The 57,671-nt window shown below is 71.3% G+C and carries 38 protein-coding genes and 3 pseudogenes (2 of these 41 running past the window's edge); 17 read left to right on the forward strand and 24 right to left on the reverse strand.

Annotated elements, in window-relative coordinates:
• Together ABZ659_RS19440 and ABZ659_RS19445 are read left to right on the forward strand one after the other, a co-directional pair.
• Positions 1–101 carry the final stretch of an XRE family transcriptional regulator gene (locus ABZ659_RS19440; protein ID WP_360221162.1) on the forward strand. It extends 1,225 nt beyond the left edge of the window, so 101 of the gene's 1,326 nt are visible here — the last part of the coding sequence; the start codon falls outside the window, past its left edge; it ends in the stop codon at positions 99–101.
• Entirely contained in the window at positions 98–916 is an 819-nt protein-coding gene (locus tag ABZ659_RS19445; protein WP_360221165.1) for a class I SAM-dependent methyltransferase, read from the forward strand. The genes ABZ659_RS19440 and ABZ659_RS19445 overlap by 4 nt, the downstream gene beginning before the upstream one ends.
• Before the next feature lie 12 nt (positions 917–928).
• On the opposite strand, the gene ABZ659_RS19450 is transcribed toward ABZ659_RS19445, so the two are convergent.
• From ABZ659_RS19450 to ABZ659_RS19470, 5 genes are all read right to left on the reverse strand, one after another.
• Positions 929–2,620 (reverse strand): mobilization protein, encoded by a 1,692-nt coding sequence (locus ABZ659_RS19450; RefSeq protein WP_360221168.1) that lies wholly within the window; start codon positions 2,618–2,620, stop codon positions 929–931.
• Complete coding sequence (locus ABZ659_RS19455) at positions 2,610–3,164, reverse strand: hypothetical protein (protein WP_360221171.1); 555 nt, start codon at positions 3,162–3,164, stop codon at positions 2,610–2,612. Before ABZ659_RS19455 ends, ABZ659_RS19450 begins: the two co-directional genes overlap by 11 nt.
• A gap of 372 nt (positions 3,165–3,536) precedes the next feature.
• On the reverse strand, positions 3,537–4,709 hold the full coding sequence (locus tag ABZ659_RS19460) for a DUF3631 domain-containing protein (protein ID WP_360221174.1): 1,173 nt from the start codon (positions 4,707–4,709) through the stop codon (positions 3,537–3,539).
• Between the two features lie 677 nt (positions 4,710–5,386).
• The gene (locus ABZ659_RS19465; RefSeq protein ID WP_360221177.1) at positions 5,387–6,196 is read right to left on the reverse strand and encodes a hypothetical protein; all 810 of its coding nucleotides are present in this window, start codon (positions 6,194–6,196) and stop codon (positions 5,387–5,389) included.
• 158 nt (positions 6,197–6,354) lie between these two features.
• Positions 6,355–8,133, reverse strand: a complete 1,779-nt coding sequence (locus ABZ659_RS19470) for a recombinase family protein (RefSeq protein WP_360221180.1) — start codon at positions 8,131–8,133, stop codon at positions 6,355–6,357.
• A gap of 21 nt (positions 8,134–8,154) precedes the next feature.
• Between ABZ659_RS19470 and ABZ659_RS19475 the strand changes: the two genes are divergently transcribed.
• Both ABZ659_RS19475 and ABZ659_RS19480 read left to right on the forward strand, forming a co-directional pair.
• Positions 8,155–8,949, forward strand: coding sequence for a pirin-like C-terminal cupin domain-containing protein (locus tag ABZ659_RS19475; protein WP_360221183.1), 795 nt, complete (start codon positions 8,155–8,157; stop codon positions 8,947–8,949).
• 66 nt (positions 8,950–9,015) lie between these two features.
• Complete coding sequence (locus ABZ659_RS19480) at positions 9,016–10,110, forward strand: AI-2E family transporter (RefSeq protein WP_360221186.1); 1,095 nt, start codon at positions 9,016–9,018, stop codon at positions 10,108–10,110.
• Here the strand turns inward: ABZ659_RS19480 and ABZ659_RS19485 are convergent.
• A complete protein-coding gene (locus ABZ659_RS19485; protein WP_360221189.1) occupies positions 10,089–12,218 on the reverse strand; it encodes a SpoIIE family protein phosphatase in 2,130 nt (709 codons plus the stop codon). The two genes, ABZ659_RS19480 and ABZ659_RS19485, sit on opposite strands and share 22 nt — an antisense overlap.
• A 162-nt stretch (positions 12,219–12,380) precedes the next feature.
• Between ABZ659_RS19485 and aspS the strand changes: the two genes are divergently transcribed.
• Entirely contained in the window at positions 12,381–14,144 is a 1,764-nt protein-coding gene (gene aspS, locus ABZ659_RS19490) for an aspartate--tRNA ligase (RefSeq protein ID WP_360221192.1), read from the forward strand.
• A 59-nt stretch (positions 14,145–14,203) separates the two neighbouring features.
• On the opposite strand, the gene drmC is transcribed toward aspS, so the two are convergent.
• The 3 genes from drmC to drmA are packed head-to-tail and all read right to left on the reverse strand — an operon-like array spanning position 14,204 to position 20,489.
• Positions 14,204–15,040: a DISARM system phospholipase D-like protein DrmC gene (gene drmC / locus ABZ659_RS19495; RefSeq protein WP_360221195.1), complete on the reverse strand. Its 837-nt coding sequence runs from the start codon at positions 15,038–15,040 to the stop codon at positions 14,204–14,206.
• Entirely contained in the window at positions 15,022–16,878 is a 1,857-nt protein-coding gene (locus ABZ659_RS19500; RefSeq protein WP_360221198.1) for a DUF1998 domain-containing protein, read from the reverse strand. The genes drmC and ABZ659_RS19500 overlap by 19 nt, the downstream gene beginning before the upstream one ends.
• Positions 16,875–20,489 carry a DISARM system helicase DrmA gene (gene drmA, locus ABZ659_RS19505; RefSeq protein ID WP_360221201.1) on the reverse strand — a complete coding sequence of 1,205 codons (3,615 nt, stop codon included), beginning with the start codon at positions 20,487–20,489 and terminating at the stop codon, positions 16,875–16,877. Before drmA ends, ABZ659_RS19500 begins: the two co-directional genes overlap by 4 nt.
• Before the next feature lie 164 nt (positions 20,490–20,653).
• Between drmA and ABZ659_RS19510 the strand changes: the two genes are divergently transcribed.
• Positions 20,654–21,307 carry a DUF4365 domain-containing protein gene (locus ABZ659_RS19510; protein WP_360221204.1) on the forward strand — a complete coding sequence of 218 codons (654 nt, stop codon included), beginning with the start codon at positions 20,654–20,656 and terminating at the stop codon, positions 21,305–21,307.
• Positions 21,304–22,470: a hypothetical protein gene (locus ABZ659_RS19515; RefSeq protein ID WP_360221207.1), complete on the forward strand. Its 1,167-nt coding sequence runs from the start codon at positions 21,304–21,306 to the stop codon at positions 22,468–22,470. The genes ABZ659_RS19510 and ABZ659_RS19515 overlap by 4 nt, the downstream gene beginning before the upstream one ends.
• Positions 22,471–22,474: 4 nt before the next feature.
• Here ABZ659_RS19515 and ABZ659_RS19520 read toward each other — a convergent pair whose 3' ends face one another.
• Positions 22,475–23,086: a Uma2 family endonuclease gene (locus tag ABZ659_RS19520; protein WP_360221210.1), complete on the reverse strand. Its 612-nt coding sequence runs from the start codon at positions 23,084–23,086 to the stop codon at positions 22,475–22,477.
• A gap of 52 nt (positions 23,087–23,138) precedes the next feature.
• The gene (locus ABZ659_RS19525) at positions 23,139–24,011 is read right to left on the reverse strand and encodes a helix-turn-helix domain-containing protein (RefSeq protein WP_360221213.1); all 873 of its coding nucleotides are present in this window, start codon (positions 24,009–24,011) and stop codon (positions 23,139–23,141) included.
• A 480-nt stretch (positions 24,012–24,491) separates the two neighbouring features.
• Here ABZ659_RS19525 and ABZ659_RS19530 point away from each other — a divergent pair, with 480 nt between their 5' ends.
• Positions 24,492–25,367 carry a helix-turn-helix transcriptional regulator gene (locus ABZ659_RS19530; RefSeq protein WP_360221216.1) on the forward strand — a complete coding sequence of 292 codons (876 nt, stop codon included), beginning with the start codon at positions 24,492–24,494 and terminating at the stop codon, positions 25,365–25,367.
• Positions 25,364–25,576, forward strand: coding sequence for a DUF397 domain-containing protein (locus ABZ659_RS19535; RefSeq protein WP_360221219.1), 213 nt, complete (start codon positions 25,364–25,366; stop codon positions 25,574–25,576). The genes ABZ659_RS19530 and ABZ659_RS19535 overlap by 4 nt, the downstream gene beginning before the upstream one ends.
• A gap of 60 nt (positions 25,577–25,636) precedes the next feature.
• On the opposite strand, the gene ABZ659_RS19540 is transcribed toward ABZ659_RS19535, so the two are convergent.
• The 6 genes from ABZ659_RS19540 to ABZ659_RS19565 all read right to left on the reverse strand — a co-directional run bounded on the left by ABZ659_RS19540 (position 25,637) and on the right by ABZ659_RS19565 (position 36,965).
• Positions 25,637–29,812 carry a DNA methyltransferase gene (locus ABZ659_RS19540; RefSeq protein WP_360221222.1) on the reverse strand — a complete coding sequence of 1,392 codons (4,176 nt, stop codon included), beginning with the start codon at positions 29,810–29,812 and terminating at the stop codon, positions 25,637–25,639.
• Entirely contained in the window at positions 29,812–33,060 is a 3,249-nt protein-coding gene (drmD, locus tag ABZ659_RS19545; protein ID WP_360221438.1) for a DISARM system SNF2-like helicase DrmD, read from the reverse strand. Before drmD ends, ABZ659_RS19540 begins: the two co-directional genes overlap by 1 nt.
• 98 nt (positions 33,061–33,158) lie before the next feature.
• Positions 33,159–33,524: a PH domain-containing protein gene (locus ABZ659_RS19550; RefSeq protein WP_360221225.1), complete on the reverse strand. Its 366-nt coding sequence runs from the start codon at positions 33,522–33,524 to the stop codon at positions 33,159–33,161.
• Positions 33,525–33,628: 104 nt separating this feature from the next.
• On the reverse strand, positions 33,629–35,347 hold the full coding sequence (gene metG / locus ABZ659_RS19555; protein ID WP_360221228.1) for a methionine--tRNA ligase: 1,719 nt from the start codon (positions 35,345–35,347) through the stop codon (positions 33,629–33,631).
• A 113-nt stretch (positions 35,348–35,460) separates the two neighbouring features.
• Positions 35,461–35,622 (reverse strand): hypothetical protein, encoded by a 162-nt coding sequence (locus ABZ659_RS19560; protein WP_360221231.1) that lies wholly within the window; start codon positions 35,620–35,622, stop codon positions 35,461–35,463.
• A gap of 206 nt (positions 35,623–35,828) precedes the next feature.
• Complete coding sequence (locus tag ABZ659_RS19565; protein ID WP_360221234.1) at positions 35,829–36,965, reverse strand: amidohydrolase family protein; 1,137 nt, start codon at positions 36,963–36,965, stop codon at positions 35,829–35,831.
• A gap of 286 nt (positions 36,966–37,251) precedes the next feature.
• Between ABZ659_RS19565 and ABZ659_RS19570 the strand changes: the two are divergent.
• Positions 37,252–37,347: pseudogene (locus ABZ659_RS19570) on the forward strand (IS5/IS1182 family transposase); the annotation flags it as partial.
• Between the two features lie 81 nt (positions 37,348–37,428).
• Here ABZ659_RS19570 and ABZ659_RS19575 read toward each other — a convergent pair.
• From ABZ659_RS19575 to ABZ659_RS19590, 4 genes and pseudogenes are all read right to left on the reverse strand, one after another.
• Entirely contained in the window at positions 37,429–38,694 is a 1,266-nt protein-coding gene (locus ABZ659_RS19575; RefSeq protein WP_360221441.1) for a histidine kinase, read from the reverse strand.
• 233 nt (positions 38,695–38,927) lie between these two features.
• Positions 38,928–41,057 carry an MMPL family transporter gene (locus ABZ659_RS19580; RefSeq protein WP_360221237.1) on the reverse strand — a complete coding sequence of 710 codons (2,130 nt, stop codon included), beginning with the start codon at positions 41,055–41,057 and terminating at the stop codon, positions 38,928–38,930.
• Positions 41,058–41,305: 248 nt separating this feature from the next.
• Positions 41,306–41,576 (reverse strand): annotated as a pseudogene (locus ABZ659_RS19585) (AAA family ATPase); the annotation flags it as partial.
• A gap of 112 nt (positions 41,577–41,688) precedes the next feature.
• A complete protein-coding gene (locus ABZ659_RS19590; protein ID WP_360221240.1) occupies positions 41,689–43,437 on the reverse strand; it encodes a VWA domain-containing protein in 1,749 nt (582 codons plus the stop codon).
• 258 nt (positions 43,438–43,695) lie between these two features.
• Between ABZ659_RS19590 and ABZ659_RS19595 the strand changes: the two genes are divergently transcribed.
• Positions 43,696–45,771 carry a PhoX family protein gene (locus tag ABZ659_RS19595; protein ID WP_360221243.1) on the forward strand — a complete coding sequence of 692 codons (2,076 nt, stop codon included), beginning with the start codon at positions 43,696–43,698 and terminating at the stop codon, positions 45,769–45,771.
• 105 nt (positions 45,772–45,876) lie between these two features.
• Positions 45,877–46,083: pseudogene (locus ABZ659_RS19600) on the forward strand (PLP-dependent aminotransferase family protein); the annotation flags it as partial.
• Positions 46,084–46,170: 87 nt separating this feature from the next.
• On the opposite strand, the gene ABZ659_RS19605 reads toward ABZ659_RS19600, so the two are convergent.
• Positions 46,171–47,079 carry a hypothetical protein gene (locus tag ABZ659_RS19605; RefSeq protein WP_360221246.1) on the reverse strand — a complete coding sequence of 303 codons (909 nt, stop codon included), beginning with the start codon at positions 47,077–47,079 and terminating at the stop codon, positions 46,171–46,173.
• Positions 47,080–47,356: 277 nt separating this feature from the next.
• Positions 47,357–47,845 (reverse strand): hypothetical protein, encoded by a 489-nt coding sequence (locus ABZ659_RS19610; protein ID WP_360221249.1) that lies wholly within the window; start codon positions 47,843–47,845, stop codon positions 47,357–47,359.
• Between the two features lie 123 nt (positions 47,846–47,968).
• Between ABZ659_RS19610 and ABZ659_RS19615 the strand changes: the two genes are divergently transcribed.
• Both ABZ659_RS19615 and ABZ659_RS19620 read left to right on the forward strand, forming a co-directional pair.
• Positions 47,969–49,168 (forward strand): PP2C family protein-serine/threonine phosphatase, encoded by a 1,200-nt coding sequence (locus ABZ659_RS19615; RefSeq protein ID WP_360221252.1) that lies wholly within the window; start codon positions 47,969–47,971, stop codon positions 49,166–49,168.
• 63 nt (positions 49,169–49,231) lie between these two features.
• Complete coding sequence (locus ABZ659_RS19620; RefSeq protein WP_360221255.1) at positions 49,232–50,326, forward strand: hypothetical protein; 1,095 nt, start codon at positions 49,232–49,234, stop codon at positions 50,324–50,326.
• Here the strand turns inward: ABZ659_RS19620 and ABZ659_RS19625 are convergent.
• On the reverse strand, positions 50,308–54,576 hold the full coding sequence (locus tag ABZ659_RS19625) for a hypothetical protein (RefSeq protein ID WP_360221258.1): 4,269 nt from the start codon (positions 54,574–54,576) through the stop codon (positions 50,308–50,310). The genes ABZ659_RS19620 and ABZ659_RS19625 overlap by 19 nt on opposite strands.
• A gap of 302 nt (positions 54,577–54,878) precedes the next feature.
• Between ABZ659_RS19625 and ABZ659_RS19630 the strand changes: the two genes are divergently transcribed.
• The 3 genes from ABZ659_RS19630 to ABZ659_RS19640 form a co-directional block, all read left to right on the forward strand.
• Positions 54,879–56,225 carry a helix-turn-helix transcriptional regulator gene (locus ABZ659_RS19630; RefSeq protein ID WP_360221261.1) on the forward strand — a complete coding sequence of 449 codons (1,347 nt, stop codon included), beginning with the start codon at positions 54,879–54,881 and terminating at the stop codon, positions 56,223–56,225.
• 304 nt (positions 56,226–56,529) lie between these two features.
• Positions 56,530–57,030, forward strand: a complete 501-nt coding sequence (locus ABZ659_RS19635; protein WP_360221264.1) for a hypothetical protein — start codon at positions 56,530–56,532, stop codon at positions 57,028–57,030.
• 108 nt (positions 57,031–57,138) lie between these two features.
• Positions 57,139–57,671, forward strand: the 5' portion of a protein-coding gene (locus tag ABZ659_RS19640; RefSeq protein WP_360221267.1) for a Xaa-Pro peptidase family protein. The gene runs 544 nt beyond the window's last position; 533 of the gene's 1,077 nt are visible here — the first part of the coding sequence; it begins with the start codon at positions 57,139–57,141; the stop codon falls past the right edge of the window.

Here is a 57,671-nt window from a genome sequence, read left to right on the forward strand (position 1 = left end):
ACGGTGGAGCCGCGCACGCCGCCCACCTACGCGAACGACTTCAGCACACGGCCGTCCTCGCGGCCTCACCCGCCGCCCACTCACCGGAGCTGCCGACGTGACCGAACTGTCCGCCGCACGCGACGCCGCCGTCACCGACCGGAGCCGCCTCGCCGGAAGCGCCTACAACAGCGACCGGGACCTGGCCGCCCGGCAGTCGCTCTACCAGTGGCAGACACCCCGTTACGACCTGCCTGGCATCGTCGCCGAACAGCTGAGCGGCGTACGCGGGCGCGTGGTCGATGTCGGCTGCGGCAACGGCAAGTTCATTCAGCGGCTCCGCGACGACCGGCCCGAGCTGGCCCTGCTCGGCCTGGACATCGCCCCCGGCATCCTCGCCGGCGTGCCCGGCCCTGTCGCCGTCGCGGATGCCACCCGCCTGCCGTTGGCCACGGCGAGCGTCGATGCCGCCTTGGCGCTGCACATGCTGTACCACGTCCCGGACATCCCGCAGGCGGTCAGGGAGCTGTCCCGCGTCGTGGCCCGTGACGGGCTGGTGATCGCCTCCACCAACAGCGACCTGGACAAGTCCGAACTCGACGACCTGTGGCAGCGGGCCGCGGGCGATGTCCTCGGCACCGGACGCGGCCCGGCCCGCATCTCGCTCAGCGCCCGCTTTTCCCTGGAGAAGGCCCCGGCCTTCCTGCGGGAGGAGTTCGGCCGGGTGGAGACGATCGAACTGCCCGGCACCATCACGGTCCACGACCCGGAGCCGGTCATCGCGCACATGGCCTCGTACCGGGCGTGGGCGGACCAGCACGACGTGCCCTTCGAGGCCACGATCGAGCGGGCCCGCACGATCCTTGCCGATCACATCGCCCGAAAGGGCACCTTCGAGGTCAGGTGTCTCGGCGGCATCCTCGTCTGCCGTCGCTGAGAGGCGACTTGGCTATCGCCGGCGGCCGCGTTCCGCAGGCCGTTCGGTCACCGTCGTGGGCGTGGGTTGTGGCGTGGGCGTCACGGGTGTGGTGATGCGGCTGCTCCGGCTGCGAGCTGCCTGTGCTCGCCTGTTCGGCTGCACGGTGATGCGCCAGTTGAGAACCTCGGCAGGGCGTTCGGCACTGTCGAGTTCTCGCCGTGCGGCGACCTCGGCCAAGAGGTCTCGGGGGTTGTGGCCAGCGGTCTCGGCGCGGGCGAGGGTCGTGGTCAAGGCCGGCCAAGCGGGATCGGCGAGGACGCCGTCGGCGTGGTCGGGGAGGGCCGCGCGCAGATCCTGCTCGAAACGGCTGGCGATTGTGGCGCGTGGTGCGCGACGGGTGAGATTCGCCAAGACTGGCTGGGCGGTCTGCTGGTAACCAGCCTGCAGGTGGCGGAAGGCTTCCTCGGCCGCGGCGGCCTGCTGCTCGTGGCCGCGCTGCTCATGCCACTTGGCGGCGGCGCGCGCCAAGTGGAGCGCGGCGAAGATCAGGGCGACGGCGAGTCCGCCCGGACCATGTGGGGCGTAGGCGAGTTCCTTGGCGGCTTCCCGGAAGGCGGTGGCGGCTTGGTGGTCGGCCCGGATCGCCGAGCGGCGGGCGCGGTTGAACGCCCTTGCGGCGGCTTGCAGTTCGGCCCGGTGCTCGCCGTTGGTGGTGAGGGCCAGGTTGTGGAGGGCGTCGCCGAAGGCATCCAGGTGCCCCTGGGCCACCGCGTCGTCCCCCCAGTCGAGGACGGCGTGGGCGTCGCGGATGGCGGTTTCGGCGCGGTGCCACGGTTCGGCCGGGTCAGCCAGCTCTTGAGGGCGGTCGGCCAGCTCCTGGATGGGAAGGCGTTCGCAGAGCCGGTTGTAGGACAGGTCGGGGGCGAGCTTTGAGCCGCCGTACCAGATCGGCTCGCCTTGGGCAGTGTCGCCGGGCGCGGCCAGGCTGTAGCCGGTCACCTCGCCCGTCTCGGGGCCGATGCGCGGCCTGACCTGGATGCCGAGGGAGCGCAGCACCGTGAAGTACTCGTCGATGCTGCGTACGGCGGCGGCGACCGCGTACGCCTGCTCGCGCAGCCACTCCCGCGCGGTCTCCTCCCGACCCTGGCGTTCCGCCTTCGCCCGCTCAGCGCCGGTCGGGGTACGCGGGGCGGTGAGGTCACCGGACTTCAGGCGGCGCAGCCCGAACTCGGCCTCGATCTTGCGGCATTCCAGCTGTGCCCGCCATCCGTCCCGGTTCGTACGAGGGCGGCGGCCGTCTGCTCGGACGGTGGTGGCCATGATGTGGATGTGGTCGTCGGCGTGCCGGACCGCGATCCAGCGGCATGCCTTGTCGTCTCCTGCGGGGGCGATGCCCGTGGCGGCTACGACGCGGCGGGCAACCTCGGCCCACTCAGCGTCGGTGAGGTAGCGGTCGCCGGGCGCGGTGCGCACGGGGCAGTGCCACACATGCTGCGGTGGCTGCTTTCCGCCGAGCTCCCGGGTGCGGAGGTCGACGTGGTGGTCCAGGCGCCGGGCGAGCCGGGTGTAGGTGGCCTCGGGGTCGCGGCCGGGGTCAGGGGTGCCGGCCATGTCCCAGGCGGCCACGATGTGGGGGTCGGTGTGCTCGTCGCGCCGCCCCTTGCCGAAGAGGTAGTTGATCAGGCCGAGCGTGCTGGAGCCGGTGGAGACGTCAGGCACCATGAGCGGCCCCTTCCGCCAGGAGTTGGTCCATCAGTGCGTAGCTGGCCTGGGCGGCTTGCTCAATGCGGTCGAGGACAGCCTCGGCGCGCTCGGGTATCGCGCCGGAGTGGATGGTTGCCGTGATCTGGTTGAGGTTGGTGCCGATCCGGTTCAGCGCCTTGGTGTGCGCTTCGATGGCCTCCACCAGCGGGCGGATGGGGTCGTCCTCTGGACTGCCGACCATGCCCCCCTTGCCGAGCGCGACGGCGAGGGCGGCGTCGCCGACAAAGCCGGCGAACTTCTGGCGGCGCCGCCTGGCCGCGGCGTCGATGAGGTGGACCGCGGTCGGAGTGAAGCGGATCTTCTTCTCTTGGTCGCGCTTCTCGGTGGTGCGCTTGCGGTTCATCCTCGCAGGCAGCGCGGGGGCGTCGGGCTCAGGCCACGAGGGCTGCTCAACGGCGGCGGGCGGTTGGGGATTGGCAGACGGCTCGGCGTCTGAGGTGATGGAGTCGGCGACGGGCTGCTGGGGGCTGTCGGCGGCAGACGTGCTGCGGGGCTCGTCCACCCCCTCCCCAGGCTCGGCCGCCCGCTGGCGCCCGGCCCTCTCTCCCTCCGTCACCCCAGGGGCCGGGGCAAGCGCGGACGAAGCCCCATTAGGGGCTCGTTCGCTCCAGCTTGCTGCCGTTCGTCGGTCCCGGCTGAACCAACCCCAGCGGCGGGAAGAAGAGGGGTTCGTGTCGTTCTCAGTGTGCATGGTGGTGCTCCGGTGCAGAGGCAGATGGGGCTGTGTCACGTCCGTCGCATCCGTCGCATGCCTGGTCAGTACAGGTACGGACACATGGGCAGGTACGGAGAACTCCGTCCCGGCGACAGAGCCCGTCCCCGCGCTGACCTGCGCGGGGACGGATGCGACGAAGTGATACGGACCCCGGTGGGATCAGAGAGAGCGCTTCAGTCCGGCGGGTCCACCGGGCGGGCCGACAGGCAACGTCCCCGCCGGGGCGGCGGGCAGCCTGCCCTGCACTACGCGAGCAGGAAAAGCGCCGTGTTCGGACTCGGGCGCCGCCTCGACGAGGTCGGGGCAGTTGCGGGCCCAGGCGTCCAGGAAGCGGTTGCGCATGTACGCCTTGGCCTGCCTGCCCTTGTCGAACCGGTAGTTGGCCGGGCTGATGTTGAAGTCCCGCAGCAGGTTGCTCAGGTGGTAGGCGTTCAGCCCTTTGGTGCCGTGCTCCGCCCACGGGGCCTCGGCGTCCTGGAGCAGAGAGGCGACCAGATCCTGGGTGGCCAGGGCCTCGGGGTTGTCCGCCTGCGCGAAGATGCGGTGGATGTCGCGCAGGAGCCGCGTCTTCAGGCTGCTCTGCTCGTCCTGGACCGCTTCGTGGCGGGTCATGGCCAGGCAGGCGGCACGGGCCTGGGCGGGCCAGTGGCCGCTGGCCAGGTCGGCGATGATGACCAGCGGCTCCCAGGTGTCCGCCGCCCGGTCCTCCACCGGCATCTGCGGCACCATGCGGGCAGCCTGCCCGCGCAGCGGACCCAGCCACGCGGTCAGCCGGTCACGCAGCGCGTTGAGTTCCGGCACCGAATACCGGGAGCGGAAAGGCGTGACCTTCTCGCCCGGCTTGCGCTTCTGCATCCGCAGCACGACCGCCCGGTCCATGACGGTGTCAGGCAGGTCGCCGATACCCGCGATGGCGGCCATGGCGAAGGTGGGGAACGGGGTCGGTTTGTGATCCGGACCGGAGATCCGCCACGCGGGCCGGTTGCGCTGGTGCCCGGCATTCAGCAGGCCGCGCAGGATCTCACTGTCACCGCTCGCCTTGGGGCCGAAGATGGTGTCCGCCTCGTCCACCAGCAGGGTGGGCGGGTTCTTGCCGATGATGCGGAAGATGACCGCCGGGGAGGTGTTGACCGTCATCATCGGCTTGTGCACGGTCTCGTGCAGCACGTCCAGAACCCGGGACTTGCCGCATCCCTTCGTCGGGCTGACCACTGCCAGGCGCGGCGCGTGCTGCAGAGCCGTCTGGATGTGCGTGGCCGCCACCCACAGGGTGACCGCGGTCAGCGCATCCTCGCTGGGCAGCACCACGTACTTGCCGATCGCTGCCCGCAACTCGTCCAGCAGCGCGACCCCGTCAGCAGCTACCTGGCTGCCTGCACCAGCAGGGTCACCGGTCCCCGACCTGTTGTCGGGGAGCGTGGTCCCCGAAGTGCCCTGGGGGCCGTCCCCACGGCGATCCCCTTTCGTGGTCTGAGCGACCGGAACTCGGGGACCGGATCCGGGGGTCGGCTGACCGGAAGTCCCCACCAGGTCCCCGGCTTCCGGTCCGTCTGTGCCAGCATGGTCTGCGCTGCCGGGTCCGGTCCGCAGGGCCTTGACCTGCGGATCCTCTGCCAGAGCAGGGGTGATCGTCGAGCGTGCGGTCCCTATCTGTTCCGGGGACCGGTCCCCGGCGTCCATTGCTTTGATGCCATGCGTGGTCCCCAGGCCCGATAGGGGGTCACCGTTACTCGCTGAGCCAGGCAGCGGATCAACTGCGGTGGCCTGCTCCCCGGGGCCGGAGCCGTGGGGACCGACTGGCTCAGCAATGCGGTCCCCGCCCTGGGGACGTGCGGGGTCTCCGTTGGGATTCGATTTGAGCGACAGCATCGTCTGGCCGGGAATGGCGACCGGCGGCCAGATGGCCTTCGTTGTGTTCTGCGGGTTGGGGAAGGTGTCTTCCATAGTGCTCCTGGGGTGCGCGCAGGCAGGGGCCCGCTACGCGGGGTGGATTCGTGCGGAAACGCCACTCAGGCGGCGAGGCTCAGCGCAGCGCTGGACACCCAGGGGCCGAGCACTTTCACAACGGGCTTGTGGTAGCAGACCCGGCGGCCATTTCGGGTCGGGAACTCGACCGTTTGGATCGCGAGTTCGCAAAGCGCAGCGTCCCCCACCGCGGCCAGTTGAGTGCGTGTCCGTTGCACCCCCTCGGCGAAGCGCCAGGAGGAGGACCTGAAGCGGAACGAGCCGACGTTAGGGCATCCAGCCAGGCGGAACAGAAGTGTCGTGATCGGCTGCGGCCCTTGGCCGGCCCTGGCCCGCGCCCTGCGCTCGGCCATGGTCGGCGGGCACCCGCAAGGGTGACCTGCATCAGCTTCCGGGGACAGGAACGCACGCCCGTCGCAGTGGTGCGCCAGGCCACGGGAGTCCCACAGTTTCATCTGCCCTGTCAGCCTGTCAGCATTCTCGATGACGACTCGGAGGCTGGCCTTCTCGGCTACGACTTCGAACTGCTCCAAGCTGTTGGCCAATCGCCGCTGCGGCTCGGCTCCGAGCGCGCTCGCGATGCTCTCCGCCACATGGGGCGACACCGTGAGCATGCGCCAGACCGGGCGGGTGAGCAGCTTGCCGTCGACGACGCGGCCGAAGTCGCAGTCACCGGAGACTTGCTCGGATGCCCTGGACAGCGAGCAAGTGTGAGGGGTGCCGAGTCGCTGACGGTGAGTGGTGCGCGGTCGGGTGCAGCCATGCGTCGCGGCGTTGCGATGCCGTCGGCGATGGCCAGAACAGTCGCCCTCGGTCGGCGAAGCGGCGGCCGGGCTGGGCGCAGGGTTGTGCAAGAGACGGCTCCTGACGGTTGGGAGGCGCAGGGGCGCCAGAGCAGCGACGCGGCTGCCCGGAGCCCCCGAGGACACCGTCAATGCTCCGGAGAATCGCCGGTTTCGCTAACCGGCGATGTGGGTGTACTCTCCCTCGCTCGTCTCGGTTCAGCGGCACGTCAGACCGCTTCTGCGAGCACCTCCTGCTGCCTCGATTCGCCAGTCTCTGCGTCATCGCCCTCGGCCTGTTCCGGTCGTACGAACTCGACCGCCGCCCGCTTCTCGACGGGCGTCGACCTTCCCGCGCCGGTCGCCTTGGTAACCGTGATCCGGCGCACGAACAACTTGACGAAGTCCCGGCGCTCCTGGGTCGTAGCGGCCTCCCACCACGAACCCTCGCCTACCGGATCGACGTCCCCCGCGCCCAGGGGCAGCCACAGGTGGATCGGGAGCGTCGGCGTCGCCGCCTCTTCCAACTCGGTGAGACGGGCCTCCGCTCGCTCCATACGGCCGAGGAGCCGTTCCCTGCGCTCCCTGAACCGGCGCCGTCCGACGGGGTCGTCGTAGTCGCCGGCCTCTTCCCTGTCGTAGAGCTCTTCCAATGCGTGCTTGGCATCGGCCCGTTCGGTGACGAGGCTTCGGCGTTCGCCCACGATCTCCGGCTGTTCCGTCTGTGCCGCGTACCGACGGGCGGCCTCGGCGAGGAAGACCGCCGTTTCGGGGTCGTCCTCGGCCGTCTGGATGAGGGCGAAGATCCGCCGGGCAACGTACAGGTCCAGGGTCTGCATGCTGATGGTGCACTCGCCCTCGTGCTGGCCCGGCAGCGCTTTCCGACGGCGGCAGCGGTACGCGGCCTTGTTGGGAGTGGTGGCGCGGTGCGACGTCATCACCGCTCCGCAGTCGCAGAACAGGACGTCCATGGCGGAGAGGACGGCGTGTCCGCGCGACAGGCCCTTGCCCTGGCCCCTGCCGTCGAGCCACTTCTGTAGTTCGTGCCAGTCGTCCGGCGGGATGATTGGCGGGTACGCCTGGACCGGCTTCATGGTCTCGGGGTCGCGTTCGATGCGGTAGGTCTCGATGGTGCTGGTCAGCTTGCCGTCCTCCCGGCGCTTGTACACCGGGGTCGCCGCGTAGCCCGCGATGCGTGGGTCGCGGAGGATGCGCATGGCCGTCTTCGGATCCCAGATACTGTCCTTCGTCTTCTTGCCGACCCGCTGCCCCTTCGTCGGCACGCCGTCGGCGGTCATCTGAGCGCAGATGCCCGTGAGGGAGCCCGGATGCCGGCGTCCCCCTCCGGGCCGGTACGGCATGTCTTTGTGCTCCTTGATCCGCGCCCACATGTCCTGAATCACCGGCACCTCGTCGGGATCGTGCTCCAGGACATGGATCACGACGGGCCTGCCGTCGGCTGTCGTTCGCGTCGCGGGGACCATGCGAAAGCCGTACGGCGGCTTGCCGCCCACATAGCCACCGAGTTCGCGAGCCGTCTTCTTCGCGCCCCGCACCGCGTCGCTCTTGTTCTTGCTCTCGCTGTGAGCCGCGTCGAGCCGCAGGATCAGATGGATCAGGTCCATCAGATTGCCTTTGCGGAACTCGCCCTCGGTGAGGCTCACGATCGTCACGCCGAGGTTGAGCAGTTCCGTGACGATGGGGATGGCGTCCAGCGGATCCATCCGCGACAGGCGGCTGATGTAGTAGACGATGATCAGGTTGATCCGGCCGTCGTGGCAGTCCTTCAGCAGCCGGTCGAAGTCGGGGCGGCCGTCGCCCGTGAACGCGGATATGCCGAGGTCCTCGTACTCAGTGATGCTGACGGCCCCGCGCCGCTGGGCCTCGGCCACACCCGCAGCGCGCTGCGTGACCGTGCTGACCTCGGACTTGTTGGCGCGCCCCACGGACTGACGCCCATAGACACCTGCATGGATGTCCATGCCGGTCACCACCCCTGGTCTGATCATGTGGGGACTCTAGCTGATTTTTTGAACCCCCAACTGGTTTCACCCAAGGGCACCCCCTGGCACCCCCACCGCGGCTTCGAGACCGTCACCTACATCATCGACGGGATCTTCGACCACCAGGACTCCAACGGCGGTGGCGGCACCATCACCAACGGCGACACCCAGTGGATGACGGCCGGAGCGGGCCTCCTCCACATCGAGGCGCCGCCGGAGCACCTGGTCGTCTCCGGCGGTCTCTTCCACGGGCTCCAGCTGTGGGTGAACCTCCCGGCCAAGGACAAGATGATGCCTCCGCGCTACCAGGACATCCGCGGCGGCAGCGTGCAGCTGCTCACCTCCCCCGACGGCGGCGCGCTGCTCCGCGTCATCGCCGGTGAGCTGGACGGCCACGCGGGCCCCGGGATCACCCACACCCCGATCACGATGATCCACGCCACCCTGGCGCCGGGCGCGGAGATCACCCTGCCCTGGCGGGAGGACTTCAACGGCCTGGCGTACGTCCTCGCCGGGCGCGGCGCGGTCGGCGCGGATCGGCGTCCGGTCCACACGGGCCAGACCGCCGTCTTCGGCGAGGGCGGCTCGCTGACGGTCCGCGCGGACGAGCGGCAGGACTCCCACACCCCGGACCTGGAGGTCGTCCTCCTCGGCGGGCGGCCCATCCGGGAGCCGATGGCCCACTACGGCCCCTTCGTGATGAACACCAAGGACGAACTCCAGCAGGCGTTCGAGGACTTCCAGAAGGGCCGCCTCGGCTCCGTCCCCGCGGTCCACGGGATGACCGAGGCATCTGAGCCGGTGATCCGACCCTCCGTCTGACAAGTGCCTCACCCGGCCGGGCAGTCCGCGCAGGACAGCCCGGCCGCGGCGTGTTCGGGTGAAGGGGTGCAGCTCCTCCCGGAACCCGTCCGCCGCCTCGCCGCCTGGTGCGCCGTGCTGCTGCTCGTCGCGGGGGTGGCGTGGGTCGGGATCCGGCTCTGCGCGGAGCTGCGGACGGCCGTCGTGCCGGTGCTGCTCGCGCTGCTGGGCACCGCGCTGCTCGGGCCGCTGCACCGGCGGCTGGTGAAGGCGCGCGTCAACCGGTCGGTCGCGGCGGGGCTGACCTGTGTCGCCGTGGTGGCCGTGGTGGGCGGCGCCGTCTACATCATCGTCGCCGCGCTCATCGACACCGGCGACCAGATCCTCGCCTCGCTGAAGACCGCCGCGCGGGACCTCGCCGACCACTTCGGGGCGGCGGGGACCTCACTGGACGACATGGCCTCCAACGCGCGGGAGCTGCTGGACAAGTTCGGCGGGACGGCCGCCTCCGGGGTCATCAGCGGGGTGAGCGTCGTCGGCGAGACCCTCGCCATGGCCCTCCTCGCCCTGCTGCTGGTCTTCTTCTTCCTCCGCGACTCCGACCGGGCGACCGGGCTGCTGCACGACCTCGCGCCGCGCGGCAGCGCCGGAATGCTGGAGGCGATGGCGCGGCGGGCCTTCGGCGCCGTCGAGGGCTTCATGCGCGGCACCACGTTCATCGCGCTGATCGACGCCGTCTGCATCACCGTGGGGCTGCTCGTCCTCGACGTGCCGGGCGCGCTCGGTCTGGGCGCGCTGGTGTTCGTCGGCGCGTACATCCCCTACCTGGGCGCCTTCATCTCCGGCGCGGTGGCGGTGCTCGTGGCGCTCGCCGACCGGGGGTTCGTCATCGCGCTGTGGGCGCTCGGGGTGGTGCTGGCCGTGCAGCTGCTGGAGGGGCATGTGCTCCAGCCGGTGATCCAGAGCCGCACCGTGCAGATGCACCCGGCGGTCGTCATGGTCACCATCACCGCGGGCGCCTCCGTCGCCGGGATCCTCGGCATGTTGCTCGCGGTACCGCTGACCGCCGCGGCCTTCGGCATCCTCCACGAACTCCGCGACCGGTACGACGTCCAGCGGCCGGGTGGGCCGGACACTCAGCAGCCGGGCGGGTACGACGCTCAGGGGTCCGGTGGGTCGTAGCGTTCGGCCAGCTCCACCCAGGTGCTCTTGCCCTCGCCGCGCGGGTCCACGCCCCAGGCGTCCGCCAGCAGCTCGACCAGCATCAGACCGCGCCCCGAGGACGCCAGCTCCCCGGGACGCCGCTTGTGTGGCAGGTCGTCGCTGGCGTCGGTGACCTCGACCCGCAGCCGCCGGTCGCCCGGCTCGCCCAGTACCTCGGCGGAGAACAGCGCGTCCGTGTCGGTGTGGACGAGCACGTTGGTGAGCATCTCGGAGAGCAGCAGCACCGCCGAGTCGACCTGGTCGGGCGTTGCCCAGTCGTGCAGCAGCTCACGCAACTGCTGCCGGGCCACGCCGATCCGCTCCGGCTCGGCCTGCGCCACCGTCATCATCGTCCGGCGCACCGGGGGCCGGGCCGCGACCGTGGCGCCGGGGCCGCCGTCCCCGTCCTCCCGGGAGAGCAGCAGCAGGGCGATGTCGTCCTCGCGCCGGTCCACGAGCGGACCGGTGGTGTAGTACGAGGTCGGCCCGTGCACCGCCTGCACCAGCGCGTCGGCCAGCTCCTCCAGGTCGCCCTTGTGCTCCTCCAGCGTGGTGTGGATGCGCAGCCAGCCGGTGTCCAGGTCGTGGCCGCCGGTCTCGATCAGGCCGTCGGTGCAGATCAGCAGCGTCTCGCCGGGTTCCAGGTGGACCCGGGTGGTGGGGTAGTCGGCGTCCGGGTCGATGCCCAGCGGCAGCCCGCCCGCCGTGTGCCGCTTCAGCACCGTGCCGTCGGCCATCCGGATCGCCGGGTCCGGGTGCCCGGCGCGGGCGATGTCCAGCGCCCCGGTCGCCGGGTCGGCCTCCACGTACAGGCAGGTCGCGAAGCGCAGGTCGGCGAGGTCGTCGTCGGCGGCGACACTGATGCCGTGCAGGAAGCGGGAGGCGCGGGAGAGCACCGCGTCCGGCCGGTGCCCCTCGGAGGCGTACGCCCGCAGGGCCGTCCGCAGCTGTCCCATCAGCCCCGCCGCCCGCACGTCATGCCCCTGAACATCCCCGATGACCAGCGCGAACCGGCCGCTCGGCAGCGGGATCATGTCGTACCAGTCACCGCCGACCTGGAGCCCGCCCCCGGTCGGGATGTAGCGGGCGGCGACGCTCATCCCCGGGATACGGGGGATCAGCGTCGGCAGCATCGAGCGCTGGAGCCCGTCGGTCAGCTCCCGCTCCGACTCCGCGACACCGGCACGGCTGAGGGCCTGGGCGAGCATCCGGGCCACCGTCGTCAGCACCGACCGCTCGTCCGGGGTGAACGCCACCGGGTAGCTGAACGCCGCCATCCAGGCGCCCATCGTCCGCCCGGCCACGACCAGCGGCAGGAACGCCCAGGAACGGCGGCCGAAGTGCTGGGCCAGCGGCCAGGTCAGCGGATAGCGCTCCTTGTACTGCTCCGGGGACGACAGGTACACCGCCCGCCCGCTACGCACGACCTCCGCCGCCGGGTAGTCGGTGTCCACCGCCATCTGCGTGAAGGGCCCCTCGTCACCGTCCTGCTGACCGTGGTGGCCGATGATCGTCAGCCGGTCGCCGTCCACCCCGAACACCGCCAGCCCGTCCGGGGAGAACCCCGGCATCGACAGCCCCGCCGCGACCCGCAGCACCTCCTCCGTGGACCGCGCCTCGGCCAGCGCCCGGCCCGCGTCCAGCAGGAACGCCTCCCGGGAGCGCCGCCAGTCGCCGGTGACCGCTCTGCGCCCGGCGGGGGTGCCCGGCGCCGGTTCGGTCACCTCCTGGAGGGTGCCGATCAGCTCGTAGGCCCGTTTCTCCCGGTCGAAGGTCGGCTTCGACCGGGACCGAACGACGCGGATGATCCGGCCCCGGTCGTCCATCACCCGGATCCGGACCTCGGCGAGAGTGCCCTCGGCGACGGCGAGCTGGATCACGCCGGTGATCTCGTTCCAGTCGACGGGGTGCAGCCGCGCCCTGACCCGGGCCTCGGTCAGGGTGGTCGGCTGGGCGGGCAGCCCGAGCAGTCGGGCGGCCTCGGCATCCACCGTGACCTGGCCGGTCGCGGTGCTCCAGTGCCAGAGGCCGGTCGCGAGGGCGGCGAGGACCTGCCCCACGGCGGGCAGGGGCTCACCAGTGCGCATGGCCCCACTGTAAGAAGAGGTGATCGAACGATGCCACTGAAGTCCTACGGGGGCGCCCCTCGCGGTGGGGTCATGGATGAGAGTCGATCTTGGGGTGCCCGGTACCCTGGGGGTGTTTCACGTGAAACACGCCCCCGATCCGCGAAGACTGGATGAACGACGATGCATCGGTACAGGTCCCACACCTGCGGGCAGCTCCGCGCCTCTGACGTCGGCACCGACGTCCGGCTGAGTGGCTGGCTGCACAATCGGCGCGACCTGGGCGGCATCCTCTTCATCGATCTGCGCGACCACTACGGCATCACGCAGCTCGTCGCCCGCCCCGGCACGGCCGCCTACGAGGCGCTCGACAAGCTCTCCAAGGAGTCCACGGTCCGCGTCGACGGCAAGGTCGTCTCCCGTGGCACCGAGAACATCAACCCCGACCTGCCGACCGGTGAGATCGAGGTCGAGGTCGGCGAGGTCGAGCTGCTCGGCGCCGCCGCCCCGCTCCCCTTCACCATCAACACCGAGGACGGGGTCAACGAGGAGCGGCGCCTGGAGTACCGCTTCCTGGACCTGCGCCGCGAGCGGATGCACAAGAACATCATGCTGCGCACGGCGGTCATCTCCGCCATCCGTCACAAGATGACGGCCCTCGGCTTCAACGAGATGGCGACCCCGATCCTGTCGGCCACCTCCCCCGAGGGCGCCCGCGACTTCGTGGTCCCGTCCCGTCTCAACCCGGGCAAGTTCTACGCCCTCCCCCAGGCGCCGCAGCAGTTCAAGCAGCTGCTGATGATCTCCGGCTTCGACCGGTACTTCCAGATCGCGCCCTGCTTCCGCGACGAGGACGCCCGCGCCGACCGCTCGCCGGGCGAGTTCTACCAGCTCGACGTCGAGATGAGCTTCGTCGAGCAGGAGGACGTCTTCCAGCCCATCGAGCAGCTGATGACGGAGCTGTTCGAGGAGTTCGGCGGCGGACGCCACGTCACCTCCCCGTTCCCCCGGATCCCGTTCCGTGAGGCGATGCTGAAGTACGGCTCCGACAAGCCGGACCTGCGGGCCCAGCTGGAGCTGGTCGACATCACCGACATCTTCGAGGGCTCGGAGTTCAAGGCGTTCGCGGGCAAGCACGTGCGCGCCCTGCCGGTGCCGGACGTCTCCGGCCAGCCCCGCAAGTTCTTCGACCAGCTCGGCGAGTACGCCGTCTCGCTGGGCGCCAAGGGCCTGGCCTGGGTGCGCGTCGGTGAGGACGGGGCGCTGTCCGGCCCGATCGCCAAGTTCCTCACCGAGGAGAACGTCGCCGAGCTGACCAAGCGGCTCTCGCTGGCCGCCGGGCACGCCGTGTTCTTCGGCGCGGGCGAGTTCGACGAGGTCTCGAAGATCATGGGCGGCGTGCGGGTGGAGGCCGCGAAGCGCGCGGGCCACTTCGAGGAGGGCGTCTTCCGCTTCTGCTGGATCGTCGACTTCCCGATGTACGAGAAGGACGAGGACACGGGGAAGATCGACTTCTCGCACAACCCCTTCTCGATGCCGCAGGGCGGCCTGGAGGCCCTGGAGACCCAGGACCCGCTGGACATCCTCGGCTGGCAGTACGACATCGTCTGCAACGGCGTCGAGCTGTCCTCCGGCGCGATCCGGAACCACGAGCCCGAGATCATGCTCAAGGCGTTCGAGATCGCGGGCTACGACCGGGAGACGGTCGAGGAGCAGTTCGCCGGAATGCTGCGCGCCTTCCGCTTCGGCGCCCCGCCGCACGGCGGCATCGCCCCCGGTGTCGACCGCATCGTCATGCTCCTCGCCGACGAGCCCAACATCCGCGAGACCATCGCCTTCCCGCTCAACGGCAACGCCCAGGACCTGATGATGGGCGCCCCCACGGAACTGGACGAGACCCGACTGAGGGAACTGCACCTGTCGGTGCGGAAGCCGCAGCCGAAGTAGCGATCGCCTGAGCGAAGGGCCCGGAAGCGTGGTCGGTTCCGGGCCCTTCGCCCGACCACTCACGCACGGCGCATGACGTCGTTCTCCGGGGCCAACAGCCAGCGGAAATGCTCGATCAGGGGTTCTACGAGGCGTGGATCACGGAGCAGCACACCCAGTTCGATGTTCTCGGACAAGGCCCTGTCGGTCAGGTTGGCGCTGCCCAGGAACGCGGTGTGCCGATCGGCCGCGATCAGCTTGGCGTGCAGGACACCTGCGGCTCCGTCGCGATGCCAGATCCGCACCTCCTCGGGAAGCGCGGTGAAGGCCGCCGACGCCTGAGTGGATTCCTCAAGCAGGAGATCCACCTCGACTCCACGCTCGACCGCCCTTCGTATCTCCGCCACGACGTCCTGAGCGCCGTGGGCGGCGAAGCTGGCGATCAACAGCGATGTCGTTGCCGAGCGGATCACCTCCACGGCGACTCCGCTGGTCAGCCGTGCCGGGACCGAGGTACTCAGGGGTCCGCTGATCACGACCTGAGCGGGCCTGGGCCGAGGGGTGGCGCGGGTGGTGGCCAGGGCCAGCGCGAGGCCCGCTCCGGTCACACCGGGAGCCTCGACGCGCCAGACACGGGTGATCTCCGTCAGCTGATGTGCGAGCCCGGCGGCGGACTGCGCTGCGATGAACCGGCTCAATCGGACGTCGTCGGGTCCTGTCGCCGACTCAAGGATCTGCTCCAGGGCGACCACGCGATCTTCAGGCAGACGATCGCAGAGGGCGGCCAGCAGACCGGGCAGCCGGTGCTGGGGAGCCGCCCTTCGGGCTCCGGGCACGCCCGCCGAGTCACGTGGCGGTCCGTCCGGCCTCTCCCGACCCGGTATCTCACCTGGCTGACTCACGGCCTGAACGCGCACTTGTCGTCTGCCAGTGTCTCCACCAGCAGTGCCCGGTCCAGGTAATGGTTGCCACGTTCGCAGGAGGTCTCCGCCGCGAACAGACAGGCGTGGCAGGCCGCCCCGTGCAACCGGGCGTGGACGCGTGGATCGTGCTCGGCGCACATCGGGTCGGAGCTGCACAGCCGGGCCTCCTCCAGGGCCTGTGCGACGGCCGGTCCGAGCCGGTTGCCGCGACCCAGCGAGACCAGACCGCCCAGGGTTCCCTCGCTGTCGGGAGCCGCCGTGTACAGCAGGATTCCGGACATCGGTTCCGGGCCGGAGCGGGCGTAGATCCGTTCCGCTATGCCCGAGGCTCCGTAGCCGCACTCCAGGGCGAACTGGCGGATGAGCACATGGGCCAGGGTGTGCAGGAGGACGTATCGGATGCCGGGCCAGCGGGGCTCCACGCCGCGGGCGATGCACCAGTCCCAGTGCGCGTCCTTCAGGATCCGCTCGCGGGCGAGTACCGCCTCACGCTGTTCCCACTCGGCGAGCTGTTGCTCCTTGAGGGCGAGGAACACCCCCTCGCCGCGTAGTTCCGCGCAGGGGACCCACGTGGGGTCGCTCCGGCTGAGGGGCGCCCCTGACCGGGACTGCACCTCCTCGTCCGGCAGCCATTCGGGAGCCTCGATCCGGGTGAAACCGGTGAGCGCCGAGACCTCGCGCAGCCGGTGGACCAGGACGACACTGTCGAGCCAGTCGGTCGTCCCGTCGGGTACGTGCCGCTCTCGGACGGTGGTGAAGTCCGGCAGCGCATGGTCGCGGGGATGGGTGAAGGCCCGCCACTCGGGCGTGATGAGGTCGAACTCCTCGTCCTCGTCGCTCTGCTGGCCCGACACCGCCTGAGCCTCCCTGGTGACGGCGGCCCACACGGCATCGGCCCCGTACTGCTCCAGCTCGGTCCAGCACGCCTGCGTGGGCAGCAGCATCTTCGCCGCGTCCGCCGGTACGGCGGCCAGCGGTGACAGCAGGCTCCAGTGCTCCCTGACCGCCTGAGTGAGCGGCTCCTCGGAGCGCGGGATGCTGAACACCTTCAGCTGGGAGGCGAACCAGCTGTTGGTGGCGCCCAGCACCATGGTGCGCGCGTGTTCCGGGCAGCCGTCCGGGGTGAAGGTGCCCAGATGCGGGTGATGGCCACGGCACGCCGGAAGGTTCCGCTCCCCGGCCTGACCGATGGCGTCCGCCATGGACCGGCTCGCCCCGCACGTGCAGCGTACGAAGATATTGGCGGCCTCGCCCGTGGTGCCCGACTCGGTCAGGCTCAGCGTCGGGTTCTCGCACGGCGCCCCACCGCCGTGGACGAAGTAGACCCACGGGAAGTCGTCCATGTGGCCGTCCTTGCAGGCGACCAGGAACCGGGCGGGCAGGGCGGTCGGCTGGCCCTTGCCCGGACCGCCGCAGTTGGTGTGGACGTACTTGGTTTTTTCCGGTCGGTACAGGTTAGGCCGGAGCTGGAAGAGGCCGCTCGACGCGGGCGCCAGCTGGTTGCACCGCTCGCGTGAGCAGCGCAGCCAGCGCGGGAACAGCCCGACCGGCACTCCTGTCCTGGTCCAGTCGCCGTACGGGTCCGCGGGATTCTCCGGCAGGTGGGGCGGGGTGCGCAGGGCGGTGACCGTGCCGCCGAGGCGGCGGCGTACGGCGGCCAGGAGGCGGTCCTCGGTCAGGACGCGCGCACGGACCGGGTCCCACTCGTCGAGGCCCAGGACCATGGTGGACAGGTTCGGCAGATCGGTGACGGCGCCGATGCCGTACGTGTGCAGGAGCTGGCTGGGGCGCAGCTCACCCACGCGGAGCGCTGCGCCGGTGGGGCTGCTCATGTCCTCTCCCAGGGATCCTCGTCGGTGACCAGGCCGCCGTCGTCCTCCTGCTGCCGCGGGAGGTAGGGCGGTTCGTCATCGGGTTCGTGTCCCGCGGTGCCGCTGAAGATGAGTCTGATCGGCGGCTCGACCTCGCGCAGCGACGTCGGGCAGGTCATGAGCCGCCAGGGGCCGCTGTCCGGCTCCAGCAGCAGCGGGGCGACATCGCCCTGACTCCGGGCCGCGCGGTAGCCGAGGACGGCTCCGGGCGCCCTGCGTTTCTGCTCCCAGTAGTCGAGGCGGGCGTCGAGCCGGGTACGCACCTCGTCGACGACGTGCCGGTCCGCCAGGACGTCCCGGGCACGCAGTTCCAGCGAACGCAGGGCGTGGCTGACGACCTCGCCGCGGCGGTCCACCCACTGGGCACCGCGGTTGGGGTTGTAGTCGGCCTTGAGATTGCGGATGAGGGACGCGAGAACGCCGGTCAGGCCGCGGTCGACGGCGCGGTCCGCGAACGGTGTGACGGACAGGGCCTCGACATGCTGGTAGATGCTGGCGTGGAAGGACTCGAAGGTCTCGTAGTGCGAGAGGTCGCGCGGTCGCGCCCAGTTGAGGACGGTGAAGACCAGACCGGGAGCGCGGCGGCCGACTCGGCTGGTGGCCTGGATGTACTCGGCGGTCGACTTGGGCTGGTTGTTGACGACCATGACGCCGAGCCGGGAGACGTCGACACCGACGGCGATCATGTTGGTGGCGAGCAGGACGTCGATGGGGCGGGGCGAGCCTTTGGGCCGACGGCCGAAGGTGAGGTCGAGCTTGGCCAGGATGTCGGGGATGGCGTCGGAGGCCATCCGGCTGGTCAGCTCGGCCGGTTCACCGATGCGCCGTGCGGCGAGCCCTCGGCGGTCCGCCCGGATGAGCCTCGCCGAGACGTCGTCCTCCACGAGCCGCCGCATTCCGCCCAGGTCGCGCAGGCTGTTGAAGTAGCCGACGAGCGTCATGTACGGGTCGGTCAGCTCGCTCGCCCCGTAGGTCTCGTAGAGATGCTGGGCGGCCGCGAGCTGGGCGACGAAGACCCGGATCGCCACGGACTTGGTGCGCACCCCCTGCGCGCAGATGCCCACGTACCGACGGCCCGGCGTCTCCTTGGGATCGCGTCGCCGTGCGAAGAACGTGTCGTCCGCGTCCAGCCCCGACGGCGGGAAGACCGCTGTCCTTCGCGCGAACAGGTCGTGGATCTGCCGGTCGGCGCGGCGGACCGTGGCTGTGGAGGCGATGACCTTCGGCCGCACCGCCCGGTCGGGCTCGGGATGCCAGGTGGAGAGCCGGTCCACCGCGGTCTCGTACAGACCCGTCAGGGACCCCAGCGGTCCGGAGATGAGGTGCAGCTCGTCCTGGACGATCAGGTCCGGCGGGCGCACCCGCACCGTGTCCACGGTGGAGGCGGCCTCATGCCCGTTGCTCGCCGGATGGCTGGAGGACTCCCATTCCGCGTCCACGGCCGACGGCGTGACGTACCCGTGCCGCGTGCAACGCCGGGAGACCTGCCCGAACAGCGCCTGGGTCTCGCCCTTCCAGGGCAGCTGGGCGAACTTGTCGACGGTGGCGATGACGAGGCTGGGCGGATGGCGGTAGATCTCCTCGTCCACGACGAGGATCGGCAGTCCCAGCTCGTCGGCGGGCAGGCCGAAGGCCGAGGCACCGAAGGGGCATTCATAGGCGTCCGGGCAGGTGATGAGCGTCCGGCGCAGGGTGGTCTCGACGGCGATGTCGCGGCCTGCCTCCATCTTGGCCCCGCACCACGGACAGCTGGTGAGCTGATGGGGCGAGCCCGTGCGGCCGAAGCCGCTGTATCCCTTGTCCCTCTTGCGCTCCTTGACCCAGTCGGCGGCCTGGTCGGTGGTGTTGGGAGTGACCTTGCCGCCCACCCACAGTCCGATGCGGAACGGGTTGCGGCCCCAGCGGGTGGGCTCCTCCCGGCGGATCACCTCGCAGGCGCAGAGCAGGGCGGCGGCACGCTGGAACTGCTGGATGGTCAGCAGCCGGAGGGTGTACCGCATGATCACGGCGACCCCGTGCTCGGCGTCGAGGCCGCCGAGGTGGGGCTTGCGCCGCCGGATGGCGAGGGTGAACGCGGTCAGGCCGAGGTACGCCTCGGTCTTGCCGCCACCGGTCGGGAACCACAGCAGGTCGGCCAGCGCACTGGCGTCGTCGGCGCGCTCAGGATGGGCGGGATCGGCGAGCGACGGCAGATTGAGCAGCAGGAAGGCCAGCTGGAAGGGCCGCCAACTGCGGTTCTCCGGCTGGTCGACCGCTTGGACCGCTTCTTCCAGAGACAGGGTGGGAGTACGGCGTCGGTCGCCCGCGGCGATGGTCTGCACCCGCTGGTGCCACATGGCCCGGTTGGCGAACCGGAAGGCGTCGAGGGCTTCGGGGTCGTTCCTCAGCAGATCGATGCCCGCCTGGATGCGATCGGCGGCCCTTTCGGCGAGACGCATGTTCTCCAGGGCTTCCGCGCGGTAGGCGTCGAGCCCGGCGGCCGGATCGTCGACCGACCTCCTCTGCCGCTCGATCCAGGAGCGGTAACCGTCCACGAGGGGGAGCAGCGCGGCCCGCAGGGACGTGGCGTCAAGCCTGCTCAGCTCGCTCATGTCCAGTACGAGGTCCCTGAGTTCCGGCAGGTCCTCGTCACGCCGGTCACGGCGCGGGTCCGGCACGTCGGTGTGAGGGATCTCGTACGAGGGTGTGGCCGTGGTGGTGAGGCGTACGGCGCGCCTGGGCTCGGCCGGATCGGCATCGGCGTGCACCCCGGTGCCATGCCCCACGGCGAACTCCGGATGGAAGCGGTACGTCATGGCGAGCGAGCGCCGCTCGTCCTGGTCGCCGCCGGGCCGCTCGACGGAGCGGCGCGGCAGGAAGGGCGCCGTGCCCGGAGTTCCCGACACGGCCATCGAGGCCTGGAACATCCAGTGGGTGGCACCGGGCTTGTTCTCCTGCCCGTTGACGAGGAAGAGGGACACCAGCCACGACCCCTCGTGCAGCCTGGCCCGGCCGCGCACGACGATGTTCGGGAAGTCCCGGGCGTGCACGGGCTGTGCGGCCAGCTTCCCCTCGACCAGTTTCACCGTGACCGTGCCCGAGCAGGGCACCCGGTGCCACACCCGCTTGGGGTTCCCCTCGATCTCCGATTCCCCGCGCTCGTACCGGCCCCAGGCGCAGTCGACCGTCAGCTCCTGGACCTGCCGCTCCACCCGCAGCGTCATCCCCAGTGTTGACGGATGAAGGCTCGGCATGGCCGGCGCGGAAGGCTCCGGGTCTCCGGCTTCGGGCTCCTGCTCCGGTGCCATGACCGGCTCGTCGAGCGTCTCGGGCTCGACCACCTTGCCGACGGTCCGCAGGGGCGCGCCGTCCTCGTCCCGCACACCACCGGGGGCCAGCCGTCCGAGGATGTAGTGGTCAAGGGGGTTGCCCGCCAGTTCCTCGGGTTCGTCCCCGGTGGGGCCCACGAGATCACGTACGACCAGCTCGGCGAGTTTGTCGCGCAGGTAGCGCGGAGTGGGCGTGGACAGCACCGCTTCCCCGGAGGCGGGGTCCGGCTCGGCACCTGGACTGGCGAGAGGCTGCTGGGTCACGGGGCCAGCGTAGGTCGGCGCACTGACAACGGGGACGGACTTGCGAACGGAACCGGCGGGATTCCGATCAAGGGCCTTGGCCGTCGGTGTGACCTTCGTTACGGTGCGTTGCCTGAGGGGTACGAAACGCGCACGGGGGAGGTTTCGAGGGTGAGCGGGGGCATATGACAGACAGCGGAGCCGGGGGCATCCCCCACCAGTCGTCGGACAGCCTTCTGAAGCGCCTGTTCGCCCCGAACGGCACCCCGCCGAACGGTCCTCAACCGCCGGTTTGGGCGACGGGCTCGATGGGGTTCGGCGACAACACCCACCGGGGCGCGTACGGCGAGGAGTTCATCCGGATGCTGGCCACGGCGGCCAACCTCGACGTGACGCGCAAGGAGCGCGACCGGGTCGGTGTCGACTGGCAGTTGGGGTACACGGGCCGCAGAGGGACCCGCAGGTTTCCGGCCATTGAGGCACAGGTCAAGTGCACGTCGTCGCCGGACGTCCACGGCGACCACATCCGCTACAAGCTCAAGGTGGCCAACTACAACCAACTGGCTGGCACCGACTACGAGATGCCCCGTTTCCTCTTCCTCGTCCTGGCCCCGGCCGACCCCTTCGCCTGGTCGAACGCCACCGAGAACCACCTGCGCCTGAGCCACGCCGCGTACTGGCTGTGCCTGCACGACCAGGAGCCGATCCCCGCACCGGAGAACAAGTCGAAGACGGACAGCACCCGCACGGTCTACGTCCCACGTGCCAATCTGCTGACTTCGGACTCCTTGCACGACCTGTTCGCCGAGGACTACCGGGAGCTGGTGGGAGCGTCATGACCGCGATCACGGACGCCGAGTTCGAACAGGCCGCGTCCCTCGCCCCCGGAGTCGTCCGGCGTTACCTGAGCGGCAAGGGATGGAACGCGGAGCGCGACCTGTCCGGCGCCGAGCTGTGGGAGTGGCGGCCGCAGGACGAGCCGGGCCCTCCGTACGAGCTGCTGGTGCCGGTGCAGCGCCGCCGGGACTACGCGGGGCGGGTCGCCGACATCCTGGAGACCCTGGCCGTGGTCGAGGCGCGGCCCGCGGGTGACATCCTGCGGGAGATGCGGCTGCCCCCGGTGGACTGGCAGTTCCTCCGCCTGGTACCGCCCGGCCCCTCCGGTACGGCTCCTCTCCTGGACCTGGTCTCGGCACTGACCGGCCTGAAGGACCTGCACACGGCGGCGGCCTCCTCCGCGCTGGGCGGGCAGCCGGTGCAGCCCGCGCAGAAACCGCAGCAGGTGAAGGACCATGTGGCGGCGGTACGGCTGGACCAGACCCGCGTCGGCAGTTACGTCATCGCGGCGCACACCCCGCTGCCGGACGGGCCGTACGGCGGACACGACCGAAGGGGACAGGGGTCCCTCTTCGAGGAGACGCAGCCGTCGGAGCCCTTCGCGCGCAAGGTCTCCCGGATGCTCTACGCGGGCGTCGCGTGCGCGCGTGCGGCGGCGGACAGCACGCTGGCCGGGGACTCGGTGCCCCACGTCGAGCACATGGCGGACGCCGGTCTGTCGGCGAACCTCTGTGAGGCACTGGTGAAGATGGCGGGTGAGGAGCGCCGCGACTTCTCGCTGTCCTTCGCGTGGTCGTCCGAGAGGCCGATGGAGCAGCCGTCGCCTCCGGTCGCGATCAGCCGTGCGCATACGGGCGCGCTGGAGGCGGTGGCGAAGGACTTACGGGAGCGGCTGGGCCGGGAGGCGGGGGCGATGCTCCGTGGTGTGGTGGCCAAGTTGCACTGGGATGCCAGCCCTCGTGAGGCGACGGTCTACGGTTCCTTCCTCCACGAGGACTCCCCCCGGTACCGGCGCGTCCGGGTGGAGCTGCGGCCAGAGGACGTCGCCAGGGCCACCGAGGCAGGTCACAACGGTTGGGAGGTGACGGTGAGGGGCGATGTGGAGCCGCGTGGAACGGGTGTGCGGATGCGGGGGGTGACGGAGTTCGTGGTGCGGCCGGAGTAGTGGATCACGTGGGGGAGTCAGCCGCTGCTTCGTACCGGGGCAGGCCGTCGGTCGAGATGGTCCAGTCGGCGATGGTGACGTCCTCGCCGTAGACGAATTCCTTGCGGGTGGCGTAACGGGGGCCGTCGGGCGTGGAGTGGATGTCGCCGAGCACGGCTCCGGTGCCGGTGCGGGGGTCGAACACGGCGTAGACGGGGATGCCGATCAAGGGGTAGTCGCGCATTTTGGTCACCCAGTCGTTGTCCGGGTTGGAGCGCGAGACGATCTCGATCGCGGCGATGAGCGTACGGGGGTCGAAGGACCCTTCTCCCTCCATGTCCGCTTCGGCGATCACCATGACGTCAGGGCGACGCATGATGCCTTCCGGCTCCATCTCGACATCAGGCTCGCCCGTGTGGGCCACGATCTCTTCGGGCATGACCTTCTCCAGACGTTTCCGGAGACGGAGCGCGGTGAGTTCGTGCGGCCGCACCGGCGACATCATGTCGAGGACGATCCCTTCCTTGGTGATCTCGAACTTGCCGGGGAGGGTGCCGTCCGTGGACTCCACGAAGTCACGCATGGCCCGGTACAGGTGGGAGGCACGCGACTGCGCGTCGTCCGGGGCGATGGTCATGGCGCTCGCTCCTCGTCGTCTGTGCCCAGGGGCAAGGATCGTCACGTCCATGCTAGGCGGCCTCCGGGAGGTCGGATCGGCAGTCGCGGCAGCGGCCGGGAGTAGGGGCACGGAAGGCGCGGTCGCAGCCGTCGCAGGTCTGGAGGGGGTGTCTGGGCGCCGGGGACGACGGGGCCGCGGGACGGAACGGGGGCGGGGGTGGGAGCTGGGCTGCCAGGCGGTGCGCCAGGAAGGCGGCCGGGCGGATCAGGGGTTCGTCCGGCAGGTTCTCGGTCAGGGCGTGGCGTACGGCGGTGGGGGTGACGTCGCGCTCCAGCCAGGCGGCGACGCCCGGGGCGAGGTGTTCGGCGTCGGTGGCGGAGAGGAGCAGGCGGGGGTCGTGGCGGCGGAGTCCGGAGAGGACGTCGACGGCTGCCTGGAGAAGTACGGGGGAGGTGTACGAGGGCTGCGGTACGTCGGGGAGGCGCCGTTTGCGGGGCGGGGGCTTGTCCTGCGCGGCCGGGCGTCGGGCGGGCCTGCTGGTGGTGTCGGGCGCGGTGCTGCGGTGGCCGGGCCTGTTGCTGGAGACCGTGCGGGTGACGATCCGGCCGGTCGGGGCCCGTAAGCGGGTGCGGCGCAGGTAGCCGTGGGTTTCGAGTTCGCGCAGGGCCGCGGCGATGCGGGTGGGGCCCTCCGGGAAGCGGGCGGCGAGGGTCTTGATGTCGATCGCCGTGTTCGGTCGCACCGACTGGATGTAGCAACCCAGCCCGATCGCCAGCAGCGACAGCTCCTTGTGCTGGGTGAGGTCGTTGCCGATCACCGTGAAGTTCTCGGTGAGGCGGACGTTGTCGTGGATCACGCCGGACTGCGGGCGCGCGTGGGGGTGGTTTTTGCCCGGGTTACGGGACTGGGCACGCGAGGGCGCGCTAGGGTTTTCGGAGTCCATCGGGAAGCCTCTATCTTCCTCGGTGGTCAGGCCCTCGCACTGGGATTGCCGTCCCGGCGGGGGCCGTCGCATGTCTGGGGGTTGTGTCCTGCTGCGGTGAGCGTAAGGCAGGCAACCGGTCCCGAATCCAGCCGAGTTGGGCATATTCACTCGCCCGAGTGAGTTTGCCCGGCGGGAGGGAGGGGTGGGGCTTGGTGGGGTGCTTTCTCCTCAGTGGGTGGTTCATGGGGAGCGCAGGTCAGACCGGAGCGTGGACCTTCAGGCTTCGGTGGCTCGTGCGTTGGGAGGCTGCTCTGTGGCCCGGCGAATTTCGGGATCACGTCACTCACCGTGTCCGGGACTGCTTACCGTGAGGAGTGACGTCGCGGCTGCGTACGGTGACTGTCCGGTCGTTGTCCAGTGCTGTCCGGGCTTGTCGGGGCGTTACGTACGGGTAAGGCGTGGCTGGCACGAGGCGGTACGACGGAGGGCGACACGGACATGTCGGTGGACACGGAGGCGGGGCGGCTCAGGACCGAGGCGGACGAGCCGGGGTGGGAGGTTGATCCCGACGACGAGTGGGGCGTCGCCGTTATCGCCACCGTCGGGCGGCAGTTGAAGCTGCGGCGCGAGGCGGTGGGGATGCGGGCCGCCGAGTTCGGGAAGCGGCTCGGGTACGGCGAGGACATGGTGTACAAGATCGAGGGTGGCAAGCGGATTCCTCGGCCTGAGTATCTGGAGGACGCCGACGGGGTGTTGGGGGCGGGTGGGCTGATCTCCGCGATGAAGGAGGACGTGGAGAAGGTTCGGTATCCGAAGAAGGTGCGGGATCTGGCCGACATGGAGGCGAAGGCCGTCGAGATCGGGATCTACGTCTGCAACAGCATCAACGGGTTGTTGCAGACGCCGGAGCACGCTCGGGCCGCATTCGAGTCGAGGCAGCCGCCGTACTCGAAGGTCGAGGTGGAGCGGCTGGTGGCCGCCCGTGTGGCCAGGCAGTCGATCTTCGAGCGGGACCCCGCCCCCGCACTCGGATTCGTGCTGGAAGAGATCCTGTTGCGACGCCCGTTGGGAGGCACAATGGTGTGGCGACGGCAGCTCGAACGCCTGTCGGAGGTGGGCCGGTTGCGTAACGTCACACTGCAGGTGATGCCGACCCACGTTGAGGTCCATCCCGGTCTTGACGGGAGGCTTGAGCTGCTGAAGTTCGCGGACGGTACGGCGACAGGGCGCTCCGACGGGGCGTTCAACGGTCGTCCCGTCTCGGACCCGAGGCAGGTGCACGTCCTTGAGCTGCGGTATGGCACGATCCGGGCTCAGGCTCTCCCGCCTCGGGAGTCGCTGGCCTTCATTGAGCAATTGCTGGGAGAGACATGATCCGCAAGCCCTCTGCCGGAGACGCCTCCGAACTGGCGTGGTTCAAGAGCAGCTACAGCGACGGCAACGAGGGCGACTCCTGCGTTGAGGTCGCGGTGGCGCCGTGCACCATCCACGTCCGCGACTCCAAGTATTGCGACGCCAGCCCTCGCCTGGCGGTGGCGCGGGAGGCGTGGTCGGACTTCGTGACGTACGCGTCGGGCAACTGACCCCTCAATTGCACGCGCCCCGCGCATGGTTTCACCGGACGCGGGGCGTTGTCGTAGGGCTCAGAACAGGGCGTCCGGCTCAGGGAAGAGGGCGCCGTCGTCGAAGTTCTCCGGCGCGCTCTTGGGGGTGCGGGCGGCGGCACGAGCCTTCGCCTTGGCCTTGCGAGCGGCAGCGCGCCGCCGTTTGGCCTCCGGCGTGTGCAGGCCCTTTTCCATCTCTTCCTGGTAGCGGGCGTGGTTCAGCTCAAGGAGACGGTCCAGGATCTCGGTCTGGACGTCCGGGGCGATGGTGAAGCGCACGCCCTGGGGAGTGGTGTGGAAGCCGTGCTTGAGGTCGAGATCGGTCCAGCCATAGGCCTCGGTGACGGCTTGGTCCACCTTGACGTGCGCTTGGCGGATTGCCTCGATGTCGGGGGCGGTCTCAGCCTTCGCGTGGACGAGGTTGTAGAGATCGGTCAGGCCGATGTCGCGTGCTGTCGATACGCTGCGCCGGTGTTGGTCCAGACGCTGCCCAGCCTCCCGGAGCGCGACTGTCGAGTCAGAGAAGGGATAGGTCTCAAAGCAGTCTGAAGGGGCGTATTGCAGGTCAGCCTTCATGGTGGCCGACCACTTCCAAGCCCAGGCCACATGCATGGCGGAGTTGAGTGCAGCCAGGCGTGCGATGTCGGCGGTGGGGAACACAACGACCTTTTCATGGAAGACCTGGCCGGTGGGTACCAGAGTCGCCGCCGCAGTGCTGCTGACTCGTGCAATCACGACCACCTGCTCCAAGTCGGCGATTGCCTCGTACAACTCAACGGTCGGACGCGTGAACCGCCACCAGATTTCGCGTCGCTGCTTGTTGTTGTTCCTTGCCCGCTCTGGCTTGACGTCCCGCTCCACGATCGCGAACACCTCCGCGTACTCAGCAGCCTTCTCCTGGGGCCAGTCGTGGAAGTTGATCACCCATTTGCTTGCAGTGGCGCCGGGGCGCTGGTTCAGGTCCTCCCCGTTGAGATACGGGAATACCACCTCTGCATTCTTGGGGTTCTTAGCGATCAACGCCCGCGCCTGCTTTGGCAGCAGCACGAATCCCTTGCCGAGCACGTTCGATCCCTGGAACGACTGCGCCTCGTTGGCCACCAACCGGTACGGCGTCCCCGATGCCCTTGACGCGGAATCGAGCCCTGGCGTGATACCTCCCACCTTGTTGCCGTCCAGCACTGGTCTCTCATCCTTGCCGGACTTCCCCGCCAACCAGAGCAAAGACACAATCACCGCAGCCGTCCCCGTCCACGGCTGCGTCTTCACCGCCCGATAAACCGTCCAGCCATCCGCCATCGCCTGGTCGAGCCCCACCTCACGCGTATCCCCCTGAGCGATCGTGTTCGTGGCGATGATCCCGGTACGGCGCCCCGGCGCCAGCGAAACGTTCCGCAGCAGGAAGTACGAGCACAAGTCCGCGCTACCCCGCTTGCCCCTGCCAATCTGATTGACTAGGTACTCGCGATAGTCCTGCCCCAAAGCCCCAGTCAGCTTCTGTCCACCCACAAACGGCGGATTCCCCACCACCACGTCAAACCCACTGGAGCCCCCCACCCCCATAACCTCCGGAAACTCCAACGGCCAATGCAGAGGCCGAACCGCCTCAGCCCGAGGCCCCTTCAGCCACCCGTCCACAATCCCCCGAGCCCGAGCCGCCGCCTCCTCGGCCCCGTCACCTTCCCCAAGAGCCGTAGCCACCAGCCCCGCCACAGCCTCCAACCGGTACCGATAAGCCCGGCTCTTCGCGTCTTCCTTCGCATCACGGAACCGCGCGGCCCCCCGCGCCCCGCCCACGTTCTCCTCGCCGGAGATCTCGGACGCCTCCTCGTCGGAGATGCCCGCGGCGGCCAGCGCGGCCCCCACCACCGCGTCCGCCGCCAGCCGCAGCTTGCCGCTCAGGGCCTCCGCCTTCGCCAGGAGAGCCGCCTTCTCCCGGACGACCCGGATGTCCGTGACCGCCGTCGACTCGATCTGCCGCCGTAGATCGGCCGCCCGCGACAACAGTGACTCCGTACCCTCCAGCGCCCGCGCGACTTCCTCGCTCAGCTGGCGGTCCTGCCAGTCCAGATGGAACTGCCGGACCTGCCGTACGTCGATGACCCCGATCAGGGAGTCCCCGCACCGCAACGCGTGGTCCAGGAACGAGAACGGCCGACCCTTGGCCAGCGTCACCAACCACAGGGACAGCTTGGCCAGTTCCACCGCCATGGGGTCGCGGTCGACGCCGTACAGGCACTGGTCCGCCACCAACCGCCGGGCGATCTGGTGCAGTTGCTCACGGTCGTCGCGGTCCACGTCCCGCGCGATCTCCGGCGGAAGTTCGTCCTCCCGGAGCCACGCCTCCACCACCCGGTCCGACAGGTACCGGCAGGCCGACACGAGGAACGCCCCGGAACCCATGGCCGGGTCCAGCACCCGCAGCTTCAGCAGTTCCTCGGCCTTCTTCGGCCGCCATACCCCCGGCTCCGCGCCCTCCGCCGGTCCCGGTGAGAAGCACAGCGGAGCCAGCGTGTGCTCCACGACCTCTTCCGCCAGCTTCTTCGGCGTGTAGTGCGTGCCCGTGTCCCGTCGGTTTCCCGAGCGGACGACGATGACCGAGCCCGCGGGCCACACCTTCGGCTCGCCGCGCAGGTCGGTGCCGTACAGCCCGGCGAAGACAGCCGCCCGCTCAGCCAGGGCCATGTCACTGCCGCACGCCGTCTCCAGCTCGACCGTCACCGCACCGGAGGACTTCGCCAGCGCCGCCGTCACCGTGGCCGGCTTCGTGCCCGCCGCCTCCGCGACCCGTTCCGCGAGGGACCCCGCCGCCGCCCACTCCTCCAGGCGGGCCAGCGGCAGTACCGCCTCGTACTTCTTGTCCCGCCCGAAGGAGACCCCGACGTACGGCTCCCGAGCCCAGTGGCAGCCGTACTCCAGCAGACCCTCGTAGACATGGCCGATCTGCTCGACGTCCAGGCCCTTGTACGACAGGCGCTCCTTGCCCTTGAAGCCCTTGCGGGCGCGCAGGGTCAGCAGGGCGTCGAGGATCTCGTAGACGACACGGTCCGTCACCTTGGCCGGGACCAGCCAGGGGAAGCGGGACGGGTCGAAGAGCGAGCCGCCGTACGGGGGGATCCACAGCTGGTCGTGTGTGCTGCCGCCGTGGATCGCCGCGAACACCGCCAGCAGGCGTGGCCAGGTCGCCTCCACCCGGTCGCCCAGCTCGTCGCCGTGCAGGCTCTGGGCCTTGGCCAGCTCGTCGTGCAGGGGGCCTACGGCGTAGGAGGCGCTGTACAGCTCCTCGCCGGAGGGGAGCAGGCGCTGCTCCTCCGCGTAGAGGAGGAACACCAGGCGCATCATCACCGTGAGCGCGCCCTCGTAGACCTGCTTGGCGGGGACGTCACGGAGCAGCTCGCCGCCCGACTCCCGGTCCAGCCGGGACAGCTCCGCGACCAGCAGCGACACCGCCTCCCGGACCTGGCGGCCGAGGGTGTCGGTGACGTCGGCCTGGGCGTCGGCGGTGCGGGCGAAGAGGCCCGCCGTCGAGTCGGTCGGCTTGCCGTCCGCGTCCAGGGGCGGGCGGATCACCCGGCTTGCGGTGAGCAGGCTGGCGAAGGCCCGGGCGAGGATCGGCTCCTCGGTCCACAGGTCCGCGTCGAAGACGGCGACCGTCGTCGCCTCCTTCGGGCGGGCGTGGACCAGGGCCCACTCGCGGCCGTTCGTGAGGAGGGCCAAGGGGACCTCTCGCGCCCGGCACAGCTCTGCCGCCCGGTCGGCGAGGCCCGGCTGCTCGCCGCGTGGGCGGTTGAGCGGGCCCTCCCAGTCGTCCGTACGGAAGAACAGGGCGCGCGGGGCCAGGCCGCCGGAGCGGCCGGGGCCGAGCAGGACCGCGTCGGGTGTGTTCGCGCCCGCGTGCAGCAGCTCGGGGATCGCCGCGCCCTCGCGCAGGCCGGGTGCCCGCCAGCCGAGCAGTTCGGTCAGGACGAACTTCTCCCACGCGGGCCGCAGCAGCGCCGGGTCCTCCTGGACCTCCGCCCACGCCTGCCGCAGCCTCTCCCACGTCTCCACCGGGATCGTGTCCAGGCCCTGCTGGAACGCCCCGACCAGCACCGGCAGCGACACGAACGGGCCGTCGGGGCGCAGCAGCCGCAGCCAGTCCTCGTGCTGCTCGGCAGGGGTGGGGACCGAGCCCTTCGGCGGAACCTTCCTCGGCGTGCGGGCGGCGGGCGGCATCAGCGGTGCTCCTGGTGGACGGGTGAGAGGGAACGGGGGACGAGGAAGGTCACGGCGACCGGGAACCAGCGGTCGGACGGGTCGGACCAGCGGCGGCGCAACGCGGCCGTCTCGGTCTCCGTCACCTCCGGCAGCCGCCGGAGCCGCTCCAGCAGGGCCTCCCGGTCCGCGCGGAGCTGGCGGCGCTCGTCGTCGACGTCGAAGAGCGACTCCTGCTGCCAGTATCCGGTGTTGTCGAGCCGGTCCCGGATCGCGCGGCCAAGGTCCTCCAGGATCGCACGCATACCCTCGACCTCCTCCTCGCAGCGTTCGGCGAGGACGGTCTGGAGGGAGCGGAACCGCCGGTTCGCGCGGGTGTTCAGGGCACGCGCGAGACGTTCCTCCAGCTGGGGCCAGAGGTCGGTCAGCTCCGTCCGTACGGCCTCGGCGGGCAGTTCGGCCGTCGCCTCGGCCAGCCAGCCGTCGACGTCCTCCATCTTGGCCGGGACGAACTTGCCGCCCTCGATCAGACCGCCCGCCGTGATCACCTCCTCGTGCAGCCGCGTCCCGCCGCTGCCGGTGATGACCACCCGGCCGTGCGCGACCGCGGCGGGCTGCCGGAGCGCGCCGTCGGGGACGACCCGGGCCGTCACCCGGGACAGATGCGCGCCCGCGCCGCTCGACCACAGCTCGGCACGCAGTAGTCGTAGACACATCTGCACCAGCCGGTGGCCCAGGTGCATGTGGACCACGTCCGTGCGGTCGCGGGCCTCGGTCTCGTCGAAGACGACCGGGCGCTCCTTGCCGGTGAGCGGGTGGCGCAGGCCGTCGTTGCGGGCGCGCGCCCAGGCGCCGGGCAGCTCCGGCAGGCGGAAGCAGCGGGCCGCCCTGCCCGCCTTGGGGTCGGGGACCTCGGTGAGGTCCTTGCGGTGGGCCAGCAGCAGGCCCGTACGGACGACCCGCTCGACGGTCTCCGGGTGCAGGTGGAGCTGGTGGCGGCTGTCCGTCAGGGCACCCACCAGGCGTTCCAGGTCGCGGGCGAGGTCGCGCTCCACCTTCAGGACGGCCTTGCCGGACCGCTTGGTGATCTCGGCGTCGGCGGTCGTCCAGTTCGAACGGCGTCCCAGCATCTTCTGCTCGACCTGCGCGGCGATCACCTCGCCCGCGCTGCCCAGGTCCTCGCGGATGCGCTCGGTCTTGCGGGCGGCCACGGCGAGGAAGTGCAGCTCGTCCTCCAGGGCGCCGTCCTCGTAGCCCGAGTCCGTGTGGTGGTCGTGGGCGGGGTCGAAGCCCTGCCAGCCCCGCGGCACGAAGTGGAACACGTCCACCTGGTCGGCCTTCTGCCCGTGCCGGTCGACGCGGCCGTTGCGCTGTTCGAGGCGGTTGGGGTTCCAGGGGATCTCCCAGTGCAGCACCCGGTGGCAGTGCGCCTGGAGGTTGATGCCCTCGCTGGCCGCGTCGGTGCCGAGCAGGATACGGACGGGGGAGAGCGCGGGGTCCTCCTGGAAGACCTGCTTGACCTGCTCGCGCTCCTCCGGGTCCTGGCCGCCGTAGAGCTGGGTGATGCGCTCGGCCGGGTATCCGGCGGCGATCAGCTGGCCGTACAGCCAGCGCTGGGTGTCGCGGTACTCGGTGAAGACGATGACCCGCTCCGACTCCCACTCGCCGAGCGGGCCGTCCGGGCAGACGATCCCGTCCAGCCACTCCCGGAAGCGGGCGAACTTGGCGTCCGACCGCTTCCCCGCCTCGACCGCCCAGGCGTCAAGTTCCTTGAGGAGCGTGTGCTCGCGGTCGGAGAGCGGACGCATGGCCTGGCGGGCGGCGGTGAAGGCACGCGTCGCCGCCTCGGCCTGCTGCTGCTCGTCGTCCTCCTCGGCCTCCTCGATGCCGTCGATCAGGGGCCGCAGCACCCGGACGCTCGGGGCCGGCTCCTCCTCGGGCCCGGTGTGCCGGGTCGTCATCGTCTTCAGGTGGGTGCTGATCGTTTCCGCGAACGCCTTCGGTGACGACAGGAAGCGCTTCTTCAGCAGGGTCGTCACGAAGTCGGAGGCGGTCCGCCCCGCCTTTCCGCCGCCCTGCCCCTCCCGGCGAGAGCGCGCGTACTCCGTCAGCCTGGCGTACGCCTCGCGCATCGCGTCGCTGTACTCGACCTCCAGCGCGTGCGGCACCCGCCGGGGGAAGCGCGGCTTGCCGTTCCACAGCGGAGGCAGGTCCGACTTCATACGGCGCACCATCACCCGGCGCAGCTGCTCGTCGGACGGCTTGATGCCCCGGGCGAACCGGTGGTCGTCGAGCAGTTCCAGGAGCGCGGTGAAGGACTCCAGGTAACCGTTGTGCGGGGTCGCGGAGAGGAAGAGGCGGTGCTCGCAGTGCGGCGCGAGCAGCTTCACCGCGCGCGTGCGCTGCGAGTCGACCGCGTACTTCCCGGTGCCCGACGGCGCACACGTGTGAACCTCGTCCACCACCAGCAGGTCGAAGGCCCGCGGGTACTCCGGCACCGGCGGCAGCAGCTCACGCAGCATCCGCAGCGGGCGCTCGCGCTTCAGCCAGTCGATCGAGACGATCAGACGCGGGTGGTGGGTCCAGGGGTTGGCGTACAGCCCTGCCGAGCGGCGCAGGTCGCGCAGCATCCGGGTGTTGACGATGCGGAAGTCCAGGCCGAACTTGTCCCGCATCTCGTCCCGCCACTGGAGCGTCAGACCGGCGGGGCAGACGATCAGCATGGAGCGGGCGCGGTGGCGGAGCATCAGCTCCTGCATCACCAGACCGGCCTCCACCGTCTTGCCCAGGCCGACGTCGTCCGCGATCAGCAGGTTCGTCCGGGGCATGGACAGTGCGCGGACCACGGGATCCAGCTGGTAGTCCTGGATCTCGATGCCGGAGCGGAACGGTGCCTGGAGGGCTGTCTTGTCGGCGGAGGCGATGGCGCCCCAGCGGACGGCGTCCAGAAAGGCGTCCAGACGTCCGGGGTCGTCGAAGCCGTCACGGGGCGAGGGCAGCTCGTACTGGTCGTGGACGTCGGTCGACTGCTCCAACTCCCACACCACGCGCAGTTCCTCGTCCCGGCCGTCGCTCTCAAGAGAAGACAGCGTGACGAGGTGGCTGGGTGCCGCTTCCGCGGTGCGCGCGGGATCGTCACTGGTGGCGGTCGAGCGCAGGACGTCGGTCACCGCCCACGGGCGATTGCGCACGGTGACCCGCTGACCCGGGGCAGGTACGGGTGAGGCTGTCGTGTTCGGAATCTCCACCTGCTCGACCATCGACCACATGCCCCCAGAGCTCACCGATACCGCCTTACCAGCGGTTGGAGAAGTCTAGGTGTGGAATGCGGCGTGACACTCCTGGATGCCCGATCTGCCCCGGGTGACTACCGCGCCACGTACTGCGTCAGGATCGCCTGGACCTCGTAGATGTCCACGCCCTTGGTGAAGGTCTTGGTGATCGGCAGCTGGGTGCCGGAGACCCAGATCTTCAGCTCGGCGTCGAGGTCGAAGGTGCCCGCCGTCTCCACCGCGAAGTGGGTGATGCTGCGGTACGGGATGGAGTGGTACTCCGTCTTCTTACCCGTGATGCCCTGCTTGTCGACCAGGATCAGTCGGCGGTCGGTGAACAGGATGGTGTCGCGGATCAGCAGGTAGGCGGCGTGCACCGTCTCGCCCTGGCCGAGCAGCTTGGCGTAGTCCTGCGCGGCCTGTGCCGGGTCGATCGGGTGTGCGTTGCCGAAAAGTGCCATGAGAGGACCCCCCACTCGTACGTCGTGCGAATGTCATGCGGCTTTGATCGGCCGCATGATCATGGCCAGATATACACGGTGAGTGAGGGGTTCGAGAAGGGCCGTTACGCCGCTGTTTCCCCGCCGAAGCGCTCTTTGTACGTTTCCAGGTCTTCGTCGGTGAGCTTGGCGAACAGCACCGGCGGCACCGTGAACGGCGTACCGGCCGGGACGGTCGTCAGCGACCTGGCCTCGTCCGCCGAGACCCAGGTCGCGGTGTCGTCGGCGAGGGCGAATGCCTGGCGCATGGCCGCCGAGGTGGTCGGGATGAACGGTTCCGAGACGATCGCGTAGAGGTGGATCAGGTTCATCGCCGTGCGCAGGGTGAGGGCCGCGCCCTCCTTGTTCGTCTTGATCTCCAGCCAGGGGGCCTTCTCCTCCAGGTAGGAGTTGCCCGCCGACCAGAGCGCGCGCAGCGCCGAGGCCGCCTTGCGGAACTGGAGGGCGTCCATCTGCTGCTCGTACTCGGTCAGCAGGCGGGCGATCTCCTCGCCCAGCTTCTCCTCGGCCTCGCCGGGCTCCGCGCCCGCCGGGACCTCCTCGCCGAAGCGCTTCCTGGAGAAGGACAGGACGCGGTTGACGAAGTTGCCGAGGGTGTCGGCGAGGTCCTTGTTCACCGTGGCCGTGAAGTGCTCCCAGGTGAAGGACGAGTCGTCCGACTCCGGGGCGTTGGCCATCATGAAGTAGCGCCAGTAGTCGGCGGGCAGGACTTCGAGGGCGTCGTGGGTGAAGACGCCGCGCCGCTGCGAGGTGGAGAACTTGCCGCCGTAGTAGTTCAGCCAGTTGAACGCCTTGATGACGTCGACCTTCTTCCACGGGGCGCGGGTGCCGAGCTGGGTCGCCGGGAACATCACGCTGTGGAAGGGGACGTTGTCCTTGCCCATGAACTGCGTGTAGCGGACGTCCGTGTCCGACTTCCACCACCACGAACGCCAGTCGCGGTGCTCCGGGTCCTGGTCCGCCCACTCCTTCGTCGCGCCGATGTACTCGATGGGCGCGTCGAACCAGACGTAGAAGACCTTGCCCTCGGCGGCGAGGTCCGGCCAGGTGTCCGCCGGGACCGGGACGCCCCAGTCGAGGTCACGGGTGATCGCGCGGTCGTGGAGCCCCTCGGTGAGCCACTTGCGGGCGATGGAGGAGGCGAGGACCGGCCAGTCGTCGGCACGCTCGTCGACCCAGGCCTCCACCTCGCCCGCGAGCGCGGACTGGAGCAGGAACAGGTGCTTCGTCTCGCGGACCTCCAGGTCGCTGCTGCCGCTGATCGCGGAGCGCGGCTCGATGAGGTCGGTGGGGTCGAGGACGCGGGTGCAGTTCTCGCACTGGTCGCCGCGGGCCTTGTCGTAGCCGCAGTGCGGACAGGTGCCGATGATGTAGCGGTCGGGGAGGAAACGGCCGTCGGTGATCGAGTACACCTGGCGGATCGCCCGCTCCTCGATGAAGCCGTTCGCCTTCAGCTCCCGCGCGATCTCCTGGGTGATCTCGTGGTTCTGGGGGGAGCTGGAGCGGCCGAAGTAGTCGAAGGCGAGCGCGAAGCCGTCGTAGATCGCCTTCTGCGCGTCGTGCGCCTGCGCGCAGAACTCCGCTACGGGGATCCCCTGCTCCTTCGCGGCGAGCTCGGCCGGGGTGCCGTGCTCGTCGGTGGCGCAGATGTAGAGGACGTCGTGGCCGCGCTGGCGGAGGTACCGGGAGTACACGTCCGCCGGGAGCATGGACCCCACCATGTTGCCCAGGTGCTTGATCCCGTTGATGTACGGAAGGGCGCTGGTGATGAGGTGTCGAGCCATCTCGGCTGCTCCCAGGTCGGTCGTTTTGCGAACCTTGAAATCGTAGCCGACACGGGGTGGCCGCCCGCTTCCCGTTTTGCGGGGTGGGAAGGGGCGGCCGGGGGTCGGCACGGTCAGCGCCAGCCCTCCAGATCCCCGACGAAGTCGGAGTAGGAGCGGTTCCTGCCTTGGGGAGAGGGCAGCAGGTCGCGTTCCAGTGCCGCGCGGGCGACCAGGGGGCCGTCGCTTTCCCGGAAGGTGGGTGCGCCGCGCGCAACTGGGGTGGTACCCGCCATCTGGGGCGTACGTGGGGGAACGCCTCGGGGAAGAGCAGGAGCCATCCCTCGGATTCCCCCCAGGCGGGTCAGCACGTACACGACCGCCGTGGACGCGGCCCGCTCGTCACACGGAGCGGTCCCGGCGCCCTGCGAACGGGAGTTGAACGACGGCAGCAACGGTGTGGCCAGCGGCCCGCGTAGCAGGCAGGGAAGACGCTGGCGTATCACTTCATGGGCACCTTCATTCTGAACAGTTTCTCCGCGTTTCGGAATGCGATCTTTTCCTTGTCTTCGCGTGGCAGATCGACTCCGCGGAACCAGTCGGTCTGCTCCTTTATGTCCGCGAACGGGTAGTCGGTTGCGAACATCACTCGATCCACGCTTATGTACTTCAGCAGGAGATCGAGCAGTTCGGTTTGAGGGAATGCGCTGGTTGTGACCCAGAAGTTGTCCTGGAAGTATTGCGCGATGGGCTTCTCGAGCGAGTCTTTGGTCGGCTCGCCCATGTCATTGACGATCCGCTCGTAGTAGAAGGGGAGACCTTCGCCCATGTGGCCGATGATGACTTTCAGTTTGGGGAATCTGTCGAAGACCCCGTACGTGATCATCCGAATGCATTGGGTCAGCACCTCCTGGTGCCAGCCATATCCAGACCCACTGAAAATGTAGTCCTGGTACTCTTCCGTGTATTCAGACCGTGTGGTGCTGTAGTAGATTTTGAAGACCTCCTCAGCGGGATAGCCGGGATGCAGGTAGATCGGCACGTCGAGATCAACGGCACGTGCCAGCACAGGCTCGAAATCGGGATGATCGAGATACTTCTTCGCGATGTGTCCGTTGGTTAGTGCGCCCAAGAACCCATCTTCCCGAACCGAGCGTTCCAATTCGTCCGCCGCCGCCTCCGGGCTCTGCAAGGGCAAGGTGGCGAAAGCCTTGAAGCGGTCCGGATACTTGGCGAGCGGCCCGTCTACAAGTTGCCGGTTGAGACGGTAGGCAAGGTCGATGCCCCTCTGTCCAGGGACGTTCTGCACGGAGGGTGTATGAGCAGAGAGGATTTGAACGTTGAGTCCCCCCGCATCCATGTCGCCGATCCGGCGTTGGCCTAGATCTGAAAGGCCAATCTCCTCAAGGAACGCTATGTGATCCTGATTGATGGAGTTCAACTTCAACAACGTGGGAGTCGAGAAGGTCTCCTCCGTGCCGATGAAGGGCAGGTCCTGGTCCCGCCGTGCGATGTCCGATGTCTTGTCCGAAGTCTCGTTCTCGCTCACTTCCGAGAGAATGGCGTGCGTGGACAAGCCGGCGCCAATGCCAAGTGCCGTGCTGGCGACGAGAAAGCCGCGGCGTCCCATGGGCTTCATGTCAGTCCCTCTCTTCAGGTGTTTGTGTGAGGTATCCGTACGGCATCCGTCTGCGACCTTCGCAGTGGACTATCAAGTTCCGGCACAGCCCCAACGCTAGGCCCGATTCCGTTCTGTTTCGTCATACTGCGGTCGTCATCCCTCGGGAGACAGGCGGTACGGCGTTACTCCGACGGGAGTACTCTCCGGAGCGCCGTTCGACACCCGGGCTGCGCTTTCCCCGGATGGTGCTGCGTTGACTGCCATCACTAGCCTTCTACATACGGGTTGCATTGCTTATCCGCAGGGCATCTTGTACATGCTGCATACCGGGATCGGCTGGGAAGACCTTCCGCAGGAACTCGGCTTCAGGTCAGGCATGACGTACTGGCGGCGGATCAAGGGGTGAATCAACGCCGGGGTGTTCGACGGTCTGTTTCGGATCCTGCGAGGTTCTGGTCGTCGGCCAGCAGTACGCGGATGGTCATCGAACCCTGTCCTCCCGGGACAGCGGCAGTGTGGCGGTCACCTCGAAGCCCTCGGCGGGACCTGGGCCGGCGTCCAGTGTGCCGCCCACACTGCGGGCCCGCTCCCGCATTCCGATGAGGCCGAACCCCGGCGTGCGGTCGGACGGGCCCACTCCGCCGCCCGTGCCGTCGTCCCCGCCCGTCCCGTCGTCCCTGACACTCACCCGCAGTGCGCCGTCCGCGGTCCACAGACGCACCCGCACGGTGAGGTTCTCGCGGCCGCCGTGACGTACGGCGTTGGTGAGCGCCTCCTGCACGATCCGGTACGCGGCGGCGCCCACGGAGGGCGGGATGTCGTCCGCGCGGACGGACAGTTCGACCTTGGCCCCGGCCACCCGGCCGGTCTCCGCGAGACCGGCCAGTCCGTCGATGCCGGGCAGCGGCCCCCGCATGTCCTCGGTTCCGGAAACAGGACCGGACACGGAACCGGGCCCCGGATCCGCGCCCGCTCCCACGACCGTGTCATGCCCCCGCAGCACCTCCAGCGTCGTACGCAGTTCCCCCCGGGCGGTCCGGCAGGTCCCCGCGATGTCGTCCAGCGCCTGGGCGACGGCTTCGCGGTCGAGGCGCTCGGGGTCGGCGGTGAGGACGTGGGCCGCCACGGACGTCTGCACGCCGATGAGCGTGATGCTGTGGGCGAGCAGGTCGTGCAGGTCACGGGCGATGTGCAGCCGTTCCTCGGCGACGCGGCGCCTGGCCTCCTCCTCCCGGGTGCGTTCGGCCCGCTCGGCCCGCTCGACGATGGAGGCGACGTACAAGCGGTAGTAGCGGACGGCGATACCGACAACCAGGACCGTGATGATCCAGCCGGAGATCTCCAGGGACTCCAGCGCCCCGTCCTGGTCGGTGAGGCCGTTGCTGATCACTGTCGAACCGAGGACGGCGACACCGGTGAGCAGCGTGCGGCGTTCGGCGCCGGTCGCCGCGACGGTGTAGAGCGCCAGGATGATCGCGGGGACGGGCGGGGCGGGGTTGTAGTCGAAGGCGTAGTACGGAGCCATGCAGGCCACCACCCCGAGCAGGGCCACCACCGGACGGCGGCGCCGCCATACGAGGGACACGTGCCCGGCGAGCAGCAGCGTCCAGCTGAGATGGTCGGGCCGGATACCCTCGCCGCCCAACAGGGCGATGGCTACGGCAAGCACGGCGACGCACAGGGCGAGGACCGCGTCGTTGCGGGTGCGGTGCGGTGCGGTCAGCGGTTCGCGGTGGATGGCGGACATGATGCGCTCGGCGCGACGGGACCGCCCGCCGCCACCGGCCGCCGTCTCCGCCGCCGACCGGTCGCGTGCCACTGTGGTCGTTCCCCGTTCTTCCACGGCTCCATCTTCCGGTGCTCGTGCGGGAACCCGGGCGCCTCTACGGAAGGAGAGGCACCTGGGCGGCCCCGCAGGATCAAGGTGCACGATCAGGGTGCTCGACCAGGCCGTTCGATCGAGGCCTTCGGACAGCGTGCTCAGGAGGCACTGACGGTTTCCGGCTGCCGGGGCGGCTCGGTCGGTCCGCCCGGTGCGCTCGACCCGGCCGGTTCGGCCGGCCCGGGCTGCCGTGAGAGCACGCCCGGCCACCACACCTTCCGGCCCAGGGCGACGCTGGCACTGGTCACCAGGTACGTCCGTACGAGGAAGGTGTCGAGCAGGACGCCGAGGGCGATCACGAAGCCGAGCTGGACCAGCTGCACCAGGCCCATGTTCGTCAGCACGGCGAAGGTCGCGGCGAGGACGAGTCCGGCGGAGGCGATGACGCCGCCGGTGGTGCGCAGTGCCGTGAGTGCCGCCGTGGCCGGTTCCGCTCCCGCCAGGGACTCCTCCCTCATCCGGTGCATGAGGAAGATGCCGTAGTCGACGCCGAGGGCGACCAGGAACACGAACGACAGCAGTCCGAGCCCCGGATCGGTGCCCTTGAGGTCGAGGAGCGGTTCGAAGACCAGTCCGCCGATCCCGAGGGAGGCGCCCCACACCGCGACGACCGCGACCACCAGGAGCAGGGGTGCGACCAGACTCCGCAGCAGCACGATCAGGATGAGCATCACGAAGACGAGGACGAGCGGTACGACGATCTTCGTGTCCCGGGCGTTGGTGACCTCCAGGTCGATCTGCTGGGCGCTGTCCCCGCCGACGTAGGAGCCCTTCAGCTCGTTCCGCAGGGACTTGATGGTGGCGGTCTCCTCCGACGACTGGGGTGCGCTCTTCGCGAAGACGGAGATCTCGGTCCAGCCGTGTCCCGTACGCCCCTTCTCCGCGCTGCCCACGCCTGGTGTGTCGCGGACGGTCGCGAGGGTCTCGTCGGCGCGCCCCTGCGGGGTGATCACGTCGATGGGCTGGCTGCCCTGCCCGGGGTAGGCCCTGGCGAGGGTCTCCATCGCGACGACGGACTCCGGCTTGTTGACGAAGGAGTCCTCCTGCTTGAGCGGTCCCGGCAAGTTGAGTGAGCCGAGGGCGAGGGCGCCCAGCAGTACGGCACCGCCCGCGAGTACGGTCAGCGGCCTGCGTCCGGCAGAGCTGCCCATCGCCGAGAACAGGCTGCGCCGCTGCTTGGGCGTGCTCCCGAAGGCGGGCACGAGCGGCCAGAACACCCGCCGTCCGATCAGTACGAGGATGGCGGGGAGCAGGGTCAGCATGGCGATCAGCGCGCACAGCACACCGACGGCACCAAGCGGGCCCATGCCCTTGCTGCTGTTGAGGTCGGCGGCGAGCAGGCACAGCAGTCCGGCGGCGACGGTGCCGGAGGAGGCGAGCACGGCGGGCCCGCAGCCGCGCAGGGCGGCGATCATGGCCTCGTACGGGCGCTCGATGCGCCGCAGTTCCTCCCGGTAGCGCGAGATGAGCAGTAGCGCGTAGTCCGTGCCCGCCCCGAACACGAGGATCGTCATCACACCCGCACTCTGCCCCGTGACGGTCGTGCCGAAGGCCTGATTGAGGCCGTAGGCGACGCCCATCGACATGTAGTCGGCGAGCCCGGCGACGACGAGGGGCACAAGCCACAGCACGGGGCTGCGGTAGATCAGGATCAGCAGTACGGCGACGACGGCGATGGTGGTGTAGAGCAGCGGTCCGCCGAGCGAGTCGTAGACGGCGCCGGAGTCGGTTCCCAGCGCGCCGGTGCCGCCCACATCGACGCTCAACCCGCCTTCGCCCCGGGCGACTTCGCGGACGTCGGTGACGAGCTTGTCCCGCTTCTCCTCGTCCGCCCCGGGATCGTTGCTGGCGACCGGGTATATCAGGGTCGTGCCGTCCTTGGACGGAATCCCGTCGGGAACACCGTCGATCAGTTTGTGCTGCCGGGCGATCTCCGCGACCTGCCCGGCCGCGGTCTTCCGGTCGGCGGCGCTGAGCCCGCCGTCCCGGTGGTAGACGAGCACCATCTCGGTGGTCTCGCCACCGGGCAACTTCTCCTCGATCTTCGCCGCTTGCGTCGAGTCCGCGCTCGCCGGCAGGTAGTCGGTGACCTTGTCGTGCTGCACGTCGGCGAGCTTCGCCGCGAACGGCCCGACGAGTGCGATCACCGCGATCCACAGCCCGAGCACCGCCCATGGAACGGCTCGCCCGCGCCCCGTCCTCGTCGTGGTTGTCTCTCCGGCCCTCATCGACCGATCTCCCTCCGGGTGACGTCTGCTTCGGGCTCCAGACTTCCGGTCTGAACGACGGCTTTCGTCGGGCGGGAGGGCGAGGTGAGGCGTACTGCCGGGGGCGGCGGCTGCTGCGGATTACTCCCCGGGGATTAAGCGGCGGACGGCACGCCGCCGCGGGAGGGACGCGGACTGTTTCGTCTTTGCCTACCGTCGCGTGTGCGTCTTCCGAGCGTGTAGGCGACTTTGCCCCGGTCCCGGTCGGTCGAGCGCAGGGAGCGTCGTCGGATCGTCAGGTTGTACTCGTCGGGGGCTTCGGTCCGCCCCGGAACACGACCTCGTCCAAACCGCTCGGGTGTCGAGCGCGGGCGGAAGGTCCGTGCGAATGATGTCGGCCAGGAAGTCGAAGACTTTCAGCACATTGGTCTTGCCCACACCGTTCGGTCCGACCAGCACGGTGAGCGGACCGAGTGGGGTGGTCACGTCACGCAGGCTGCGGCGGTTCTCGACATGGAGTTCAAGGAGACGGCCGGGCATGGGACGAACCCGTCGGGTGCGCGAACGGGATGGGGCGAAGTGGGACAGAAGACGGGGCCCGGCCTGGTGGCCGGGCCCCGTCTGCGGAGGTGGGAGTGGTGGCGCGGTGGTGTTATGCGGTCGGGCGCCAGTTCGCGAGGATGCCCTCGTAGAGTTCCGCGTCCGTGAGTTCCTTCGGGGTGGGGCCCGCGTGGAAGAAGGACGTGTTGCCCGTCTTGAGCTTGCGGAGGTAGTCGAACGCCTTGTTGTCGTGCTCTCCGAAGGCGACGAAGGCGAAGTGGACGCGGGGGTGGTTCTTCGCCGCGTCCGTGAGGGACTGGGTGGCGGGGGTCTTGGCGTCGGGGGCGCCGTCCGTCTGGAAGATGACGAGGGCGGGGGCGTCCGTGCCGGACTTCTCGTAGTGGGCTACGACCTCTTCCACGGCGGCGTGGTAGCTGGTGCGGCCCATGCGGCCGAGGGACGCGTGCAGGTCGTCGATCTTGTCCTCGTGGTCGGCGAGGGTGAGTTCGCCGGTCCCGTCGAGTTCGGTGGAGAAGAAGACGACGTGGACGGAGGTGTCCGCCGGGCCCGCGGGGTCGAGGTGGGCGGCGAGGGCGAGGGTCTGCTCGGCGAGGGCCTGGGCGGAGCCGTCCTTGTAGTACGGGCGCATGGAGGCGGAGCGGTCGAGGACGAGGTAGGTCTTGGCGGGGGTGGAGGTGAGGTGGTGGGCGGTGAGGGTGGTGGCGGCGGCGGTGTAGGCGGTGGTGAGGGTGGGGGGGATGGCGGGTGCGGAGACGGGGGTGGCGGGGGGTGCCTCGGCCTCGGCTTCGCCGTCGGCCTCGGGAGTGTTCCCACCCGCACCACCCGTGCCGCTTTCGTCGTCGGGTGCGGGTGGCCCCTGCGGGGCGGGCTCGCCGTCGGCGGCTGCGGCTGCGGGTTCGGGGGTGGTCGCGGGCGCGGGTTCGGGTTCGGGGTCGGGGGTCGTCTCCGGCTCTGCCGTCGCCTCCGGCTCCGGGGTCGGGTCCGGCGTCGGCTCCGCCTCCGGTTCGGGTGCCGGGTCCGGCGTCGGCTCCGCCTCCGCCTGCGGCTCCTGGTCGGTGACCGGCTCCTCCGTCGCCGGTGCCTCCGCGAGCGGCTCGGCTGAGGTCGGCTCCTCTGCCTTCGGCGTCTCGGTCGCCGTGGGCTCCTCTGCCTTCGGCGTCTCGGCAGCCGTGGCCTCTTCCGTCTCCGGCGTCTCAACGGCCGTCGTCGGTTCTGCGGCGTCCTCGGTTGCCGTGGGCTCCGCAGTCTCCGTCGGCTCCTCCGGTTCCGGCGTCTCGACGGGCGGCGCGGGCTCCGCGACCGGCTCAGGTGCGGTCGGCTCCTCCGGCTCCGCGGCCTCGGTCACCGTGGGCTCCGCGGGGGTCTCCGCCGGGGCTGGCTTCTCCGGCTCCGCGGGCGTCTCCGCCGACGCCTGTTCCTCTGCCTCCGGCGGCTCCGCGGCCGTCGGCTCCGCTGCCTCCGCGAGCGGCTCGGCGGGGGTCGGCTCCGCTGCCTCCGGCGTCCCGGTCGCCGGTGCCTCCGCGACCGGCTCGGCCGGCGTCGGCTCCTCGCGCTCCGGCGTCTCCGGTGTGCGGCGGGCTGGCGGGACCGTGACGTTGTCGAAGGCGGCCGAGACCAGGGCGTCCACCACGGAGGGTGAGGGCGTGGGGGCGTCCGGGGAGGGGGAAGGGGAAGACGGTGTCGGCGTCGGGTCCTCACCGGAGGGCTCGGGGGTCTGGGAGTCCGGGGCGGGCGAAGGGGACGGGACCGTGTGATCTGGGGCCGGTGTGGGTGTCTCGGTGGTGTCTCGGGTCTTGCGTGAGCGGCTGAACGTGTTCCGCAGGAGAGAGAGAATGCCCATGTGCGCAACCCTTCGCATGAGTTGTAGCCCGCCGATCCCTGGCCAGGACGGACACGTAAGGTTAGCGGTCCCGAGTGGTGATCTTGGGTGCGGGAGGGCGGTGGGAGGCCCCGGCGTCAAGGCGTGTCCCGGCCGTTGTGGCAACTGCGCTACGGACGCCCCAGGTTCACCCGTCGTTCACCCCGGCGCCCCGCTCCCGCACAAACGTGCTCCTAGCGTCCGACTGGCTGATTCCAGGGGAAGCTAGGGGAGAACGAAGTGCGCAAGCAGTTGCCCATCATCACCACGTCGTCGTCCGCGTCACACCCGGGCGGTCGCTCCGCCCTCACCTGCCGGTTCCGTTGCGGTGACGCCTGTTTCCACGAGGTGCCGAACACCTCCGCCAACCCGTACGTCGGCGACGTCATCGCCGGAGCCCTCAGCCGCCGTACGGTGATGCGCGCGGCGGCCGTGGTCACCGCCGCCGCGGCGGCCGGTAGCGCCGTCTCCGTGGCCGCCGCGCCCGAGGCGCAGGCCGCCGCCCCCGCGGGGAGCCGGAGGCACGGCAGCCGCAAGGCCGCCCGCGGGCTGCGGTTCGAACCGGTCGCGCCCAACACCGACGACGCCGTCACCGTCCCGGACGGGTACGCGCAGAACGTCGTCATCCGCTGGGGCGAGCCCATCCTGCGCGGCGCCCCCGCCTTCGACCCGGAGAAGCAGTCGGCCAAGGCGCAGGCCGGTCAGTTCGGGTACAACTGCGACTTCCTCTCCCTGCTGCCCCTCCCGGGCGAGCGCGGGCGGCAGATCCTCGTCGCCAACCACGAGTACACCGACGAGGTGCTGATGTTCCGCGGCTACGACGCCGCCAACCCGACCCGCGACCAGGTCGAGATCGCCTGGGCCGCGCACGGTCTGGCCGCCGTCGTCGTCGAGGGCGACCGCAGGACCGGCAAGCTGGTGGCCGTACCCCGGCACCCGCTGAACCGGCGCGTCACCGCCACCACCGAGTTCCGCGTCACCGGCCCCGCCGCCGGTTCCGACCTGCTGAAGACCTCCGCCGACCCGACCGGCCGCAAGGTGCTCGGCACCCTCAACAACTGCTCCGGCGGCACCACCCCGTGGGGCACCACGCTGCACGGCGAGGAGAACTTCAACCAGTACTTCGCCAACGCCAGCCGCGCCACCGACGCCCGCTACGGCCTGCCCACCGGCGCCACCGAGCGCAAGTGGGAGCGGTTCGACAAGCGGTTCGACCTCGCCCAGGAGCCCAACGAGGCGCACCGCTTCGGCTACGTCGTCGAGTTCGACCCGTACGACCCCACCTCCACGCCCCGCAAGCACACCGCGCTCGGCCGCTTCAAGCACGAGGGCGCCACCGTGCGGCTCACCGACGACGGCCGTCCCGTCGTCTACACCGGTGACGACGAGCGCTTCGACTACTTCTACAAGTTCGTCGGCAGCAAGCGGATGAAGAAGGGGTCGAGCCGGGCCGCGCGGGAGCACAATCTCTCGCTGCTCGACGAAGGGACGCTCTACGTCGCCAGGCTCACCGGCGACTCCCCCGCCATCGAGATCGACGGGACCGGCAAACTGCCCTCGGACGGCGAGTTCGACGGCAGCGGTGAGTGGATCCCGCTGGCCACCGCCACCGCCAGGGGCGCCGTCTCGCACGTCGAGGGCATGAGCGCCGAGGAGGTGTTCGTCTTCACCCGGCTCGCCGGTGACAAGGTCGGCGCCACCAAGATGGACCGCCCCGAGGACATCGAGCCCAACCCGGCCACCGGCAAGGTGTACGTCGCCCTGACGAACAACTCCCGCCGCGGCACCACCGGCAACGCCCCCGTCGACGAGGCCAACCCGCGCGTCGGCAACAAGCACGGGCAGGTCCTGGAGCTGACCGAGCGCTGGAACCGCGCCGACAGCACCCGCTTCGCCTGGACCCTGTTCCTGGTCGCGGGCGACCCCGCCGACCCGGCCACCTACTTCGCCGGGTTCCCCAAGGACCAGGTCAGCCCGATCTCCTGCCCGGACAACGTCGCCTTCGACCCGCACGGCAACCTGTGGATCTCCACCGACGGCAACGCGCTCGGCACCCACGACGGCCTCTTCGGCGTCGCCACCCGCGGTGACCGGCGCGGTGAGCTGAAGCAGTTCCTGACCATGCCGAACGGCGCCGAGACCTGCGGCCCGATCGTGCAGGACCGGCGCGTCCTCGTCGCCGTGCAGCACCCGGGCGAGGTGGACGGCGCGACCGTCGACCACCCCGCCAGCGCCTGGCCCGACGGGCCCGGGAAGATCGTCCGTCCGGCCGTGGTCGCCGTCTGGCGCGCCGACGGGTGCGACATCGGCGTGTGAGCATCGCCCTGTCGACTGAGGGCGGGCGTCCCCAGCGGGGGCGGCCCGCCCTTCGTCCACCCGGCCACCGGGTTGCCGGGGCAGGACGGTACGGCGGCGGCCCGGGCCGTGTGGGAGCTGCCGTCCCCGTGGCGGGCCGACACCTTCGCCGCCGCCGCGGCCCGCCAGGGCATCGCCGTCACCCCGGGCCCCGCCTTCGCCGTGGACCCGCACCGCACCCCGGACGCCGTCAGGCTCGGCCTCGCGTCGGCCCCGGAGGCGGACTTGGCGCGGGCACTGGGGACGCTGGCCGCACTGGTGGCAGGGCGGTGAGGTCGGGCCTGTGCCTGCGACGCCTCCGGGTGCGGCAGGGCCCGGGCGGGGGCGGAGAGGGTATGCCTCGTGGTGCGGGTGGTGGGGTCAGGCCTGTGCCCGTGCCTGTGGCGTCTCCGGGACCGGGGTGGGGGGTCCCGGGTGTCCGCGTAGGCGGTGCGGCAGGGCCCGGACGGGGGCGAAGCGGGTGAGCCACGCGGTGAGGGCGGCCGTCAGGCCGAGCGCGAGGAGCAGCCAGGACGTCGTACGGAGGGTGGCGGTCAGGGCGTCGTAGACGGCGCCCGCGGCCGGGCGGTGCAGGTCGTCCGCGATCCCGGCGACGGTGAGGTGACGGCCGACCGCGACCGCGACGCCGAGCAGCGCGCCGCCGAGCGCGGTGCCGAGGCCGGTCGCGGTGACCGCGCGGCGGCGGCACGTGGCCAGCGCGATCCCGGCGAGGGCGAGCGCGACCGCCGCCGACGGCAGCCAGACCGCGGCGACCTCCAGCACGTCGTACCCCTTCCGCAGCCGCTCCACGTCCCGTGCCGGGAGCACGGCGACCCGGGTGCGCGGCACCGGGACGCGGTCGGCCAGCGGCAGCCCGTCGTGGGCGAGCTGGCGCCGGACGCGGGCGGCGACCGGGGCGAGGTCCACGGTGACGGGCCGCCCCCCGCCGGCCCGGTCGCGTACGGCGTCGAGCACCGCGGCGTGGGTGGCCCGGTTCGCCGCGTCCCAGCCCGCCCGGTAGGCGTCGGTGCGGGTGAAGGAGCGCACCGCGGCGCGGACGTAGGGCGCTGTCGGGCCGAGGTCGACGCGCCGCTCGATGCCGTCGCCGACGGTCTCCGCGACCGCCGCCCGGACCGCCGGGTCGCCGGCCAGCGGCGCCATCGCGCGCACGTAGCGGCCGGTGTCGGCGAGCCCGTACGCCGCCCAGGCGGCCAGTGTGCCGAACGGGGCGAGGAGGCAGGACACCGTGATGAGGACGGCGGACAGGGCGTTGCGCAGGCGTACCGGCATTCCCCCAGGTAAGCGCCGGGCGGTGGGCGGGGCCAGCGCGGGCCGTGCGAATGGCGGCGGCACGCGAGCCGAAGGGGTGGACCCCGCCGAGCTGGGGTTTCGGCGCTCCGGTGGAGGCTTCACCCGAACGGGTGTTTCCTGGTGGTGAAGGGGCCTACGGCCTCGTCGGGTGGCCGGAAACCGCTGGTCTCCGGTGCCTGGTGAGTGGAGGGATGAGGGAGAAGCGCGGGTCCCGGCCCGACCGGCCGGGACCCGCGCACCCGTCTGTCCCCGGGGGTCAGGGCACCCGGTGCCCCTCCGCGTCCTCGTGCGTGTAGTACCGGTAGAACAGCACCGCGAAGACGGCCGCCGCCACCGCCGCCGACATGACGGCGGAGCGCAGCACGGTCTTGTCGGTCTGCGCGTACACGAAGCCGAACGTGCCACCGAGGAAGACCGCCCAGGTCAGCGCGTGCAGCTCGCGCTTCATCCGGGAGGCGGCGACGCGCACGGCCACGCACAGCACCATGAACGCGATCGCGGTGGTGAAGCCGAACAGCAGGTTCCAGCCGGTGATGGGGCCGCCGGAGCGCCGGTTGGCCGCCGCCCAGTAGCCGACGACGAGGCCCGCGAGGACGGGCAGGACCCACCGGACGACCAGGTGGGTGCGCTCGCTGAAGACGTCGGTGGAGACGTCGGTGGAGCCGTTGGCGGGACCGTCCGTGCCGGGTCTCCGGTCGCGCTTGCCGGGCGTCAGCCGCCCTGACCTGGGTGCCGCGTGAGCCATGGGAGCACTCCTTCCTCTGCTCACCCCGGGTTGCCCCCCGGCTTCCAGAGCACACCTCGGGACAGCCACCGGCAAGTCGGGGACCGGATGCGCGGCCGGCGCCCCCGTGCTTCGCTGAGGTGCATGACCAGTCCCAGGCCCGTGAGCGGAGGCGGCGGAGGTCAGGGCCTGCTGGACCGGTACCCGCACGCCGGGCGGCGGGACGCCCTGCGCCGCCAGCAGCTGCTGCGGGTGCGGGGGCGCAGCGTGGCCTGGGTGCCGCCGCTGGTGCTGCTGGTGGGCATCGTGATGACCGACCTGCACACCACCACCAGCTTCCGGATGATCTCCTGGCTGGTCCTGGTGCCCGGTATCGCCGCCGCGATCTGCGGGGTGTGGGAGACGGTCGTCTTCGCGGTGCTGGCGCCGCTGACCTACGTCGTCGTGGACAGCGGGCTGCCCCCGCAGCACCAGGCGGGCCCGGCCGACCTGGCGCTCGCCGCGATCGGCGGGGTGCTGGCGACGATGGCGTGCGTGGTCCGGGTGCGCGGGGAGGCCCGCGTCGTGCACATGGCGGACATCAGCGACACCATCCGCCGTACGGTGCTGCGTCCGCTGCCGGCGGTCTGGGGCGGCCTGGACCACGCGGCCGTCTACCTCGCCGCCGACACCGACGCCCGGGTGGGCGGCGACTTCTACGACATCCAGCCCGGCCCGCACGGCACCCGGGTCCTCGTCGGCGACGTGCAGGGCAAGGGGCTGCGCGCGGTGGAGACGGCCGCCGCGCTGCTGGGCACGTTCCGGGAGGCGGCGTACCACGAGGGCCAGCTCACGACGGTCGCCGGGCGCCTGGAGACGCGGATGCGGCGGCACCGCGACCACATGGCCGCCCTCGGCTACGCCGAGGGCGACCGGTTCGCCACGGCGGTGCTGCTGGACTTCCCGCACGAACCCGCGGACGCCGTGGACGTCGTCAACTTCGGCCACGACCCACCGCTGGTCGTCGGTGACGACGGGGCGGTGCGGTCGCTGCCGCCGGGGGACGGGCTGCCGCTCGGCCTCGGCGAACTCGTCCGCGGGGCCCCGGCGCCGCCGGTGCGGCGGGTGCGGGTGACCGGCGCGGAGACGCTGCTGGTGACCACGGACGGGGTGACCGAGGCCCGGGACCGGAGCGACGTCTTCTACCCGCTGGCCCAGGAGGTGTCGCGGGCCGTCGCCGCCGACCCCCGGGTGGCCCGTCCGCGCCAGTTGGTGACCTTCGTGCGGGACGGCACGCTGCGGCACTGCGGCGGCCATCTCGCCGACGACACCACGGTGTTCGCGGTCCGCCGCCGTCCCGGCTGACGGGCGCACCGGTTACCGTGCTGCTGTAGGTGATCGACAGGGGGACGACAGGGGGAGGAGACCATGCCGGGAACCGTGCTGCTGATCGCCGCCGCGCCGGTGGGCCGGGGGCGCCTGGTGGACGCCGCGTCGGTGCTTCCCGTCCTGGCGGCGGTGGCGCCCGGGGTGCTGGCCGGGGCGGACACCGCGAACGTCGTCGAGCTGGCCGACCCGCTGGAGCCGCAGGCCGTCCTCACCCGGGTGCGGGCGGCGGCCGCCGCGCCCGGTCCGCTGACCGTGTTCGTCACCGGCCAGCTCCACCTCGACCGCCGCCAGCGCCTGCCCCACCTGGCCCTGGCCCGCACCACGCCGTCGACGGTCCGCTATACGGCGTTCCCCTGGCCCTGGTTCCGGGAGGAACTGCGGCTGCGCCCGCCGGGGACGACCACGCTCGTCGCCGACCTGCACGCGGACGCGGAGGCGTGGCAGCTGCTGCGTACCGAGCCGTGGAGGCCCGGACGGGCCGCGCCGCTCGACTCCGGCCCCCACACCGCCGTCTACGGCCGGGTCGCCCCGCCCCCGCCGCACCGCCGTACGCCCGCGCCACCGTCGTACATGCGGGCCGTCGCCACCCTCCTCCGCAGCGGCCACCGCCCGCCCGTGGAGCAACTGCACCAGCAGGCGCTGTCCCGGCTGGCGGACGAGCCGGACTTCGCCGCCAGCCTGCTGCTGGCCAGCGCGCCGCCCCCGCCCGCCGACCCGCACGCCGCGATCAGCGCCGCCGTGCGGGCCGGGCGGCACGCGGACGCCGACGCGCTCGCCGCGCGCTGCGAGCAGGCCGCCGTACGGGCGCACGGGCCCGGCGCCGAGGAGGCGCTGCACTGGACGGAGGTCCGGGCGGACCTGGCGATGTTCGCGGGCGACGCGGCCCGCAGCTGCCGCACCTGGCTGACGGTGGCCACCGCCCGCCTCGCCGCCGGACAGCCCCCGGACGCGCCCGCCGTCGAGACGGCCGCCGACCGCGCCCACCACCAGTGGGGCCGTGTCACCGACCCGGCCCACGCCCGCGAACTGGGCCCGGCGCTGGCGGAGTTGCGCGGCCGGGTGCCGGGCAGCCGCAAGGGCGCCCTTGACCACGTACGACGGCAGTTGCGGCAGCTTCAGGACCAGCGCCGGTAGCGGGCCACCGCCGCCAGGGACGCCTCCGGTTCGGTGGCGAGCTTGGCGCGGGCGGTGGTGAGCAGGTCGACGGGGCGGTCGCGGGGCTCGTCGCCGGTGCCGGTGAACGCCCGCAGCAGGGCGAGGCCCAGCTCCAGATAGGCGCGGACCTGGGTGACGGCGTGGGCGGTGTCGTGCTGGTCGGGGTCGATGAACGGCGCGTCGCGGACGAGCCGCTGCCACTCGGTCTCGGTCACCGGCGCCTGGGAGGCGGCGGCGATCCAGCGGGTGGCGACCGGGGCGAGGTCGCCGCCGAGGGTGGCGGCGTACCGGGTCTGGGCGGAGAGCACGGAACGGGCGTCGTCCGCCAGCAGTCCGCGGGCGAGGGTCGGCAGGTCGGTGGTGCCGCGCAGGGCGCGTTCGGTGGCCAGGCTCATCACCGTGCGCAGCAGCTCGCGCGGCAGCCCGCCGGACAGCACCTGGCACAGCGCCAGATAGGGCGCGGGCAGCCACACGCCGCGCAGCCGCAGCAGCTCGCCGGACTGGTCGAGGTCGAGCGGCCGGACGGCCACCACCCGGTCGAAGGCGCTGTCGAAGACGGTGCGGACGTCGAGGACGTGCCGTCCGAAGGCGGTCAGGGCGTCCTCGGAGACGGCGACGAGGAAGTGGCAGCCGCGGATGCCGAAGACCACCTTGAGGTCGTTGAGGAACCGCTCGGTCGCCTCGGCGCTGCCGAGCTTGTCCAGTTCGTCTATCCCGAGGACGACCCGCCCGCCCAGCGCCCGCCGTTCCAACGCCACCTGGTCGAGCAACGCCCGGAACCGGGCGACCAGTTCGGGGTACGTCCGGACCTGCTGGGTGTGCTGGACCTGGGTGCCCCCGGCGAGCTGGACGCCGAGCCCGCCGGGGAGCGCGAGCTGGGCGCTGCGGCTGCTCATCACCATGAGCTGGTAGTGCAGGGCGCGCAGGTGCTGCGCGGCGGCGGCCTCGGCACCGGCGGCCGGACCGGCGGACGGGAGGCGGGCGGCGCGGACCGGCAGCAGCAGGGACCAGAGGGTGCCGGTGACGATGAGGGCCACCCCGGCGCCGGTCACCAGCCGCGCCGGGTCGTTGGTCGCCGCCCGCCCGGCCGCCGTGAGGTGCGGCCACAGCAGGGTGGTGAGGACGGTGAGGACGCCCACGACGATGGTGAGCAGGGCGCCGACCCGGTGCACCACGGCCCGCCCCGGGCCGCCCGGCACGGGCCCGGGACGCCCGTCGTCGCCCGGCCCGTCCCCGGTGACGCGGCGGCACACCTCGGCGAACAGGTGGATGAGGAACTCGCGGGGGTCGTAGGAGGTCGGCGCCGGGACGAGGACGAGCAGGTCGTCGGGGGAGGAGTGCGGGCCCGGCGTGCAGAACCGCTGCATCAGCCCGGACTTGCCCGCGCCGCGCGGCCCGCTCACCCCGATGCTGGCGCTGTCCAGCCTGCCGAGCTGGTACTCGATCTCGTCGGCCGCGCCGGACCGGACGAACTGGTCGGCGCGGTGCGTGCCGGTCAGCCGGGACGGGTCGATCGCGGGCAGCGCGGGCGCGGGCCCGGTCCACTCCCCCACCCGCAGCCTCCCCCGGATCTGCGGCATGACCCCGTCCCGCGCGACGGTCGTCAGCCAGTCCTGCCGCGCCTGCACCGCGGCGTCCCGGTGCCGGGACCGGGACGGCGGCAGCTCGGGCCACTCCCGCGGATCGTCCTGCCGGGCGGCACGGGCGCGGGCGGCGTGCGGGCGGGCGTAGAGGTAGAGGAGGAGGGAGACGAAGGTGAGGGTGACGGCGGTGAGGGCGACGGGGGTGACGCGGTGGCCGGGGATGAGGGGGGCGAACAGCGCGGTCCAGACGAGGTAGGCGAGGGCGGCGGTGAAGTATCCCGGGACGAGCGCGGCCCGCGTCCGGCTCGGCGCTTCCAGGGAGGCGACGACCCCGGCCGCGCCGGCCAGGACCGTGAGGACCGCGAGCGAGTTGGTGCCGCTCAGCACCCGCGCGGCCCAGAGGCTGACGCTGCCGGTCGCCAGCGCCACGCCCGCGTAGGCCCGGGTCAGCAGGGGCTCCGCCCACAGGGGCATCCGCAGGGCGTCCGCCAGCCGCTCCCGGGCGCGCCGGTAGCGCTCGTAGGCGGCGCGGCCCGGGTCCGCGACCGACCTGGGTTCCTCGGCGAGCAGGGTGTCGACGAGGTCGGCGACCCGGTCCTTCTCCCGTTCGTACGCCTCCGGGTCGTCGTCGGAGGCGTAGGAGAGGTAGGCGACGGACTCCGGGAGCGACAGCGCCTCAGCGCGTATCTCGTGCCGGAACCGCTCGACGGCGCGGACGTGGTCGCGGCGGTGGGTGCCGCGGGCGGCGAGGGCCTGCCGGACGAGGTCGTTGCGGAAGGCGTAGCAGCCGCGGCCGAAGCCGTCGGCGGGGACGAGCAGCCCCTGTGCCTGGGCCTCGGCGAGGAACCGGCCGAGGCGCAGCGGCAGCTCGCCCTGGAGGCAGAGCGCCAGATGGGTGAGGCGGTACCGCCCCCAGGCGCTGCCGAGCAGCAGTGTCGCACCGAAGACGCCCACCGCCGGTGCGGCCACGGCGGGTGACGGCGTCCAGGTGTGCGGGACCGAGGAGGCCCAGCCGGTGTAGTGGACGACGCCGATCAGGAAGACGACGGTGACCACACCGGCGACGACGAGGGCGGCGTGCAGGTCGGCGCGCAGGTCTCCGGTCCGTCCGGTGCGCGGCGGCGGGGAGACGCTCCCCGTCACCAGGGCGACGGCGGCCCCGGCGAGGAAGGCGGCGGTCAGCGTGGTGAGGGTGAGGGCGGAGGCCTCCGGGGGCCGCAACTGCTGATGTTCGTCCGAGAACAGGGGCGGCGCGGGGAAAGCCAGTCCGGCCAGCCCTCCGCACAGCCCGGCGACGGCCCGCCGCCAGCGGTCCCCGTCGCGGGGCCGCCACAGCCGCCGGGGTTCGGTGACGCGAGGCGGCTCACCCTGCTCGGGCAGCAGCAGGGGCACCGCGGCCACGAGCCCGACGAACAGGAAGACGATCAGTACCCGGATGCCCTGCTCCCGGCTGACCTGGGCGACGGCCATCAGCGGCAGCCCCAGCAGTACGGCGCCCACGAGCGCCGTCGTCTGCCAGGACCCGTGCCGCTCGGCGAGCCGCCACCACAGCAGCAGCCCGTCGTCCTCGTCCCCCATGGCGTCGGTGAGCAGCACCAGGCGGCGTCTGCGGTCCGTGCCGCCCGGTCCGTCGAGGGTCGCCGTCGGGTCGGAGGTGTTCAGCACGCGGTCCCGGACCGCGGCGGCGTCGGGCAGTGCGGCGCGGTCGGTCAGCTCCTCGGGGCGCCGGTGCCGGGAGCCGCCGTAGCCGCTGACGGCGTGGGCGAGCAGCCAGGGGGAGGAGAACGCCTCGGCCAACGGCCCGTCGGGCTCGGCCTCGACGGCCCGCACGACCGGCTCCCACAGCTCCCCGCCGACCTGCCGCAGGTGCCCGGCGACGGCGCCGGGGGTGAGGGGCAGCAACGGCAGCGGCGTCCCCAGGGACTGGTCGAGCTGACCGACCAGCTCCTCGTGGACGGCGTGGGTGCAGGTCAGCACGGACCGGGGCAGCCCGTCGAGCCACCGCAGCAGCAGCCGGACGGCGGCGGGCCGCTGCGAGGCGGGCAGTTCGTCAAGACCGTCGAGTACGGGGATGACCAGCCCGTCGCCGAGTAACTCCCGTACGACGCCCGGCTCCCCGCCGTACCGGTCGACGACCCGCCCGGTGAACCACTGCTCGACGCCCTCCGCCGCCGGGTCCCACGAGGAGAGCGACACCAGCACCGGCACGGGCGCCCCGGCGCCCTCCTCGGCCCGCGCGGCGACCAGCCCGAGCACCAGCCTGCACGCGGCGGTCGACCGCCCCGACCCGGGCGCGCCGAGGACGACGGCCCGGCGCCCCCGCAGGTCCCGGTACCGGCGCACGAGGTCGGCACCGTTGAGCGACGGGATCAGCAACTCCCCCAGCCGCCGCAACCGCCCCGCCTCGACCTCCTCCACCCGCCGCACGAACACCTCGACGGAAGCGACCCGCTGACGCCCCGCCCTCCCGCCACGCGATGCGACGGCCACCCCGCTCCCCACGAGAAGGACCCCCGCCACCACCGCGACCGGCACCCCGGTCACCCCGGCCGCGGCCACCCACACCCCGATCGCGACCCCGCCGACGAGCGAGATCCCCACCACGACCCCACGCACCAGCCGCCACGCGTCCCCCGAATCAGCCATGCGCGGCATCTTGGCCCACGGGACGGGCCCGGGGACAGGCTCAGCGCAGCGGCAGGGCGTTCGCCGCGGTCATCAGGGCCGTGACGGCGAGGAGGGCGGCGGTGACCGGGCGGGCGTGGCGGGCGAGTAGGTGTCGGAGCACGGGGACCTCGCACGGCGACGGCAGCGGGGGGTGACAGCGGGTGGTTAAGCCGGTTTAACGTGTCGCTTAACGTAGGGGTTGGGGCCGTCAACCGCAAGGAGTGTTCGAGTAGTTCGAGTAAAACGGTCGGCGTAAGTCGGCTTACTGGCATCCTTACCGCATGGCCGAGCGTGACGACCCGGAGATCATCGGGCGTAGGGTGCAGCAACTGCGGACGGAACTCGGGCTGACTCAGCGACAGTTGGCCGAGCCCGCCTACACCCCCGCCTACATCTCCACGCTGGAGGCCGGTCGCGTCCGGCCCTCCGAACCCGCGCTGCGGCACATCGCCGGGCGGCTGGGCGTGGGGTACGAGGAGCTGGCCACCGGGCGGCCCACCGGGTTCGCCACCGAGCTGCGGCTGCGGCTCACCGGCGCGCAGCGCACCCTCGCCACCGGCGAGACCGAGACCGCCGCCGTGGAGTTCACCGCGCTGCTCGCCGACGCCGACCGGCACGGGCTGACCGCCGAGCGGGCCGACGCGCTGCTCGGGCTCGGCGAGTGCGCCCTGGAGACCGGGGACTTGGAGACCGCCCAGCGCCGGTTCCAGGAGGCCGAGGACGCGCTCGGCGAGGACGCGCCGCTGCCCGCCCGCGTCCCGGCCCGGCGGGGCCGCGCCGTCGCCCACTACCTCGCCGGTGAGCTGCGGTACTCCTGTTATCTCTTCGAGTCGACCCTCGACGAGCTGAACCGCGCGGGGATGCACGACCCCGACGCCCTGCTGCTGCTCTACAGCGGCGTCATCGCCCCGTACATGGACATGGGAGCCCACGCCCGCGCCGCCCAGGCCGCCGAGCTGGCGCTCTCGCTCGCCCCGCAGTCCGGGGACCTCGCGCTCGTCGCCCGGATGCACCGCTCCGTCGCCCGCACGATGATCGCCGAGGGCCGCACCGACGAGGCCGACGCCTCCCTCGCCAAGGCCGCCGAGCTCTACCGGCGCCTCCAGATACGTACCGAACTCGCCAACTGCCACTGGATGCGCGGCTACCTGCACGCCCAGAACGGCGCCTACGAGCGGGCCGAGACGGAACTGCGCGAGGCCCGCCGGATGCTCTCCGCCAAGCGCGCCGCCCTCTACCACAGCCAGGCCACCGTCGAACTCGCCGACGTCCTGCACCGCCGCGGCAAGTCCGCCGAGGCCGCCGCCCTGCTGCACGAGGTCCTCACCGACCTCAGCCCGGAACGCGGCGCCCTGCACTCCGCCGCCGCGCACCGCCTCCTCGGCATCATCGCCGAGGACGCCCGGGACACCGAGTGCGCCGAGGAGCACTACGTCCGCGCCCTCAGCCTGCTCGAACGCGCGGGCGCCGCCGCCGACCTCGCCGACCTGTGCCGGTTGCTGGGCGACCTGTTCCGGCGTACGGGGCGGGTGGAGGCGGCCCTGGACGCCTACCGGACGGGCCTCGGGCACCGTACGGCCCCCGGGCACACCACCCTCGGGCCCGCGCCCGCCCAGCCGCCGGTGTGACCGGTACCGGTGCCGACGGCACCACCAGCCTGCCGGACCGGGCCGGGCCGGGCCGTGGGGCGCGGCCCGCGGAGGATCCGTACGCCTGACCCCCGTCGCCGTCCGGCCGACCATCACAGCGTGGGGAGCCGGTCCCGGAGGGTGAATGCCCGTGCGCTGCCGCGCGCGGGTGAACGACCGGCGGACGAGGGCGTTCCGGAGCACGCCGGTCGCACACCCGCCGTACGGGTGTCCCGAGGTGCGGCCGGGCGGGTGCGGGACTTCACTGGATACGGGACCCGGTCGGGACGGCAGTGGAGGCGACATGGCGTACGGAAGGCGCGGGGCCGCGGGTGCCGCGCTGGTCGCGGCGGTCCTCGCGGGCACGGCCCTGACCGGCTGCTCCGGTGACGACGGCGGCGACGAGGACACCCCCGCCCAGTCGGTCAGCGACGCCGCGTCCGCCGTGGAGTCGGCCGCGTCCGGCATCGGGGACCTGTGGGCGTCCGCGACGGCGGAGGCCGGTCGCCAGCTGGACGAGATCACCGAGGGCGTCGACGTCAAGGACGACGTCAGGCTCGGCACCCCGGCCACGGACGACGACGGCCGGACCACCGTCGGGATCACCGTGCGGAACACCGCCGACTCCGAGAAGTCGTTCGCGGTCCAGGTCGACTTCACCGACCCCGACGGCGGGTTCGTGGACGCCGTCGTCGTCAACGTCCCCGACGTACCGGCCGGGAAGACGGCCACGGCCACCGCCCGCAGCACCCACGACCTGCCCGCCGGGTCGACGGCGAAGACGGCGCGGGCGGTGCGCTACTGAGGCGGAGCGCGGGGCGCGGGGCGCGGGGCGCGGGACCGTTGGGAGGACGAGGCCACGACTGCCAGCACCGACACCACGGCCTTCACCGAGGCGGACTACGCCGCCCGGATGGCCAGGGCCGCCCGGGACGCCGTCGCGGCCGGGCTCGCCGGGCTGCTGCTGACCGCCGGTCCCGACCTGGTCCGGCTCTGCGGCCACCGGCCGCGGCCCGGCACCGGCCGTCTCACGCTCCTCGTGCTCGTCCCCGAGGCGGAGCCCCGGCTGCTCGTCCCGGAGACCGAGCGCGCCGCGGCGGTGGCGTCCCCGGGCGCGGGCGCCGTCCGGATCACCGACTGGAGCGACGGCCAGGACCCGTACTCCGCGGCGGCGGGGCTGCTCCGCCCCAGCGGCCACTACGCGGTGTGCGAGGCGACCTGGGCGCGCCACCTCACGGCCCTGCGGGAGCGGCTGCCGCTCACCACCTTCCGCCCGCTGAGCGCCGTACTCCCGCTGCTGCGCGCGGTCAAGGACGCCCACGAGGTGGCCAGGATGGCCGCGGCGGGCGCGGCCTCGGACGCCGTGTACGAGGAGATCCTGGCCGCCCGTTTCACCGGCCGCGCGGAGACGGAGGTGGCCGCCGAGCTGGCCCGGCTGCTGCGGGC

It is taken from the genome of Streptomyces sp. NPDC006997, from assembly GCF_040635175.1.
GTDB lineage: Bacteria > Actinomycetota > Actinomycetes > Streptomycetales > Streptomycetaceae > Streptomyces.

What these genes read in the sequence shown, in the direction of transcription:
- ABZ659_RS19450 (WP_360221168.1), bottom strand. Translation starts at nt 2,620, where the DNA reads ATGGTGCCTGACGTCTCCACCGGCTCCAGCACGCTCGGCCTGATCAAC.
- ABZ659_RS19470 (WP_360221180.1), bottom strand. Translation starts at nt 8,133, where the DNA reads ATGATCAGACCAGGGGTGGTGACCGGCATGGACATCCATGCAGGTGTC.
- ABZ659_RS19485 (WP_360221189.1), bottom strand. Translation starts at nt 12,218, where the DNA reads ATGCGCACTGGTGAGCCCCTGCCCGCCGTGGGGCAGGTCCTCGCCGCC.
- aspS (WP_360221192.1), top strand. Translation starts at nt 12,381, where the DNA reads ATGCATCGGTACAGGTCCCACACCTGCGGGCAGCTCCGCGCCTCTGAC.
- ABZ659_RS19500 (WP_360221198.1), bottom strand. Translation starts at nt 16,878, where the DNA reads ATGAGCAGCCCCACCGGCGCAGCGCTCCGCGTGGGTGAGCTGCGCCCC.
- ABZ659_RS19510 (WP_360221204.1), top strand. Translation starts at nt 20,654, where the DNA reads ATGACAGACAGCGGAGCCGGGGGCATCCCCCACCAGTCGTCGGACAGC.
- ABZ659_RS19515 (WP_360221207.1), top strand. Translation starts at nt 21,304, where the DNA reads ATGACCGCGATCACGGACGCCGAGTTCGAACAGGCCGCGTCCCTCGCC.
- ABZ659_RS19520 (WP_360221210.1), bottom strand. Translation starts at nt 23,086, where the DNA reads ATGACCATCGCCCCGGACGACGCGCAGTCGCGTGCCTCCCACCTGTAC.
- ABZ659_RS19525 (WP_360221213.1), bottom strand. Translation starts at nt 24,011, where the DNA reads ATGGACTCCGAAAACCCTAGCGCGCCCTCGCGTGCCCAGTCCCGTAAC.
- ABZ659_RS19530 (WP_360221216.1), top strand. Translation starts at nt 24,492, where the DNA reads ATGTCGGTGGACACGGAGGCGGGGCGGCTCAGGACCGAGGCGGACGAG.
- ABZ659_RS19535 (WP_360221219.1), top strand. Translation starts at nt 25,364, where the DNA reads ATGATCCGCAAGCCCTCTGCCGGAGACGCCTCCGAACTGGCGTGGTTC.
- ABZ659_RS19540 (WP_360221222.1), bottom strand. Translation starts at nt 29,812, where the DNA reads ATGCCGCCCGCCGCCCGCACGCCGAGGAAGGTTCCGCCGAAGGGCTCG.
- drmD (WP_360221438.1), bottom strand. Translation starts at nt 33,060, where the DNA reads ATGTGGTCGATGGTCGAGCAGGTGGAGATTCCGAACACGACAGCCTCA.
- ABZ659_RS19550 (WP_360221225.1), bottom strand. Translation starts at nt 33,524, where the DNA reads ATGGCACTTTTCGGCAACGCACACCCGATCGACCCGGCACAGGCCGCG.
- metG (WP_360221228.1), bottom strand. Translation starts at nt 35,347, where the DNA reads ATGGCTCGACACCTCATCACCAGCGCCCTTCCGTACATCAACGGGATC.
- ABZ659_RS19560 (WP_360221231.1), bottom strand. Translation starts at nt 35,622, where the DNA reads ATGGCGGGTACCACCCCAGTTGCGCGCGGCGCACCCACCTTCCGGGAA.
- ABZ659_RS19565 (WP_360221234.1), bottom strand. Translation starts at nt 36,965, where the DNA reads ATGAAGCCCATGGGACGCCGCGGCTTTCTCGTCGCCAGCACGGCACTT.
- ABZ659_RS19575 (WP_360221441.1), bottom strand. Translation starts at nt 38,694, where the DNA reads ATGTCCGCCATCCACCGCGAACCGCTGACCGCACCGCACCGCACCCGC.
- ABZ659_RS19580 (WP_360221237.1), bottom strand. Translation starts at nt 41,057, where the DNA reads ATGAGGGCCGGAGAGACAACCACGACGAGGACGGGGCGCGGGCGAGCC.
- ABZ659_RS19590 (WP_360221240.1), bottom strand. Translation starts at nt 43,437, where the DNA reads ATGGGCATTCTCTCTCTCCTGCGGAACACGTTCAGCCGCTCACGCAAG.
- ABZ659_RS19605 (WP_360221246.1), bottom strand. Translation starts at nt 47,079, where the DNA reads ATGCCGGTACGCCTGCGCAACGCCCTGTCCGCCGTCCTCATCACGGTG.
- ABZ659_RS19610 (WP_360221249.1), bottom strand. Translation starts at nt 47,845, where the DNA reads ATGGCTCACGCGGCACCCAGGTCAGGGCGGCTGACGCCCGGCAAGCGC.
- ABZ659_RS19615 (WP_360221252.1), top strand. Translation starts at nt 47,969, where the DNA reads ATGACCAGTCCCAGGCCCGTGAGCGGAGGCGGCGGAGGTCAGGGCCTG.
- ABZ659_RS19620 (WP_360221255.1), top strand. Translation starts at nt 49,232, where the DNA reads ATGCCGGGAACCGTGCTGCTGATCGCCGCCGCGCCGGTGGGCCGGGGG.
- ABZ659_RS19625 (WP_360221258.1), bottom strand. Translation starts at nt 54,576, where the DNA reads ATGGCTGATTCGGGGGACGCGTGGCGGCTGGTGCGTGGGGTCGTGGTG.
- ABZ659_RS19630 (WP_360221261.1), top strand. Translation starts at nt 54,879, where the DNA reads ATGGCCGAGCGTGACGACCCGGAGATCATCGGGCGTAGGGTGCAGCAA.
- ABZ659_RS19635 (WP_360221264.1), top strand. Translation starts at nt 56,530, where the DNA reads ATGGCGTACGGAAGGCGCGGGGCCGCGGGTGCCGCGCTGGTCGCGGCG.